Annotated in this window: 59 protein-coding genes, 1 riboswitch and 3 other annotated features (1 of these 63 running past the window's edge); of the genes, 56 read left to right on the top strand and 3 right to left on the bottom strand. The window is 34.0% G+C overall.

Annotated elements, in window-relative coordinates; all coding sequences use genetic code 11:
* The 6 genes from BHU61_RS06350 to pyk all read left to right on the top strand — a co-directional run.
* Positions 1–1,349, top strand: the 3' portion of a protein-coding gene (locus BHU61_RS06350; RefSeq protein WP_111715443.1) for a DNA polymerase III subunit alpha. The gene continues 1,801 nt to the left of window position 1, outside the view; the window shows 1,349 of its 3,150 coding nt (coding positions 1,802–3,150); its start codon lies beyond the left edge, outside the window; it ends in the stop codon at positions 1,347–1,349.
* An 87-nt stretch (positions 1,350–1,436) separates the two neighbouring features.
* Positions 1,437–1,880 carry a FadR/GntR family transcriptional regulator gene (locus BHU61_RS06345; protein WP_239242527.1) on the top strand — a complete coding sequence of 148 codons (444 nt, stop codon included), beginning with the start codon at positions 1,437–1,439 and terminating at the stop codon, positions 1,878–1,880.
* Between the two features lie 5 nt (positions 1,881–1,885).
* Positions 1,886–2,740: an acetyl-CoA carboxylase, carboxyltransferase subunit beta gene (gene accD, locus BHU61_RS06340; protein WP_111715442.1), complete on the top strand. Its 855-nt coding sequence runs from the start codon at positions 1,886–1,888 to the stop codon at positions 2,738–2,740.
* A 2-nt stretch (positions 2,741–2,742) separates the two neighbouring features.
* Positions 2,743–3,687 (top strand): acetyl-CoA carboxylase carboxyl transferase subunit alpha, encoded by a 945-nt coding sequence (gene accA, locus BHU61_RS06335; protein WP_111715440.1) that lies wholly within the window; start codon positions 2,743–2,745, stop codon positions 3,685–3,687.
* A 208-nt stretch (positions 3,688–3,895) separates the two neighbouring features.
* Positions 3,896–4,855, top strand: coding sequence for a 6-phosphofructokinase (gene pfkA / locus BHU61_RS06330; RefSeq protein WP_111715439.1), 960 nt, complete (start codon positions 3,896–3,898; stop codon positions 4,853–4,855).
* 107 nt (positions 4,856–4,962) lie between these two features.
* Positions 4,963–6,723: a pyruvate kinase gene (pyk, locus tag BHU61_RS06325; protein WP_111715437.1), complete on the top strand. Its 1,761-nt coding sequence runs from the start codon at positions 4,963–4,965 to the stop codon at positions 6,721–6,723.
* Positions 6,724–6,796: 73 nt separating this feature from the next.
* On the opposite strand, the gene BHU61_RS06320 is transcribed toward pyk, so the two are convergent.
* Positions 6,797–8,215 (bottom strand): amino acid permease, encoded by a 1,419-nt coding sequence (locus BHU61_RS06320; protein WP_111715436.1) that lies wholly within the window; start codon positions 8,213–8,215, stop codon positions 6,797–6,799.
* A 263-nt stretch (positions 8,216–8,478) separates the two neighbouring features.
* Between BHU61_RS06320 and BHU61_RS06315 the strand changes: the two genes are divergently transcribed.
* From BHU61_RS06315 to BHU61_RS06235, 17 genes are all read left to right on the top strand, one after another.
* Positions 8,479–9,597: a citrate synthase gene (locus BHU61_RS06315; protein WP_111715434.1), complete on the top strand. Its 1,119-nt coding sequence runs from the start codon at positions 8,479–8,481 to the stop codon at positions 9,595–9,597.
* 61 nt (positions 9,598–9,658) lie between these two features.
* Entirely contained in the window at positions 9,659–10,927 is a 1,269-nt protein-coding gene (icd, locus tag BHU61_RS06310) for an NADP-dependent isocitrate dehydrogenase (RefSeq protein ID WP_111715432.1), read from the top strand.
* Positions 10,928–11,016: 89 nt separating this feature from the next.
* A complete protein-coding gene (gene mdh, locus BHU61_RS06305) occupies positions 11,017–11,958 on the top strand; it encodes a malate dehydrogenase (RefSeq protein WP_111715430.1) in 942 nt (313 codons plus the stop codon).
* A gap of 150 nt (positions 11,959–12,108) precedes the next feature.
* On the top strand, positions 12,109–12,819 hold the full coding sequence (locus BHU61_RS06300; protein WP_099579930.1) for a response regulator transcription factor: 711 nt from the start codon (positions 12,109–12,111) through the stop codon (positions 12,817–12,819).
* Entirely contained in the window at positions 12,816–14,531 is a 1,716-nt protein-coding gene (gene pnpS, locus BHU61_RS06295; protein ID WP_111715429.1) for a two-component system histidine kinase PnpS, read from the top strand. Before BHU61_RS06300 ends, pnpS begins: the two co-directional genes overlap by 4 nt.
* 251 nt (positions 14,532–14,782) lie before the next feature.
* Entirely contained in the window at positions 14,783–17,404 is a 2,622-nt protein-coding gene (gene polA / locus BHU61_RS06290) for a DNA polymerase I (RefSeq protein ID WP_111715427.1), read from the top strand.
* Between the two features lie 8 nt (positions 17,405–17,412).
* Positions 17,413–18,330: a DNA-formamidopyrimidine glycosylase gene (gene mutM, locus BHU61_RS06285; protein WP_111715425.1), complete on the top strand. Its 918-nt coding sequence runs from the start codon at positions 17,413–17,415 to the stop codon at positions 18,328–18,330.
* Complete coding sequence (gene coaE, locus BHU61_RS06280) at positions 18,318–18,926, top strand: dephospho-CoA kinase (RefSeq protein ID WP_111715424.1); 609 nt, start codon at positions 18,318–18,320, stop codon at positions 18,924–18,926. The genes mutM and coaE overlap by 13 nt, the downstream gene beginning before the upstream one ends.
* Positions 18,927–19,044: 118 nt before the next feature.
* Positions 19,045–20,055, top strand: coding sequence for a glyceraldehyde-3-phosphate dehydrogenase (locus BHU61_RS06275; protein ID WP_111715422.1), 1,011 nt, complete (start codon positions 19,045–19,047; stop codon positions 20,053–20,055).
* A 94-nt stretch (positions 20,056–20,149) separates the two neighbouring features.
* The gene (locus BHU61_RS06270; RefSeq protein ID WP_111715421.1) at positions 20,150–21,040 is read left to right on the top strand and encodes a hypothetical protein; all 891 of its coding nucleotides are present in this window, start codon (positions 20,150–20,152) and stop codon (positions 21,038–21,040) included.
* Positions 21,041–21,075: 35 nt separating this feature from the next.
* Positions 21,076–21,465, top strand: coding sequence for a hypothetical protein (locus BHU61_RS06265; RefSeq protein WP_111715419.1), 390 nt, complete (start codon positions 21,076–21,078; stop codon positions 21,463–21,465).
* Between the two features lie 186 nt (positions 21,466–21,651).
* Complete coding sequence (locus tag BHU61_RS06260; protein WP_111715418.1) at positions 21,652–22,428, top strand: class I SAM-dependent methyltransferase; 777 nt, start codon at positions 21,652–21,654, stop codon at positions 22,426–22,428.
* A gap of 156 nt (positions 22,429–22,584) precedes the next feature.
* Positions 22,585–22,803: a hypothetical protein gene (locus tag BHU61_RS06255; RefSeq protein ID WP_111715416.1), complete on the top strand. Its 219-nt coding sequence runs from the start codon at positions 22,585–22,587 to the stop codon at positions 22,801–22,803.
* Between the two features lie 16 nt (positions 22,804–22,819).
* A complete protein-coding gene (locus BHU61_RS06250; protein ID WP_111715415.1) occupies positions 22,820–23,488 on the top strand; it encodes a response regulator transcription factor in 669 nt (222 codons plus the stop codon).
* Positions 23,478–24,482: a sensor histidine kinase gene (locus BHU61_RS06245; protein WP_111715413.1), complete on the top strand. Its 1,005-nt coding sequence runs from the start codon at positions 23,478–23,480 to the stop codon at positions 24,480–24,482. Before BHU61_RS06250 ends, BHU61_RS06245 begins: the two co-directional genes overlap by 11 nt.
* 138 nt (positions 24,483–24,620) lie before the next feature.
* Entirely contained in the window at positions 24,621–24,941 is a 321-nt protein-coding gene (locus tag BHU61_RS06240) for a DMT family transporter (protein ID WP_111715412.1), read from the top strand.
* Positions 24,941–25,255 carry a DMT family transporter gene (locus BHU61_RS06235; protein WP_111715410.1) on the top strand — a complete coding sequence of 105 codons (315 nt, stop codon included), beginning with the start codon at positions 24,941–24,943 and terminating at the stop codon, positions 25,253–25,255. Before BHU61_RS06240 ends, BHU61_RS06235 begins: the two co-directional genes overlap by 1 nt.
* Positions 25,256–25,297: 42 nt before the next feature.
* On the opposite strand, the gene BHU61_RS06230 is transcribed toward BHU61_RS06235, so the two are convergent.
* A complete protein-coding gene (locus BHU61_RS06230) occupies positions 25,298–26,008 on the bottom strand; it encodes an SGNH/GDSL hydrolase family protein (protein ID WP_111715408.1) in 711 nt (236 codons plus the stop codon).
* Positions 26,009–26,157: 149 nt separating this feature from the next.
* Here BHU61_RS06230 and nrdR point away from each other — a divergent pair, with 149 nt between their 5' ends.
* From nrdR to BHU61_RS06110, 24 genes are all read left to right on the top strand, one after another.
* Positions 26,158–26,622, top strand: a complete 465-nt coding sequence (gene nrdR, locus BHU61_RS06225) for a transcriptional regulator NrdR (protein ID WP_099579958.1) — start codon at positions 26,158–26,160, stop codon at positions 26,620–26,622.
* Positions 26,623–26,630: 8 nt separating this feature from the next.
* Positions 26,631–27,986, top strand: coding sequence for a replication initiation and membrane attachment family protein (locus BHU61_RS06220; protein ID WP_111715407.1), 1,356 nt, complete (start codon positions 26,631–26,633; stop codon positions 27,984–27,986).
* Entirely contained in the window at positions 27,986–28,906 is a 921-nt protein-coding gene (gene dnaI, locus BHU61_RS06215; RefSeq protein ID WP_170122482.1) for a primosomal protein DnaI, read from the top strand. Before BHU61_RS06220 ends, dnaI begins: the two co-directional genes overlap by 1 nt.
* Positions 28,907–28,974: 68 nt before the next feature.
* Positions 28,975–29,169 (top strand) — a binding site (T-box leader).
* Positions 29,170–29,224: 55 nt separating this feature from the next.
* The gene (thrS, locus tag BHU61_RS06210) at positions 29,225–31,153 is read left to right on the top strand and encodes a threonine--tRNA ligase (protein WP_111715404.1); all 1,929 of its coding nucleotides are present in this window, start codon (positions 29,225–29,227) and stop codon (positions 31,151–31,153) included.
* Positions 31,154–31,277: 124 nt separating this feature from the next.
* Positions 31,278–31,448: riboswitch (Lysine riboswitch) on the top strand.
* A 74-nt stretch (positions 31,449–31,522) separates the two neighbouring features.
* On the top strand, positions 31,523–33,013 hold the full coding sequence (locus BHU61_RS06205; protein WP_111715402.1) for an amino acid permease: 1,491 nt from the start codon (positions 31,523–31,525) through the stop codon (positions 33,011–33,013).
* 37 nt (positions 33,014–33,050) lie between these two features.
* Positions 33,051–33,176: a sequence feature (ribosomal protein L20 leader region), on the top strand.
* 18 nt (positions 33,177–33,194) lie between these two features.
* Positions 33,195–33,731, top strand: coding sequence for a translation initiation factor IF-3 (infC, locus tag BHU61_RS06200; RefSeq protein ID WP_099579968.1), 537 nt, complete (start codon positions 33,195–33,197; stop codon positions 33,729–33,731).
* A gap of 12 nt (positions 33,732–33,743) precedes the next feature.
* Positions 33,744–33,944 (top strand): 50S ribosomal protein L35, encoded by a 201-nt coding sequence (rpmI, locus tag BHU61_RS06195; RefSeq protein WP_012657249.1) that lies wholly within the window; start codon positions 33,744–33,746, stop codon positions 33,942–33,944.
* Between the two features lie 30 nt (positions 33,945–33,974).
* Positions 33,975–34,334: a 50S ribosomal protein L20 gene (rplT, locus tag BHU61_RS06190; RefSeq protein ID WP_111715401.1), complete on the top strand. Its 360-nt coding sequence runs from the start codon at positions 33,975–33,977 to the stop codon at positions 34,332–34,334.
* Positions 34,335–34,605: 271 nt separating this feature from the next.
* Positions 34,606–35,337: a sirohydrochlorin chelatase gene (locus BHU61_RS06185; RefSeq protein WP_170122469.1), complete on the top strand. Its 732-nt coding sequence runs from the start codon at positions 34,606–34,608 to the stop codon at positions 35,335–35,337.
* Positions 35,318–35,743: a precorrin-2 dehydrogenase/sirohydrochlorin ferrochelatase family protein gene (locus BHU61_RS06180; RefSeq protein WP_170122468.1), complete on the top strand. Its 426-nt coding sequence runs from the start codon at positions 35,318–35,320 to the stop codon at positions 35,741–35,743. The genes BHU61_RS06185 and BHU61_RS06180 overlap by 20 nt, the downstream gene beginning before the upstream one ends.
* Before the next feature lie 28 nt (positions 35,744–35,771).
* A complete protein-coding gene (nirB, locus tag BHU61_RS06175; RefSeq protein ID WP_111715396.1) occupies positions 35,772–38,174 on the top strand; it encodes a nitrite reductase large subunit NirB in 2,403 nt (800 codons plus the stop codon).
* Positions 38,175–38,176: 2 nt separating this feature from the next.
* Complete coding sequence (locus BHU61_RS06170) at positions 38,177–38,491, top strand: nitrite reductase (NAD(P)H) small subunit (protein WP_111715394.1); 315 nt, start codon at positions 38,177–38,179, stop codon at positions 38,489–38,491.
* Positions 38,479–39,501, top strand: a complete 1,023-nt coding sequence (cobA, locus tag BHU61_RS06165; RefSeq protein ID WP_111715393.1) for a uroporphyrinogen-III C-methyltransferase — start codon at positions 38,479–38,481, stop codon at positions 39,499–39,501. The genes BHU61_RS06170 and cobA overlap by 13 nt, the downstream gene beginning before the upstream one ends.
* Positions 39,502–39,532: 31 nt before the next feature.
* The gene (locus BHU61_RS06160; protein ID WP_111715391.1) at positions 39,533–40,897 is read left to right on the top strand and encodes a hypothetical protein; all 1,365 of its coding nucleotides are present in this window, start codon (positions 39,533–39,535) and stop codon (positions 40,895–40,897) included.
* A gap of 103 nt (positions 40,898–41,000) precedes the next feature.
* Entirely contained in the window at positions 41,001–41,633 is a 633-nt protein-coding gene (locus BHU61_RS06155; protein ID WP_111715389.1) for an MOSC domain-containing protein, read from the top strand.
* A gap of 72 nt (positions 41,634–41,705) precedes the next feature.
* A complete protein-coding gene (locus tag BHU61_RS06150) occupies positions 41,706–42,911 on the top strand; it encodes a DUF819 family protein (protein ID WP_111715387.1) in 1,206 nt (401 codons plus the stop codon).
* Positions 42,912–42,966: 55 nt separating this feature from the next.
* A complete protein-coding gene (locus tag BHU61_RS06145; RefSeq protein ID WP_111715386.1) occupies positions 42,967–44,034 on the top strand; it encodes a M42 family metallopeptidase in 1,068 nt (355 codons plus the stop codon).
* Positions 44,035–44,092: 58 nt separating this feature from the next.
* On the top strand, positions 44,093–44,296 hold the full coding sequence (locus BHU61_RS06140) for a hypothetical protein (protein WP_111715384.1): 204 nt from the start codon (positions 44,093–44,095) through the stop codon (positions 44,294–44,296).
* Positions 44,297–44,332: 36 nt separating this feature from the next.
* Positions 44,333–44,740 (top strand): hypothetical protein, encoded by a 408-nt coding sequence (locus tag BHU61_RS06135; RefSeq protein WP_111715383.1) that lies wholly within the window; start codon positions 44,333–44,335, stop codon positions 44,738–44,740.
* Positions 44,741–44,754: 14 nt separating this feature from the next.
* Positions 44,755–45,330: a nucleotidyltransferase domain-containing protein gene (locus BHU61_RS06130; protein ID WP_111715381.1), complete on the top strand. Its 576-nt coding sequence runs from the start codon at positions 44,755–44,757 to the stop codon at positions 45,328–45,330.
* Between the two features lie 75 nt (positions 45,331–45,405).
* Positions 45,406–45,744, top strand: coding sequence for a PadR family transcriptional regulator (locus BHU61_RS06125; RefSeq protein WP_111715380.1), 339 nt, complete (start codon positions 45,406–45,408; stop codon positions 45,742–45,744).
* Positions 45,734–46,510 (top strand): hypothetical protein, encoded by a 777-nt coding sequence (locus tag BHU61_RS06120; RefSeq protein ID WP_111715378.1) that lies wholly within the window; start codon positions 45,734–45,736, stop codon positions 46,508–46,510. The genes BHU61_RS06125 and BHU61_RS06120 overlap by 11 nt, the downstream gene beginning before the upstream one ends.
* Positions 46,511–46,629: 119 nt before the next feature.
* Positions 46,630–47,091 carry a hypothetical protein gene (locus BHU61_RS06115; protein WP_111715376.1) on the top strand — a complete coding sequence of 154 codons (462 nt, stop codon included), beginning with the start codon at positions 46,630–46,632 and terminating at the stop codon, positions 47,089–47,091.
* 30 nt (positions 47,092–47,121) lie between these two features.
* On the top strand, positions 47,122–47,661 hold the full coding sequence (locus tag BHU61_RS06110) for a histidine phosphatase family protein (protein WP_111715375.1): 540 nt from the start codon (positions 47,122–47,124) through the stop codon (positions 47,659–47,661).
* A 281-nt stretch (positions 47,662–47,942) separates the two neighbouring features.
* Here BHU61_RS06110 and BHU61_RS06105 read toward each other — a convergent pair whose 3' ends face one another.
* Positions 47,943–49,589 (bottom strand): alpha-keto acid decarboxylase family protein, encoded by a 1,647-nt coding sequence (locus BHU61_RS06105; RefSeq protein WP_111715373.1) that lies wholly within the window; start codon positions 49,587–49,589, stop codon positions 47,943–47,945.
* Between the two features lie 137 nt (positions 49,590–49,726).
* On the opposite strand from BHU61_RS06105, the gene BHU61_RS06100 reads away from it, so the two are divergent.
* From BHU61_RS06100 to BHU61_RS06060, 9 genes are all read left to right on the top strand, one after another.
* A complete protein-coding gene (locus tag BHU61_RS06100) occupies positions 49,727–50,170 on the top strand; it encodes a MarR family winged helix-turn-helix transcriptional regulator (RefSeq protein ID WP_111715372.1) in 444 nt (147 codons plus the stop codon).
* Between the two features lie 29 nt (positions 50,171–50,199).
* A complete protein-coding gene (locus BHU61_RS06095; RefSeq protein WP_111715370.1) occupies positions 50,200–50,937 on the top strand; it encodes a TrmH family RNA methyltransferase in 738 nt (245 codons plus the stop codon).
* Positions 50,938–50,964: 27 nt separating this feature from the next.
* Positions 50,965–51,330, top strand: coding sequence for a hypothetical protein (locus tag BHU61_RS06090; protein ID WP_111715369.1), 366 nt, complete (start codon positions 50,965–50,967; stop codon positions 51,328–51,330).
* 108 nt (positions 51,331–51,438) lie between these two features.
* The gene (locus tag BHU61_RS06085) at positions 51,439–51,927 is read left to right on the top strand and encodes a hypothetical protein (RefSeq protein ID WP_111715367.1); all 489 of its coding nucleotides are present in this window, start codon (positions 51,439–51,441) and stop codon (positions 51,925–51,927) included.
* On the top strand, positions 51,927–52,460 hold the full coding sequence (locus tag BHU61_RS06080) for a hypothetical protein (protein ID WP_111715366.1): 534 nt from the start codon (positions 51,927–51,929) through the stop codon (positions 52,458–52,460). Before BHU61_RS06085 ends, BHU61_RS06080 begins: the two co-directional genes overlap by 1 nt.
* Positions 52,444–52,650, top strand: coding sequence for a hypothetical protein (locus BHU61_RS06075; protein ID WP_111715364.1), 207 nt, complete (start codon positions 52,444–52,446; stop codon positions 52,648–52,650). Before BHU61_RS06080 ends, BHU61_RS06075 begins: the two co-directional genes overlap by 17 nt.
* Before the next feature lie 45 nt (positions 52,651–52,695).
* Positions 52,696–52,891: a binding site (T-box leader), on the top strand.
* A gap of 51 nt (positions 52,892–52,942) precedes the next feature.
* Positions 52,943–54,013, top strand: coding sequence for a phenylalanine--tRNA ligase subunit alpha (gene pheS / locus BHU61_RS06070; RefSeq protein WP_111715362.1), 1,071 nt, complete (start codon positions 52,943–52,945; stop codon positions 54,011–54,013).
* On the top strand, positions 54,000–56,402 hold the full coding sequence (gene pheT, locus BHU61_RS06065; RefSeq protein WP_111715361.1) for a phenylalanine--tRNA ligase subunit beta: 2,403 nt from the start codon (positions 54,000–54,002) through the stop codon (positions 56,400–56,402). Before pheS ends, pheT begins: the two co-directional genes overlap by 14 nt.
* Before the next feature lie 114 nt (positions 56,403–56,516).
* Positions 56,517–57,482, top strand: coding sequence for a nuclease-related domain-containing protein (locus BHU61_RS06060; RefSeq protein WP_170122467.1), 966 nt, complete (start codon positions 56,517–56,519; stop codon positions 57,480–57,482).
* Positions 57,483–57,671: the final 189 nt, after the last annotated feature.

The following is a 57,671-nucleotide window of genomic DNA, read 5'->3' as shown; positions in this document are numbered from 1 at the left end:
AGGATATACTATCACCTACTTATGGTGTAATTATCTATCAGGAGCAGATTATGCAGATTGCAAATCGATTTGCTGGATTTAGTTTTGGTGAGGCGGATATTTTAAGACGTGCTATGAGTAAGAAGAACCATCAGACATTACTGGCTGAACAGGAGCATTTTGTATCGGGTAGCATGAAGAATGGTTATTCAAAACAAGATGCGACGGCGATTTATGAATTAATCTTAAAGTTTGCTAATTATGGATTCAATAAAGCACATGCTGTTGCGTATGCAAAAATATCATATATTATGATGTACTTTAAAGTGCATTTCCCAAATATATTTTATGCCGCGACACTCAGTAATCAAATTGGTGTTGAGCATAAAACAAAAGAAATTATCGCTGAAGTTAAATCAAGAATGATCAATATATATCCCGCTGATATTAATCAGGCTGGCTGGTATTACAAGGCGCAAAAGACAGGTATCATGATGTCACTCGGTATGATTAAGGGTGTAGGGTATAGAAGTGTGGTTGAAATTGTTGAAGAAAGAAAAAAAGGACCATTTAAAGATATCTATGACTTTTGCGCCAGAATTCCGAAACGCGTTAAATCTAAAGCATTGCTGGAAGCATTGATACATGTTGGTGCTTTTGATCAATTTGAGCAAAATCGTGCAACTTTGCTTGCTTCACTTGATGCGATTCTTGATGTTGAGAAAGAAGCTTTTGGTGAAATGAACTTTCTCGAGTCTTTAGGACTCAATAAGAAGAAAATCTATCATTATCATGAAGAGATGTCGGATGATCAAAAGGCTAGTTATGAGCTGGAGTATCTTGGTTTCTTTATTTCAAGACATCCAATCGAATCAATGTTTAATGAACTACAGTATTTACCCCTATATCGTATGAGTCAGAAGGTAAATGACCAATATATTTTACTCTGGATTGAAGGATTAAGAAGAGTTAGAACAAAAAAAGGTCAACCAATGGCATTTGTACAAGCGATGGATGGTATACAGCAGATGGATCTTGTAGTTTTTCCAACAGTATTCGACCGATACGAGCCATTGATTCAAACCAATAAGCCCCTTATTGTAAAAGGAAAATTTGATGATAAGAAAGATAATCAAATCATTGTAAACGAAGTCATTAAAGTTGATGAATTTATTAAAAATATTCATTTGAATGCGAAGCAGTTATTTGTCAGAGTGCCACTTCAAAACGCAGAACAAATTAATAAACAAGGTGATATTGAAGTGATTCAGTTTGAGCAGAATGAAATGAAATCGTTAGGATTTATTCAAAGAGACAAGCTAGATGACTTTATGTCTCGATACGATAAAGCAGATATTCGTCTAATTTAACATTTCAAATCATTTTAATATATGGTATAGTATTCCTTAGTGGTCTGACCACTAAGGTTTTTTTATTGATGCGAAGGGGGAAAAACCTTGAATCCAATACCAAACAAAGGATTTAATGCAGTAATAACTGCGATTAATGAAATTATAAAAACTAAAAATTTAACTGCTGGCGATAAGCTACCTTCTGAACGTTATTTGAGTGAAAATCTTAATATTAGCAGGTCAAGTGTTCGTGAAGCACTTAGAGCTTTAGAAATGCTTGGTGTGATTGAAACACGACGTGGTGAAGGTACTTATTTAACAGAAATGGATAATAATCAATTTATAGAAATGATAGCAGGCTATGTTGTGACAACAGAAACACAGCAAGCTGAAATTACTGATTTTATACATATGATAGAATCAATCGCAACTGTTGAGGGTACGAAAGTACAACATTTAAGTGATGCGATTGAATCACGTAATACCATCATGTTTCGTGTATGGAAATTATTGAAACAGTTTGAAAAGACATATGATGTAGAGGAGTAATGGATATGTTCAAAGATATATTTAAGCGTAATAAGAAGAAAAAATATGTAGCTGTACAAAACATGAAAGATACAGAAGTTCCTGAAGGTATCATGGTCAAGTGTCCTAAATGTAAGAAGATTATGTATACGAAAGAATTAAGTACGAACTTAAATGTTTGTTTTCATTGTGATCATCATATGGCATTAAGTGCATATGAACGAATAGAAGCCATTACTGATAAAGATAGTTTTGAAGAATTTGATGCAGTGATTGCTTCTCAAAATCCACTTTCATTTCCAAACTATGCAGAAAAGTTAGAAAGCGATAAAGAAAAGACTGGATTAAATGAAGCGGTTGTAACTGGTGTTGGTAAAATAGATAGAAATCGATTCGGTATCTGCGTGATGGATTCTAGATTTAGAATGGGGTCTATGGGGACAGTAGTCGGTGAAAAAATAAGCAGAGTGATCGATTACTGTACGGATCATGAACTTCCATTTGTCATCTTTACTGCCAGTGGTGGTGCACGTATGCAGGAAGGTATTCTGTCTCTGATGCAGATGGCTAAAACAAGTGTAGCGATAGAAAGACATAGCGAAAAAGGACTCTTATTTATTTCATATATGACACATCCGACAACTGGCGGAGTTTCTGCGAGCTTTGCTTCTGTAGGTGATATCAATTTAGCTGAACCAGAAGCGTTAATTGGTTTTGCGGGTCGACGTATTATTGAACAGACAATCAATGAGAAACTACCTGATGACTTTCAAACAGCTGAGTTTCTGCTTGAACATGGACAACTGGATAAAGTAGTACACCGTAAAGCAATGAAAGAAACGTTAAGTAAACTCATCGCGATACATACGAAAGGAGTATAAATATGGGGCTTGAATTTGAAAAACCGTTAATCGAACTTGATAGGAAAATTGAAGAATTAAAGAAATATATGGCTACTGAAGGCGTAGACTTAAGTGATGAAGTAAAGACATTACAGATTACGAGAGAAGAAAAATTTAATGAAATCTATGATAACCTTACACCTTGGCAGCGTGTTCAAATTGCACGACTTACAGAACGTCCAACAACACTAGACTACATTCATTATTTATTCGAAGATTTTATTGAACTGCATGGAGACCGCAATTTTAGAGATGATCCAGCAATTATTGGCGGAGTAGCACGATATAAAGGACAACCTGTTACAGTGATAGGACATCAACGCGGAAAAGATACTAAAGATAATATATATAGAAATTTCGGAATGGCACATCCGGAAGGATATCGTAAAGCATTGAGATTAATGAAGCAGGCAGATAAATTTAATCGTCCTATTATACTATTTATTGATACAAAAGGTGCATACCCTGGTAAAGCAGCAGAAGAACGTGGACAAAGCGAATCGATAGCCAGAAACTTGGTTGAAATGGCGGGTCTTTCTGTACCGGTTATTTCGATTGTTATTGGAGAAGGCGGAAGTGGTGGTGCTTTAGGTTTGGGTATATGTAATCGATTATTAATGCTTGAAAACTCAACGTATTCTGTTATCTCACCAGAAGGTGCCGCAGCATTGTTATGGAAGGATAGTAGTTTAGCACAGCTCGCTGCAGAAAGTATGAGAATTACGGGACCAGACTTACTGGAACTAAATATTGTAGATGAACTGATTACCGAAGTTAAAGGTGGCGCACATTTGAATATCGCTGCTCAAAGTGAACATATTGATATTTCTATTGAAAAACATTTAAATGAATTATTGCAATTAGATAAACAGGCATTAAAAAATCAACGCTATAATAAATTCAGAAAAATTGGAAGTTCAATGTAAATTTACATGTCGGTGAATGATGTAATGTAAATTATTGAAAAACAATGAAAACGCTTAAAATAAAACCCGTAGATGCTTATTCTAACGGGTTTTTAATTTGTTCAAAGATAAAACGTTTACATCTGTTATAATACATGATTTTAATGGATATAAATATTGGATTGTGTTAATTTAAAAGTATCAATAGACAAAAGGTGAGGAAAATACTATGAAAAAGATAGCAGTATTAACAAGTGGTGGGGATGCGCCGGGCATGAACGCTGCAGTGCGTGCAGTCGTGCGTAAAGCAATGTACCATGATATTGAAGTTTATGGTGTTTATCAAGGATATCAAGGCTTAGTGACTAATAATATTCATAAGATGGCACGTGGTACCGTCGGAGATAAAATTCAACGCGGTGGTACTTTCTTGCAATCTGCACGTTGTCCTGAATTTAAAGATCCGGAAGTGCGCCAAAAAGGTATTGATAATTTAAAACAACTCGGCATTGAAGGATTAGTTGTAGTTGGTGGAGACGGTAGTTACCGTGGTGCACAACGTCTAAATGAAGAAGGTATTAAGACAATCGGTATTCCGGGTACTATTGATAATGATATTAACGGAACTGATTTTACAATCGGTTTCGATACAGCGTTAAATACAATTATAGAAGCGATTGATAAAATTCGTGACACTGCGTCAAGTCATGAACGTACGTTTATTGTTGAAGTAATGGGACGAGATGCAGGTGATCTTGCTTTATGGTCAGGACTTGCAGGTGGAGCTGAGACAGTATTAGTTCCTGAACATAAGAAAGAAATTAAAGAGATAGCAGATAAAATACAACAAGGTATTGAACGTGGTAAGAAACACTCAATCATTGTTGTTGCTGAAGGTGTTATGAGTGGTCACGAATGTGGTGAACAGCTTAAAAAATATATCAACGTTGATACGCGTATTTCTGTGTTAGGGCACATGCAAAGAGGTGGATCTCCATCAGGATTAGATAGAGTATTAGCAAGTAGACTGGGTGGCTATGCTGTAGAATTATTAATGAATGATGAAACAGGGTTAGCCGTTGGTATTCAGAATAACAAATTATCTAAAACATCATTTGATGATATCTTCTCTGCAACGCATACTTTAGATGAACAAATGTATGCTTTATCAAATGAGTTATCAATTTAAAATAACTGTTTAATATAATTGTTTATTATCACTGTTGAATGAATACTGAATTAGAATTAACTTTCTTAATTGAATAGAATAAAAAAAGTTACCGGAGGCTCATAGACATGAGAAAAACTAAAATTGTATGTACGATAGGACCAGCATCAGAATCGCCAGAAATGTTAGAGAAATTAATGAATGCTGGAATGAACGTAGCACGTTTAAACTTCTCACATGGTAGTCATGAAGAGCATAAAGCACGCATCGACACGATTCGTGAAGTGGCTAAAAAATTAGATAAAACAGTAGCGATTCTTTTAGATACTAAAGGACCTGAAATTCGTACCCATAACATGGAAAATGACAAGATCGAATTAGTTAAAGGTTCTACAGTTGCAATTAATATGAAAGAAGTATTAGGAACGCCAGCAGAATTTTCTGTAACTTATGAAGATTTAATCAATGATATACATGTTGGTTCAACGATTTTGTTAGACGATGGGTTAATCGAATTAATAGTAAAAGATATCAAACATGAAGAAGGAAGAATTATCTGTGATGTGATTAATGCAGGTGAATTAAAAAATAAAAAAGGTGTTAATTTACCAGGTGTTAAAGTGAATTTACCAGGTATTACGGATAAAGATGCGCAGGATATAATATTCGGTATTGAACAACGCGTTGACTTTATTGCGGCATCTTTCGTTCGTCGTGCAAGTGATGTTTTAGAAATTCGTAAAATTTTAGAAGATAGAAATTGTGACTTCATCAACATCATACCTAAGATTGAAAATGAAGAAGGTATTGAAAATATTGATCAGATATTAGAAGTTTCTGATGGATTAATGGTTGCTCGTGGAGACATGGGTGTTGAAATCCCGGCAGAAGAAGTACCATTAGTACAAAAAGATTTAATCCAGAAATGTAATGTTGTGGGTAAACCAGTTATAACTGCGACACAAATGCTGGATTCGATGCAACGTAACCCACGTTGTACACGTGCAGAAGCAAGTGACGTTGCAAATGCGATTTACGACGGAACAGATGCTGTGATGTTATCTGGAGAAACTGCAGCAGGTTTATACCCTGAAGAGTCAGTTAAAACGATGCATAACATTGCTTTTGCAGCAGAAGAAGCTCAGGATTATAAGCGTTTATTATCTGACAGAACGAAATTAAATCAGCCTTCAATGGTCAATGCAATTGGTGTATCTGTAGCACATACTGCATTAAATTTAGATGTTCAAACGATAGTTGCTGCAACTGAAAGTGGAACAACTGCACAAACAATTTCAAAATATCGCCCACATGCTCATATCATTGCAGTAACACCTTATGAAGAAACTGCTCGTCATATGGCACTTGTCTGGGGTGTTATCCCAGTAATTAAGACAGGGAAATCAACGACAGACGAATTATTAGATAAAGCAGTTCAGGCAGCAATAGAAGTAGGAACAGTTGAAAATGGTGATTTAATTATTATCACTGCAGGTATTCCTACAGGTGAAGCTGGTACAACAAACTTAATGAAAATCCATTTAATTGGAGATGTGATTGCAGCTGGACAAGGTATTGGACGTAATGCAACAGTTGGTAAAGTTTTAGCTGTTAGATCTGCAGAAGAATTAGCTGATAAAGACTTATCTGATAAAGTCATTGTAGCTCCATCTACGGATGCTGACATGGTTCCATACATTGAAAAAGCTTTAGCCATTGTAACTGAAGAAGGTGGCTTAACATCTCATGCAGCAGTTGTAGGTTTAACGTTAGGTAAGCCAACGATTGTAGGCGTTGTAGATGTTATGGAAAAACTTGAAACTGGTACTTTAGTAACAGTGGATGCAGAACACAATAAAGTTTATGTTGGACATGCAAAAGTAAATTAATTGTTATATAACTAAGTGAATTTGAATATAAAATAAGAAGCACAGGACATTATCCTGTGCTTCTTATTTTATATTATTTATTATCATAGTTATGTGGATCAAAACTTCCTTTTTTAAATCCACCTTGTGCTGCGTACATAATTGCTAATAATACAAACCACAATGGCGATACGAATAATCCCATTCTTGTATCTTCAGCCATAAACAATAGACCGAACATAAATACAAAGAATAAAAGAATAGCGATAGCAGAAATTTTGCCTCCAGGTAATTTGTATAGACTTGATTGATGTAACTGTGGTCTACGTTTTAAGTAAACAAGATATGCTGCAAGAATGATAGACCATACAACGATAAAGAATACTGTCGCAACGGTTGTTACTAATGTAAATACTGCGTTTGCATTTGGCATAAAGTAATTCAGTAATACAGATAATAACAACAACACGCTAGAGAATACTACTGCGTTGGCAGGTACACCTGCTTTATTCGTACGTTGGAAGAAACTATCGTTTCCTTTTGAATAGTTCTTACTTAAACCAAATAACATACGGCTGTTAGAGAATATACCACTGTTACAAGACGATGCCGCAGAAGTAATTACAACAAAGTTGATTAAGCTTGCTGCAAATCCAATTCCGATTAATCCGAAGAATTTAACGAATGGACTTTCGTTTGGATCGATTTTATCCCAAGGTGTGACACTCATAATGATGATCAATGAACCGATATAGAACAATACGATACGCATCGGTACACTGTTAATTGCTCTTGGCAAAGTTTTTTCAGGGTCTTGTGCTTCACCAGCTGTTACACCGATTAACTCAATCCCTACAAAACTAAATATTGCCATCTGGAAGCTTAATAAGAATCCGTTCGTCCCATTTGGGAAGAATCCACCATGTGACCAAAGGTTTGTAATCGTTGCTACGCCAAAGTTTGTTTTAAAACCGATGACAATAAGTACGATCCCTGTAATGATTAATGCAATAATTGTAATAACTTTAATCAATGCAAACCAGAATTCTAATTCACCAAATAATTTAGCAGTTAATAAGTTTAAGAACATTAACACAAGAATACATAAAAGTGATGATAACCATGTCGGAAAGTCGGGCCACCAGAACTGTACATACTTAGCAATCGCTGTAACTTCCGCCATTCCAGTTACGACCCAACAGAACCAGTAAGTCCAGCCGGTAATATATCCTGCGAAGTCTCCTAAGTAGTCTCGGGCTATATCTGTGAAAGAATGATAGTTGGTATTAGATAATAATAATTCTCCTAATGCTCTCATAAATAAAAATAAAAAGAGTCCGATAATTATATAAGTAAATAAGATGGATGGACCCGCCAGGTTGATTGATTTTCCTGCGCCTAAGAATAGTCCGGTACCAATTGCGCCCCCAATCGCAATCAGTTGAATATGTCGATTTGACAATGAACGTTGTAAATCATTTCGTTCTTCGATACTACGATTATGATTTGCCATACTAAACCCCTTTTCCTTTTTAGTATCTATATTATCTTACTAAAATCTGAAAATTACAAACATTTTTTAAAATATTCTTAATATTTTTAAGAATTAATTAAATGATAAAATAAAAATTTAAATATAAGTAAAAGTTATCACGTAAGATAAAAATTTTCTAAGTTCCTAATTCATTCACAAAAGTGAGGACATTAGATATAATTGAGTTGTGAAAGCCATTACATTTGGCATAACAAAAACTATGGTGCAAAGGGGAGTCAAAAATGGCAGAATTAGTGAAAGGCCTTGAAGGTATTGTTGCTTCAAACACTAAAGTAAGTTCAATTATTGGTGATCAACTTACTTATGCAGGATATGAAATAGATGATTTAACAGAAAACGCACAATTTGAAGAAGTTGTCTTCTTATTATGGAACTTCCGTTTACCAAATGCGGAAGAATTAGCTGATTTTAGAAAACAGTTATTTGAAAATATGACTTTGCATCCAAGAATGTACAGTCACTTTGAAGATTATGCAGCAGATCATGTACATCCTATGACAGGGTTGCGTACATCTTTATCTTATTTAGCACATTTTGATCCACGTGCTGATGAATTTAATGAAGATGCGCATATGAACAAAGCGATTCGTATTCAGGCTAAAGTAGCGTCACTTGTAGCAGCATTCGCTCGTGTTCGTCAAGGTAAAGAAGTCGTGAAACCGAAAGAAGACTTAAGTTATGCAGCTAACTTCTTATATATGTTGTTTGGTGAAGAACCAACAGCTGTACAAGAAGAAGGTTTCAATAAAGCGTTAATTCTTCATGCGGATCATGAATTAAACGCATCTACATTTACTGCACGTGTTGCTGTTTCTACATTATCTGATATGTATTCTGGTGTAGTCGCTGCAGCTGGCGCATTAAAAGGACCATTACACGGTGGTGCTAATGAACAGGTTATGAAGATGTTGAATGAAATTGGTTCATTAGATAATGTGGATAGCTATGTAGCAGATAAGATTGCTAAAAAAGAGAAAATTATGGGCTTTGGTCACCGTGTCTACAAAAATGGAGATCCACGTGCTAAATACTTAAAAGAAATGTCTAGAAGAATTACTGATGAGACTGGTCAAAAAGAATTATTTGATATGTCTGTACGTATTGCTGATATTCTAAAAGAAGAAAAAGGTTTATTACCGAATGTAGATTTCTATTCAGCAACAGTTTATCACTCAATGGGTATTGAACATGATTTATTTACACCAATCTTTGCAGTATCTCGTACTTCTGGCTGGATTGCGCATATTTTAGAGCAATATAGTGATAACAGAATTATTCGTCCACGTGCAACTTACGTGGGTGAAGTTGGTCGTAAATATGTTCCGATTGAAGAAAGATAAAATGATTAAAAATGCATTTATAAGGTAAATTAAAGTAAGAAATATTAATAATGGAGGCAAAATAAAAATGGCTGAAAAAATTACGAATAATAATGGTGTTTTAAACGTACCTAATCATCCAATCGTACCTTTTATTATCGGTGACGGAACAGGTCCGGATATTTGGAATGCTGCTGTTCGCGTATTAGATGCTGCAGTAGAAAAAGCATATAATGGTGAGAAAAAGATTGAATGGAAAGAAGTTTTAGCAGGTCAAAAAGCATTCGATAACACAGGTGACTGGTTACCACAAGAAACTTTAGATACTATTGAAGAATACTTAATTGCGATTAAAGGTCCATTAACTACACCGATCGGAGGAGGTATCCGTTCTTTAAACGTAGCATTACGTCAGGAATTAGATTTATTCGTATGTCTTCGTCCAGTGCGTTACTTTGAAGGTGTTCCTTCACCTGTTAAACGTCCTGAAGATACTGATATGGTTATTTTCCGTGAAAATACTGAAGATATTTATGCAGGTATTGAGTATAAAGAAGGATCTGACGAAGTTAAGAAAGTGATTGAATTTCTACAAAATGAAATGGGTGCTAAAAATATTCGTTTCCCTGAAACTTCAGGTATCGGTATTAAACCAGTTTCTAAAGAGGGAACTGAACGTTTAGTTCGAGCAGCATTAAACTATGCGCTTGAGCAAGGCCGTAAATCATTAACATTAGTACACAAAGGGAATATCATGAAATTTACTGAAGGTGCCTTCAAACAATGGGGATATGATTTAGCTGAACGTGAATTTGGTGATAAAGTATTTACATGGAATCAATACGATAAAATTAAAGCTGAACAAGGTGCAGAAGCGGCAGATAAAGCGCAAAATGAAGCGATTGCTGCTGGCAAATTATTAGTAAAAGATTCTATCGCTGATATTTTCTTGCAACAAATTTTAACGCGTCCTGCTGAGTTTGATGTTGTTGCAACGATGAACTTAAATGGTGACTATATTAGTGATGCATTAGCAGCACAAGTAGGTGGTATCGGTATTGCACCAGGAGCAAACATCAACTACGAAACTGGACACGCTATCTTTGAAGCGACACATGGTACTGCACCAAAATATGCTGGCTTAGATAAAGTAAATCCATCTTCTGTTATTTTAAGTGGTGTGTTAATGTTAGATCATTTAGGATGGAAAGAAGCTGGAGAATTAATCACAAAAGCGATGGAAAAATCAATCGCTTCAAAAGTCGTAACATATGACTTTGCACGTTTAATGGATGGTGCAACTGAAGTGAAATGTTCTGAGTTCGCTGACGAATTAATTAAAAATATGTAATTAGAAAAGTAGTCTAACTTTTAAGGATAGTATTATGAATGAAATTCATAGTTACTATCCTTTTTTTAAAAGATTAAGGGGGAGTTATCATGACAAAGAAAAAGATTTCAATCGTAGGAAGTGGATTCACAGGTTCAACAGCTGCATTTATTGCAGCGAGTAAAGGAATAGCTGATATTGTCCTTGTTGATACTTATGGTAGTCTAGATCCCACAACAGGCAAGGCATTAGATATTATGCAGGCAATGCCGATATTACATCAAAATGTCGACATTAAAGCAAGTAATGATTATGCCGATACGAAAGATTCTGATGTTGTATTGATTACATCAGGTATCGCCCGTAAACCAGGTATGACGCGTGATGATTTAGTGCAAACCAATCAAGGTATTGTAGAAGCTGCGACGAAAGAAATTGTAAAATATTCACCGGACTGTATTATTATCGTGCTTACGAATCCGGTAGATGCAATGACTTATGCTGTGTATAAAGCATCTGGATTTGAACCGAATCGTGTTATCGGTCAATCAGGTGTGCTGGATACAGCTCGCTTTAGAACATTTGTAGCACAAGCATTAGATGTGGCAGTGACTGATGTTACTGGATTTGTGTTAGGAGGACACGGTGATACGATGGTGCCATTAATCCGTTATTCATCGGTGAGTGGCGTACCGATTGGAGACTTAATGGATGAAGCAACAATTGATGGCATCATTGAAAGAACACGTAATGGTGGTGCTGAAATTGTAAACTTATTAGGCACGGGATCTGCTTATTATGCGCCAGCTGCTGCGATGGTTGAGATGGCTGAAGCAATTATCAATGATAGTAACCGTGTATTGCCAGCTATTGCATATTTAAATGGCGAATATAAACAGGAAGATATTTATATCGGTGTACCAGTTAAGTTAAATAAAAATGGAGTTGAGCACGTCGTTGAATTGCAACTTACAGATGATGAACAAGAAGCATTTAATAAGTCTGCTGCTGCAGTGAAAGATACAACCCAATCATTAAAGTCTTCAAATTAATAAGAATATTTTAAACGATAGATTGATAATCCTTCTAATTGTAAAGAGAATGTAAATTATTCTGTTATAGCTTGAAGAATGTTGATTTGTTGTAGCATTTCAATATTCTTTTAATATATAATGAATATGATAATTGTTTGGAGGGATTGGATGAGTCAGAAGGTTCTGGTAGTAGACGATGAACAATCTATCGTAACTTTACTACAATATAATTTGCAACAATCAGGATTCGAAGTTGTAACAGCTTATGATGGTGAAGAAGGTCTAGAAAAGATTTTCAGTGAAAAGCCAGATATCGTAGTATTAGATTTAATGTTACCTAAAATGGACGGCGTAGAAGTATGTAAATCTGTTAGAAATGAAAAAAATCAAGTGCCGATTTTAATGTTAACTGCAAAAGATGATGAATTTGATAAAGTACTTGGGTTAGAATTAGGTGCAGATGATTATATGACGAAACCGTTTTCTCCAAGAGAAGTTATTGCGCGAATAAAAGCGATTCTTCGTCGCTCAAACACGATCAAGACAGTCGAAGATGAAAAGGATAATAAAGAAATTATTATCGGTAAGATAAAAGTATTACCGGAACATTTTGAAGCATACCGTAATGATGTATTGCTTGATTTAACACCTAAAGAATTTGAATTATTAATATATTTGATAGAACGTCAAGGAAGAGTAATTACACGTGAACATATGCTTAATTCTGTATGGAATTATGAGTTTGCTGGTGACTCTCGCATTGTTGATGTACATATAAGTCACTTAAGAGAAAAGATAGAAGATAATCCAAAACAGCCACAATACATTAAGACTGTTCGAGGTCTTGGATATAAATTAGAAAGTCCAAAACGCGAATGATCAGTTTTAAAAGTAAATTGTTATTAATACTTACAACAGTTATTGTTGTAAGTTTTCTTTTACTGGGAACACTATTGTATCTTACGCTTGCGAAGCAATTTATTGACAGAGATAAAGCAGGATTAACTAAAGATGCAAAAATCTTTGAAGCGTATGTAAGTGGCGACAAACGTGTGGAAGATTTAATACATGAATATGAAAAATCATACAATTCATCAATTCTTATTCTCGATAAAGATCAGCATGTTATTTATAAAACAATCGGTACATCAAAAAATGAATTTGATCGTTTTATTACAAAATACACATTAGAAAATAAAGATATGGTTAATTACCGTTATGATGGTTCAAACGAGAAAAGTTTACTACGTTATAAAAATAAACAAACTGTTTATATTTTAAGCGAAATAAAAACAATCAATGACATTGAAGAGATCATCATAAAATATTTTGGTATCGGATTATTATGTATGCTTCCGATAATATTTATCATTGTACGTTATATCAATAAAAGCTATATCCAGCCGATTAAAGAAGTAACATATGCTTCAAAGTTATTATCTGACGGTAATTATAAAGTACGCGTACCTGAAAGTAGCGTTACTGAGACAAAAGATTTATTTAGATCAACAAATATTCTTGCCAGAACACTCCAGGATCTAAATAATGAGCAGAAATTACAACGTAATCGATTAGAAACAACATTACAGAATATACCGAGTGCAACAATGCTCGTAAACAATCACGGAGAAGTGGCAATTGCTAACGAAACGTATATTAATCTTTTTAATAAACGCCAACCGATAGCGCATGGGCATTATGAAACAGTAATTAAAAATCAATCGATCAAACAAATGATTAAAGAAGCAATAGCGATAGAAAAACCAGTCAACGATACATTGAATATTACAGTCAACGTTCACAAGAAATATTTTGATGTTGCAGTAGTACCAGTGCTATCAAAGAAACGAAAGAAAATAGAAGGTATCGTTATCGTATTACACGACATTACTCAACTTAAGTCTTTAGAACAGATGCGTAAAGACTTCGTGGCAAATGTATCTCATGAATTAAAGACACCGATCACAAGTATTAAGGGCTTTACTGAAACATTAATCGATGGAGCTAAAAATGAGCCTGAAACACTTGATATGTTTTTAGAGATTATTTTGAAAGAGTCTAATCGTATCCAGGTGCTTGTAAGTGAATTACTCGAATTATCTAAAATTGAACAGGCGAATCATTTTGAAATGACGAAAGTCAATTTACCTCAAAAAGTATTTAACAGTGTTGAAGTTGTGCATCCACTTGCAGAAAAGAAAAATATTAAATTTAATCTGGATTTCGAAAAAGATTTATTTGTATTAGCTGAACCAAGTAAATTAAAACAAGTTGTAATAAATCTCTTATCGAATGCGATCAATTATTCATACGAAGACGCAACGATTACGGTAAAAGTATATCAGAAAGATCGTAACTGTATATTAGAGATAACGGATGAAGGCATCGGTATTGCGCCAGAAGAACAACTACGTATCTTTGAAAGATTCTATCGCGTAGATAAAGCTCGTAGTCGTGATTCAGGTGGTACAGGATTAGGACTCGCGATCGTAAAGCATATTGTAGAAGTCTTTAAAGGCGAAATTGAAGTGGAAAGTGAAGTAGGTGTAGGAACTACTTTTAGAGTGATATTAAAACAACATTTATATTAATATTTTATTATTTATACTAATATTTTATTTTACAACTTGAAACTTTACTTCATATTTACTTCGTCTTTACATTAAATTAACAATGTTCAACTATAATTGCACATAGACCCCTTCATTTTAGAAGAAGATAAACACAAGTGATCCTGAAGCAATCACTTGTGTTTTTTTTATTTTCAAAATGATGTTCCTATAAATATGTCCTGAATTCAAGATGTGATAGACTATAAGAGACATACGATGGAGGTAGAAGAATGAAAGAAAAACTAATATTAATTGATGGAAATAGTATCGCGTTTCGTGCCTTTTATGCATTACCTTTACTAAAGAATTCATCAGAGTTACATACGAATGCAATTTATGGTTTTACGTTAATTTTAGAAAAGTTAATTAAAGAAGAAAAACCAACGCATTTCTTAATCGCATTTGATGCAGGGAAGACAACATTTAGACATGCAACGTTTGGAGAATATAAAGGAGGACGTCAGAAGACACCTCAGGAATTAAGTGAACAATTCCCGCACATTAGACGACTTGCAGAAGCTTACCAAATAAAGCATTACGAATTAGATAATTACGAAGCAGACGATATTATCGGGACACTTTCAAAAGAAGCAGCCGAACAAAAGGTGGAAACAATTATCGTAACCGGTGATCGAGATTTAACCCAGCTCGTCAATGATTATGTAACCGTTTATTACACTAAAAAAGGTGTTACAGACATTGATAAATATACACCTCAATTCATTCACGAAAAATATGGATTTGGTGCAGAGAAAATTATCGATCTTAAAGGCTTAATGGGTGATAAGTCGGATAATATCCCTGGCGTACCTGGTGTCGGAGAAAAGACAGCGATTAAATTATTATTAGAATATGATACTGTTGAAGGTGTAATCGCGAATTTAGATAAGATTACTGCGAAGAAACTCAATGAAAATCTTACAAATCATCAAGACGATGCCATCATGAGTAAGCAGCTTGCAACAATTGAGACGAATGCACCGATAGAAGTAACATTAGCTGATACTGTAATTCCGGATAAAGATGAAACGAAAAAAATTGAACTGTTCAGAGAATTAGAATTTAAGCAAATGCTGGAAAATCTTGATACAACAAGTCAAATTGAGAGCAGTAAAGAAATCACAATTAATAACGATTATCAGTCATTTGAATTCAAAGCGATCGATGCAATTGCCTTACACTTGAAATGCTATCAGGACAATTATTTGAAGAATGAAATATTAGGATTAGGTATTATATACAATGACGAAACATTTGTTGTACAACCTGAAGATATTATGAAGAATAAGTCATTTATCACATTGCTGGAAGATGAAAATGTAAAAAAACATGTGTATGATGCAAAAGCAGTTAAAGTAATGTTCGAACGCTTATCCATAAATATTGAAGGTATCGCCTTTGATACGATGCTGGCCAATTATTTATTGAATCCATCATCTACAGTGGTTGATGTAGCGCAACTCGGACATGATTTTGGATTAAACTATGTGGAATCTGATGATCATATTTTCGGTAAAGGTGCGAAAGCGCATGTACCTGACAGAGAAATTTTGTATCAGCACATTGCAAATGAAGTGCATCTTATAAATGACGTAACACCTATGATTAAAGAAAAGCTAATTGCCCATGAACAACTCGCGCTACATGACGAACTTGAATTACCACTTGCCCTAGTACTTGCAAAGATGGAACTTCAAGGCATTAAAGTGAATAAAGAGACATTAATTGAAATGCAGGGTGAAATACAGGAAAGATTAGATGCTTTAACAGAAAGTATCTATAATCATGCCGGCAAATCATTTAATGTTAACTCACCGAAACAACTAGGTGTGATTCTATTTGAAGAGTTAAAGTTACCGATCATTAAAAAGACGAAGACAGGTTACTCAACCGCTGTGGATGTGTTAGAAAAGTTACAAGGCAGTCATGCGATTATCGATGATATTCTAGTCTATCGAACATTATCGAAACTTCAGTCAACGTACGTTGAAGGGTTACAACGATTAATAGGTGATGATGAGAAGATTCATACACGCTTTAATCAGGTTATCGCACAAACGGGTCGTCTATCTTCAATAGATCCGAACCTGCAGAATATACCGGTTAGATTAGACGAAGGTAGAAAGATTAGAAAAGCTTTCGTTCCGAGTGGAGATGACATGGTAATCTTTGCTGCCGATTATTCTCAAATTGAATTGCGTGTCCTTGCTCACATTACAGAAGATGCGAGTATGATGGAAGCATTTACACATGGTATTGATATTCATACGAAGACAGCGATGGAAGTTTTTGATGTTGAAAAGGACGCGGTTGATAGCAATATGCGTCGTCAGGCAAAAGCTGTTAATTTCGGTATTGTTTACGGAATTAGTGATTATGGCCTAAGTCAAAGTTTAGGTATCACACGAAAAGCTGCACAACAATTTATCGATGATTATCTGGATAGCTTCCCAAAAGTGAAACAATACATGGATGATATTATTCAGAAAGCCAAACAGGATGGTTACGTTACAACAATTATGCAGCGTAGAAGATATATTCCTGATATTACGAGTAAGAACTTTAATTTAAGAGGATTTGCTGAAAGAACTGCGATGAACACGCCAATCCAGGGAAGTGCAGCAGATATTATTAAACTTGCGATGGTACAGTTTGATAAAGCGCTAAAAGAGACAAACTTTAAAGCGAAGATGTTATTACAAGTACACGATGAATTGATCTTTGAAGTTCCAAAAGATGAAATAGATGCGTTTAGTCTATTTGTAAAAGATATTATGGAGCATGCAATTGAACTTAATGTACCACTTGAAGTAGAATATGATTCTGGTGAAAGTTGGTATGAAGCAAAGTAGGTGGAAAGATGCCGGAACTACCGGAAGTCGAACATGTGGTAAGAGGTTTAAGACCGCATGTGTTAAATAAAGCAATAATAAACGTAGCATTCTCAGAAGCGGTTAAACGTGGTAAAGCACAAGGTAAAGAAACGATTATTAAACAAATTGAGCTGGATGACTTTAATACCATAGTGCGTAATACTGTAATTAAAAGTATAGACCGCAGAAGTAAATACATTATTTTTGAATTAATGAAACAAAGAAGCTGTTCCATAGAGCAAGAACAAGTATTAGAGCAGGAACAAACATCTAAAATATATTTAGTCGGCCATTTAGGGATGGCCGGCGCTTTCTTTGTGAAAAGTAGTATTGAGGAAATTCCCATCCCAAATTATAAGAAACATTGGCATGTCCAGTTTGAATTGTCAGATGGACAAAAGATGATCTATTCAGATATAAGGCGTTTTGGTGAATTTAAAATATTAGATGAAGCAGCTTTTGCAAACTTTAATCAAACTATTGCGCCAGAACCTTTTGAAAATAACGCAATGGCACATTTCATACAGCAATCGAAACTAAAGAAATATATGAATAAACCGATTAAACAGGTCATTATGGATCATAGTGTAATAAGTGGATGTGGGAATATATATGCATGTGAAGCATTACATTTAGCAGGTATTTTACCGACGCATATTACACATACATTATCCACTCAGAAAAAGAAGAAACTCTTTTCAGCTATAGTAGAAGTGCTAAATAAAGGTATTGAATTTGGCGGGTCAAGCATTTCTGATTACCGTAACGTCGAAGGTGAAAGTGGCAATATGCAAAGTAAATTTAATGTCTATGGTTTAAAACAATGTAATGTATGTCAAAATGATATTACGACACAAGTGATAGCAACAAGAAACACGCATTACTGCGAAAAATGTCAAAAGTAGGTGTAAGTGTGACAGTAATAGGTTTAACAGGTGGTATCGCAAGTGGAAAGTCAACAGTTGCAAATTTCTTGTCGGAAAATGGATTTGTCATTGTTGATGCAGATATTGCAAGTCGCAAAGCAGTCGAAGCAGGATCATCTGGATTAGAGGAAATTAGAACAGTATTTGGAGATGGAGTAATACAGGAAGACGGAACGTTAAATAGAAAAGCACTCGGTGAGATAATCTTTAAAGATAAAAATCAACGAGAAAAGTTAAATGCGATCGTTCATCCCCGTGTAAGAGATATTATGGAAGCGGAAAAAGAAGCGGGACTAGCACTTGATAAACCCGTAGTAATGGACATACCATTACTTTTTGAAAATAAATTAGAGCATACAGTTGATGAAGTATGGGTGGTTTATGTTCCAAAAGAAGTTCAGATTGAACGATTAATGGCACGTAATCAGTTATCACTGGAAGAAGCTGAGTCAAGAGTATCATCACAACTATCAATTGAAGAAAAGAAACAAAAAGCTGATAAAGTCATTGATAATAGCGGTAGCTTACAATCACTTTATCAGCAACTTGAATTGCTTATTCAAAGCTATATATAAAATTAATTTTAAGAAAATTATGAAAATAATTTTCTTAAAGAAAACGCTTCCTTAACGCAATCATTGTGCTATACTAATGAAAGAGATTAGTATAACACATTGCGAAGGAGAAGATATGATGAAAACAAGAGTAGCGATTAATGGGTTAGGAAGAATTGGAAGAATGGTGTTCCGTGCAGCACTATTAAATGATAATTTAGAAGTAGTTGCGATTAACGCGAGCTATCCTCCAGAAACACTAGCACATTTAACAAAGTACGACACTACTCATGGTAAGTTTGAATTAGATGTAGAACCTGGTGACAATGCTTTAATCGTTGATGGTAAAGAAATTAAGTTAGTTTCTGAGCGTAATCCAGAATTATTACCATGGAAAGAGTTAAATATTGATATTGTGATCGAAGCAACTGGTAAATTTAATGATGCTGAGAAAGCGTCAGCACATATTAAAGCAGGTGCGAAGAAAGTATTATTAACAGCGCCAGGTAAAGGAAATGTTCAAACGATCGTTCGCGGTGTGAACTGTGCACAATTAGATATAGATACATATGATGTTATTTCAAATGCTTCATGTACTACAAACTGCTTAGCGCCAGTAGCGAAAGTGTTAAATGATAAATTCGGAATTAAGAACGGATTAATGACGACAGTTCATGCGTATACAAATGACCAAAAGAACTTAGACAATCCACATAAAGATTTACGCCGTGCACGTGCATGTGCTCAAAGTATTATCCCAACTTCTACAGGTGCAGCGAAAGCTTTAGCTTTAGTATTACCTGAATTAAAAGGTAAATTACACGGAATGGCGTTACGTGTACCTACAACAAACGTATCATTAGTAGACTTAGTTGTAGATTTAGAGAAAGAAGTAACTGTTGAAGAAGTTAATGAAGCGCTTAAAGCATCTGCTGACAACGAACTTAAAGGTATTTTAGATGTAACATATGAGCCGTTAGTATCAGTAGACTTTAATACAAATCCACATAGCTCAATTGTAGATGGATTATCTACTATCGTTATGGAAGGATCTAAAGTGAAAGTATTATCTTGGTACGATAACGAGTGGGGTTACTCAACGCGTGTTGTAGAGTTAGCAGTATTAATGGGTGAAAAATTAGCGAAATAATATAGAAGACAAGACATCTCTCTTAATTGAGAGGTGTTTTTATTTGGGATAAAAAGTTAAAATGGAGTAAAGATGTGTAGAGAAAGGGAAAGAGATGAAAAGAGTAATAGGCAAAATTAAAGAAGAATTAGAAATTATTAAGGATTCAATTGCTGAACATAGAAAATATAAAAGTATAAATCCAAGCTCATTTGAATATTTAACTTTGGTAGATGGAGAAGTAAAATCAACAGAGCATGATTTGATTACGGTTCAACTGTCTCCTAAAAGAGTACAATATTATTTGAAATTAATATTACCGAATATGAAAGAAAAACATTATCAAACAAATTATATAAATTCTTTTTGGGAATTTTCAAAAGAAGAATTTGAACAAGATATCGAAGATTTTGATAATTATTATGATTTATTAATTTTATTAGATATTAATAAAAAACCTGTGATTATTTGGGATTACATCACAGGAAACTTCTCATATCATCCAAATTATTACACTGGATTTATAGAAGAAGAAAATGTTTCATTAAAAACGCCTTTTTTAATAAAAGAAGAATGGGAAGAAAATTATCAACCTTTTAATTATATTGATTTTAAAGGAAATAAATTATCAACTATTTATTATTTCAATGACGACCAACGTGCTAAACTGTTAATTGACAAAGTAAATATAACGCGTTCAATATTTGATTATGGTGAAGAAACAATTAAATTTGTTAAAGCTAAAGGATATAAATATAAATTAATTGAACAATTTATAGTGATAAATGAAAAGTTATCTACCGATGACATCTTTGAACTCATGGTTAGAGGTCTAAGTGATGGATGTGTAGGGTATAATGGAGTGTTTTATTGTGATTTTTATCAAGATTTAAATGAACGAGATCACTTTATTATCAAGAATAATGAATATTTGATAAATATTCGTGATGAAAAATTAATTGTTTTATATGAAGAATATGATATTTGTCATTGTTTAAATTTTTAACTTTTTAAACAATGATATTCAATTAGGGGAGAAATATGGAAAATATTATTGAGTTGAAAGATAAAGATTATGAAAATAATCACCTTAGCCTTACAGCAAAACCATCCGTTGAGGATGAACTAGTAGAAGTAGAATTTACTTTAAAAAGTTCAGCAATTTCTATTCCTGTTACAACATATTTTATGGATATAGATTTACCGGTATTTAATGATTTACTAGAAATAGGTGACCATTATTTTACTGAACCAAATATCTGGATTACTTCAATTGATGTTTCTGAAGAAGATGTCACTTTTTATATAAATATAGACTATGGTGAGTTGACGTCGTACGTGGCAACTGAATCTGGATTTTCATTAAGAATGAATGTGAGTAGAAATGAATTTGTGATGTTCTTTAGCAATATAAGTCGTTTGATAACATAAGATAAAGAATAAGACATCTCTCTTTAAGAGGTGTTTTTATTTGGGATAAAAAGTTAAAATGAATTAAAGATGTGCGAAGAAAGGCTGAGGATGATGAGTACAGTTTGGTCTAGCAAAATTCAAAGAATCGATACGTTATATTTAAGCCGCAAATAAAGAGTTGATGATTGTTTTAAATATGATTATATGAAACACTTTGATTTACCACAATCCGATATAAAAGTTCTTGAAATTGGTTGTGGACCTGGCGCACTTAGTGAATCGTTAAAACGTTGGTATCCGAGCGCTGAAATAACAGGTGTGGACAGAGATGAATTATTTATACAGTTTTCCAAAGATAATATAAATAATGTTAATTTTATTATTGGCGATATAAGAAGTCTGCCGTTTGATGATGAAAGCTTTGATGTTGTTATTTCAAACATATTATGTGAACATGTTGAAACTTCTGTATTCTTCAATGAACAAAGACGTATCTTAAAGCCTGAAGGTATTTGTATCTGTTTATCGAATGTAACTAATATTAGAAGATTAGCGAAGTGTATTGATTATAATGTATTTGAGAATAATTTCTGGGTAAAGCTTGAGACAGATAGAAATGAATTAGCATCTAATAATTTAGCAAAATATAAATTGAATGAAGCGGAACTGTCAAAGAAGATGGAAGAATATAAATTTCATAATGTAAGTTCTGATTATGTAACGCAACAGTTTACACCGGACCATCTTGCAAGTGATCGAACGTGGGCGATGACGATAATTGAATCTGAACTTAAAACAAAGATAGAAATATTGAATCGTGTCAGAAATGAGAATAAAGACAATCTATTTTTTGAACAAGTAGATAAAATGATACACCGTGTAAATCAGAAGTATGTTGAGCGTAAGCGTTTATATGACTTTGGTGAAAAACAATGGGATACAAATATTATTACGACGCATATATTAAGAGGGATGAAGTAATGTCTGCTAATAGAATTTAATATTCTATAAAATATTTTTAAAATTTTATAGAATTGACTATTTATTCATAAGTTTTTCAGAATTGATGCTTATATTTTTATTAAGCCAGTTTAGTAATCTTAATCTGCTTAATTAAATATGAGAGAAGGTAATAATATGATTGGAAATTTTGGTTCATTATTAATGGTTTTTGCAATGTGTTTATTAGGATTAGCATTTATACTTGCGATAAGTTTCATTTTTATGCATTTCATTGATCATGATTCATATATTAATAACAAAAAAATATTTACTAAAAAACGTAATATCATACTTGTATATCTAATGTTAGGTTATATTATTTTATACGTATTGGGCTTATATTTAGTTAATTAAGATGTGAGGGATTTTTATGGAAGGGTATAATATTCTCATTGTTGAAGACGATAGTATTATTGCTTCAAGTATAAAACGATTAATAGAATCAAAGGGAGCAAAAGTATATGTTAATGCGACAGGTGAAAATGTAAATGAACAGTTAGAAGATATCCATCTTATTTTGATGGATATTATGTTACCTTTTGACAATGGAATTGAACTAACAAAGTTAATTAGAAAAAGTGATAATAATATACCTATTATTTTTTTATCTGCAAGGAATGATATTGAAAGTAAATTAGATGGGTTAAGAAATGGCGAGGATTATTTAACAAAACCATTTCATCCGTTAGAACTAATTGCAAGAATTGAAAATATATTAAATGCTTCATATTCTAAAACGATGGATTACTTCTATGATTTTCAAATTGATATAATAAGTAAGATGGTATTTGATGACCAAGATAATGAAGTAGAATTGTCAAAAACAGAAAGAAATTTATTTTTTTATTTATATCAGAATAAAAATATCATTCTAGAAAAAGAAAAAATAATTGATTATGTATGGCCAGAAGGCGATACATATGAAAACAGTTTAAATGTTTATATAAAAAAGTTAAGAGATAAGTTAAATGATCATGATGGTAAAATCATTCATACAATTTATGGTATAGGTTATAGGTTGAATGGAAATGAAAAATAAAAAGCTATTGAAAAAGTATTTTTATATTATGGCATTTGGTGTATTTTTGATTCCAGTTACTTTTATATTATTAAATTATTTATTCTTATTAACTTATACTGGTATTACTTATATATTTAACTTTGATTGGAAATTTCAAAGTTCATTCTTTTACGTTAATTTTTATATTATTTATTTTATTTTTTTGTTATTTCTAGTCTGGATTGGTTCTAAATATTTTGAAAAGGTAATATCTAGAATTAATAATATCCACTCTACTGTTGAACGTATTACATATGATGAAAGTTTTCCTGATAAGTTAATATATCATTTAGATAGTGAAGATGAAATTAATGCCTTATCAGGTGCAATTAATAAATTGATTGATAGATTGAGATTTAAGGAGGCATTATTAGAACAGCAAAATAAAACGAAACAGGAACATATAAAACAATTGTCTCATGATATCAACACTCCCCTTACTGCGATAATGTTAGAGCTTTATGAACTCGCTATTGAATATGAAATTCCTGAAGAAAAAATTAATCAAATATATTCTAAAATAATGTACACTAATCAATTAGTTAAGAAAGTTTCTGAAACAGAAGAAATTGATTACGAAGATCAGTATATTTTTATGGTTGATTGTAGTATAGATTCTTCCGTTACAAATTCATTAATGAAGTGGAATTATTTATTAGAGAAGAATAAAATAAGTATTAAAACGAATTTGGATGAAAATGTAATTTGGAAATCTGAAGCTTTGTTCTTTGAAAGATTATTAGATAATATTTTTTCAAATATTATTAGACATTCACATACTGAAAAATTAATTATAAATCTTAACCAAAATAAATTGGAGATTATTGATTTTGGTATAGGGTATGACGTGAATCAAGTTTCTAATGATACTAAAGGAAATAAAATAATAAGAAATATATGTGAGAAGTTAAATATAGAATTGAACATAATATCCTCAAATAAGGGCACGAGATACTTATTAGTATATAAATAAACTTATATTCAATATTTCAGCTAAATTTATTGGATTTAGATGTTTTTATCATTGAATTAAGTTTGGAAAACTCATTTCTTAAAATGAAATTTTGTATATGTTATACTATTCACTATTATGTTGATAGTGAGGTATGTTATGAACTGGATTAAAATTATCGTTGCGGCGATTTTTGAGATGTGCTGGGTAATTGGTCTAGCCCATGCTGATACTTGGTATGAGTGGATACTTACTGTTATCAGTGTTTCAATCAGTTTCTATTTGTTGCTGAATGCATCAAAATATTTACCGGTTGGAACAAGCTACGCTGTATTTGTTGGTCTAGGTGCAACGTTAGTAACGATTGCAGATGTAGTATTTTTCAATGAACCAATAAGCGTTGAGAAAGTTATATTAATAAGTGTATTAATTATCGGTGTCATCGGTCTTAAGATGGCAACACCAGAGGAGGCAAAGTAATGTATTGGTTGATTTTAGTACTTGCCGGTATCTTTGAAATGCTAGGTGTTGTCGTGATTAATATGTATTCAAACACACATCAAAAGCGTTATGTTTTATTGCTGATATTTACATTTGCATGTAGTCTTTATTTTCTTTCCGTTGCGTTAATTGCAATTCCGATGAGTACTGCATATGCTATATGGACCGGTATTGGTGCAGTAGGTGGAGCAATTGTGGGGATTTTGTTTTACGGAGAATCGAAGAATGTATTACGTTTATTTTTTATGGGCTTAATTTTAGCAAGTACCATTGGATTGAAGTTGTTGCCTTAAAAGTAAAGTGTCACATACCGTATTTGGTGTGTGACACTTTTTTCATCTTTGCTTTAATTGTATCGGATAAATATCGGTAAACGTTGCTTCAATGACTTTTGCCATAATGTCGTAGCCGAATACATGCGGATGTAGTCCGTCATCTGTAAGTTCATTTCGTAAATAGTCGATGCCATCTTTCGTTTCAGTCATCTGTGTATAGTAATCGATAAATAATGCATCATGTTCTGTACATAGTTGTTTAATTTCGTGATTAATTATCTGAACAAGTTTTGAGCGCGTTATAAATCCTTCTAACTTAGGTCGGTTCGTTGATGTGAGTGTAGTAACTGCAATATTTATGTTATTTTCATTTGCCATCATAATCATTGCTTCAATATCTTCAAGGATTCGTGACTTAATTTGTTGCTGGTTGTTATCGCTTTGATCAACGTCGAGTGCTTTCGTATTATTAATGCCAATCGATAAGACAATCCAATCGGGTTTCAACTGGATACTATCTGCTGTAAATCGGTCGCGTACCCATTGCGTACGATCGTTTCCAATGCCACGGTTAATCATTCGCTTGCCATTGTTTAATTGCAGGTAACTTTCTATATCCCAGTAATCAGTAATTGAATCACCGATAAAGACGATTCCTACAGGGTCGTTATGATAAAGTATCACTTCATTTCTATGATTAAAGCTTTCTCTTAGTTTGTTTACAGGGTGTCCTTCTTCTAACTTTGGTAAATGGATATAATTCGGTCTCATCAGTTTTCTCCTTCTGGAAAGTTATTAATTTATTAATTTTAACTTATTCATATAGTTTATTATATACCCAGAACAGTGTAATCTTATGGATTTTTAATTGTTTCGTATTCATGTATAATTAAATAATAATAAAAAAAGGGGTGATTGTCTTGAAATGTCCAAAATGTGGTTTTAATCAATCGAAGGTGATTGATTCACGACATGCAGACGATTTGACTGCAATCAGAAGACGTAGAGAATGTGAAGAATGCGGTACACGTTTTACTACTTTCGAAAGAATTGAATTACAGCCATTAATCGTCGTAAAAAAAGACGGCACAAGACAAGCATTCAACCGTGATAAAGTGTTACATGGTTTAGTCCGTGCATGTGAGAAGCGACCTGTTGCTTTTGAATCACTTGAAAAAATTACGACAGATGTTGAGACTGCTTTACGTGAAAAAGGTAAGACGGAAGTGTCTTCGGTTGATATCGGTGAATTGGTGATGGAGCATCTAATGACTTTAGATCAGGTTTCCTATGTAAGGTTTGCGTCTGTCTATAAAGAATTTAAAGATGTCGATCAGTTATTACGTACAATGAGCGGTCTATTGAACGATAAAGATAAGAAGTAGGTGTCAGCATGCAACATTATTTTACGGAATTAAATGGTACGGATCAGTTTGCCGTCACGACAAACTATATAAGTACGCATCTGACTGAAGATGTTCTTAAGACACTTTATACGCCTTTAATTGGTATTGAATGTGTCGGTGTCTATCAGTTCTTAAGTCAGTTTTTAAATGACTATAACCAGGTTAGTAACGATTACACTCATTATATTTTCTTAAGTGAACTGAAGATGAATTTGAGTCATTTCGAAGTGATTCGTAAACGGCTTGAAGCAATTGGTTTACTTAAGACGTATATGAGAATAGATGATAGCAATCAGAAGTTTATCTATAAATTAATCAGTCCTGTAATGCCTGCACAATTTTTTAATGATCCTATGCTTTCTGTGTTCTTATATCAGCAGGTGGGTAAGCATCGATATCAAGTGTTAAAGAGTAGATATTTTACAAATAATATAGATTATGATGGTTATCGTGATATTTCAAGTAAATATATGGACGTATTTGGTACGCCGAAATCTCCTGAACCCGTTGTATTCGAATATAATAGTGAGATTATTAAACAAAGTGACCCGTATGGTATTCCTATTCATCATCAGACATTTGATTTTGATATGCTTGAAACATTGCTGGCACAGAATCTGATCACAAGTGAACAATTACCTAAGAAGACGCGTGATTTAATTTCTCAGCTTGCTGCATTATATGATATTGCACCTACAGAAATGCGTCAGATTATCTTGAAGTCACTTACAAGCAATCAAACGATTTCTCATGAAGCGTTACGCAAAAATGCACGTGATTTCTATAAGATAGAACACGACGGTGCACTACCAACTTTGCAGTTTCAGGAACAGTCAGATAATATAAAGCCTGAAGATAAGGAAGCGAGTACTCTACTGAACTGGTTTGAAATGCTGGATACAACGAGTCCAATCGATATGCTTACTTCATTCAGTAAATCAGAACCGACCTTAAAGCAGAAACGCATGATTGAATCTATTTTAGAACGTGAACAACTGCCATATGGCGTGTTTAATATTCTTATTCAATATGTATTGTTTACAAAGGATATGAAACTCCCGCAGGCGTATATTGAAGAGATAGCCTCAAACTGGAAGAAACAAAATTTAAAAACAAGTCAGGAAGCTTATCATTTTGTAAAATCGATGGATAAGAAACGTACTGAACGGAAAGATAAATCAAGTAGACCGAAACAATATTTACCGCCTTCTAAAGAGATGACACCTAAATGGTTAACAGAAGAACCGATAGCAAGCAATAAAGTTGATGAAAATGTCGATCTGGAAGCGGAACGTCGTAAGTTACAGCAAGAACTCAATCAATTATGGGAGGAGGATAAATGATGAAACCGATGGGCTCAATATTAAACGCTAACAGTGAAATTTTTAAGCGTATTGAAAAGATAAAAAAAGAAACGATAAAACATCCTGAAATAAGTGCGTTTATTGCTGCTAACCATGTTACCGAGCAGATGATAGATAATGATTTATCTGTCCTCCAGGAATATAAAGATTCTTCAATTATGTGCCAGGATTGTGCATCTTATGGCCAGTGTAAGAACTTTGTCCCTGGTCACACGCCTGAACTATATATTGAAAATAATCACATTAAGATCAGACATTTACCATGCCCTTCTAAGCTTGCTTATGATGAAGAACAAAAGATGAAGCAGTTTATAACGGCAATTCATATGCCAAAAGATGTCCTGAATGCAAAGCTTGCAGATATTTACCTCGATGATAAAACGAGAATAGATATTGTGAGACGTGCAGGGATGGTATGCAGAGATATCGCAAAGGGTGTCGATACGAAAGGTATTTATATTCATGGACCATTCGGTACCGGAAAATCATTTATTTTAGGTGCAATCGCAAATGAATTGAAAGAGCGACATATTTATACGACGTTAATGTACTTTCCGGAATTTATCCGGGAATTAAAATCAGGGTTTAATGATGGTACATATACAGAGCGATTAAATCGAGTAAAGAATACGCCTGTTCTAATGCTCGATGATATCGGTGCAGAAGACTTAACACCATGGGTACGTGATGAAGTGTTAGGGCCGATATTAAATTATCGTATGATGAATAATATGCCGACATTTTTTAGCTCAAACTTTGATTTTAAAGAACTAAGTCATCATTTATCAATAACGAAACAAGGTGCAGAACAGACGAAGGCGCGACGTATTATGGAGCGTATCGAAACATTAAGTGATGAATATATGTTATCAGGGAAAAATTATCGCCGTGAAAAATAAGTTTGAAAATTACGATAATAAGTGTATAATATGTATTAACAAACAACAAAACTAAATTCGTATATATATAAATTGTAAGGATAAGATAGTCTATCATTAATTTTTAGAGAGCTGATGGTGCTGAGAATCAGTAATTAAGTTAGATTGTTACTCCCTTATTGGTATGACAACTAATCATTGTCCGGCTCAAGACCGTTATCTTATGCAGAGTTGCTGAGTGATCAGTAATTAGGGTGGTACCGCGAATTGACTTCGTCCCTTTTTGGGATGGGGTCTTTTTTGTTGTTTAAAATAAAATAAAAAAGTGAGGCGTTATGAATGAGTGAAATTAATGTTAAGTTTCCAGATGGTAATGTAAAAAGTTTTGAGGCTGGCGTTACAACTGAGGAAATTGCAGGTTCAATCAGTCCTGGTTTAAAGAAGAAAGCTTTAGCAGGAAAATTTAATGGACAGATGGTAGATTTATCAACGGCACTTGAAACAGATGGAGACATCGAAATCATTACGCCTGAGTCTCCTGAAGGTATAGAAGTACTACGTCATTCAACTGCACATTTAATGGCACAAGCGTTAAAGCGTATGTATGGTAATGTGCATTTCGGTGTAGGTCCTGTTATTGAAGAAGGATTCTATTATGATGTAGATACTGAACATAAAATTTCAAGCGAAGATTTACCTGAAATTGAAAAGACAATGCGTCAAATTGTCGGTGAAAATATAAAGATTGAACGTCGTGTTGTAAGTCGTGATGAAGCTAAACAAATTTTTGCCGATGATCCATACAAACAGGAGTTAATCGATGCGATTCCAGCTGATGAGCATGTAACAATCTATTCTCAAGGTGAATTCACTGACCTTTGCCGTGGTGTACATGTGCCATCAACTGCTAAAATTAAAGAATTTAAATTATTATCTACAGCTGGTGCATACTGGAGAGGTGATGCGAATAATAAGATGTTACAACGTATCTACGGTACAGCCTTCTTCGATAAAAAAGCATTAAAAGAACATCTTCAGGTTTTAGAAGAGCGTAAAGAACGTGACCACAGAAAGATTGGTAAAGAATTAGAGTTATTTACTACAAATCAACTTGTCGGCCCTGGTTTACCGTTATGGTTACCAAATGGCGCTACAATTCGTCGTGAATTAGAACGCTATATTGTTGATAAAGAAGTTGCATTAGGTTATGACCACGTGTATACACCAGTTATGGGTTCAGTTGATCTTTATAAAACTTCTGGACACTGGGATCATTATCAGGAAGACATGTTCCCGGTTATGGAGATGGACAATGAGCAAATGGTATTACGTCCGATGAACTGTCCACACCATATGATGGTCTATAAAAATAAACCACATTCATACCGTGAATTACCAATCCGTATCGCTGAACTTGGTACAATGCACAGATATGAAGCAAGTGGTGCTGTAAGCGGATTACAACGTGTTCGTGGTATGACTTTAAATGATGCACATATCTTCGTTCGTCCGGATCAGATTAAAGATGAATTTATCCGTGTCGTGCAACTTGTAATAGATGTATATAAAGACTTCAAATTTAAAGATTATAAATTCCGTCTAAGTTATAGAGATCCAGAAGATACTGAAAAATATTTCCAGGATGATGAAATGTGGGAGAAAGCACAATCAATGCTTAAAGAAGCAGTTGATGAAATGGGCTTAGATTACGAAGAAGCACCAGGAGAAGCTGCATTCTACGGTCCAAAACTCGATGTACAGGTTAAAACTGCGTTAGGTAAAGAAGAAACTTTATCTACAGTTCAATTAGACTTCTTATTACCGGAACGTTTCGATTTAGAATACATTGGTAATGACGGCGAGAAACACCGTCCGGTAGTTATTCACCGTGGTGTTATTTCAACAATGGAACGATTTGTTGCTTTCTTAACAGAAGAATATAAAGGTGCATATCCTACTTGGCTTGCTCCAAATCAATTAGAAATTATTCCGGTTTCTAATGAAGTGCATTATGACTATGCGCGTAAATTATATGATGAGTTAAAATCTCAAGGTGTTCGTTGTCATATTGATGACCGAAATGAAAAGATGGGCTACAAAATTCGTGAAGCACAAATGCATAAAGTCCCTTACCAGGTTGTAGTAGGAGATAAAGAAGTTGAGAATAATGAAGTAAACCTGCGTCAATATGGTTCTAAAGATTCTAAAACTTTAGATCGCGACGAGTTTATCTGGAATTTAGTTGATGAGATTCGTCTAAAAAAATAATGATTTGATTTTTTATGAGTCTATGTTTTAAAGGAAAATCATCATTTAATGTATTAACGTATTAAAAAAAGAGGTTGAAATAATAAGTGATGTCATGTATATTAGTAACTAACTTAATATTCCTCGTTGAGGTAGAGGTTGCACTGCTTATGAGTAGATGATGGATATGTCATACACATAAACGAAGTTTATCGAAAGGAAACAGTGCCGAAGGAATAATGTGTATGAACATTATATCCTGGGCTAACATTGAACAAGTGTTAGACTGTCACATTTGTGATGCGCTACTTAATTTTGATGATTATACTTTCAAATGAGTACGCGTATCATACGTGTGCTCATTTTTAATTTTTGAAAGGAAGTCAATATATGCAAAGTACGAATGGAGTACAAAGAAAATTGAAGCAGCGCCATATTTCGATGATCGCTATTGGTGGCTGTATCGGCACAGGTTTATTTATGACCTCTGGAGGAGCGATTCGTGATGCTGGCCCAGGTGGTGCGTTACTTGCGTTTACGATTATTGGTATTATGGTATTTTTCTTAATGACAAGTCTTGGTGAAATGGCAACATATTTACCGATTTCAGGTTCATTTTCTACCTATGCAACACGCTTCGTCGATCCATCTCTTGGATTTGCGCTTGGCTGGAATTATTGGTTTAACTGGGTGATTACAGTTGCAGCAGATGTGAGTATCGCTGCGAGCGTCATAAAGTACTGGGCACCGATGGATTTCTTGCCGGGTTGGGCATGGAGCATAGTGTTTTTAGCAATTATTTTATTTTTAAATACATTGTCAGTTCGAGTTTATGGTGAAAGTGAATATTGGTTTGCGATTATAAAAGTTGCTACTGTTATATTATTTTTAATCATCGGATTACTAACAATCGTTGGAATATTAGGTGGCAAGTTTATCGGTTTTGATAACTTCACGACAGGTGATGCTCCATTTGTCGGTCATGGTTTAACGGGGTCTTTCTTAACGATTCTTGGCGTATTCTTAGTAGCCGGATTTAGTTTCCAGGGTACAGAACTTGTTGGTATTACAGCAGGTGAATCAGAAGAGCCGGAAAAAACGATACCGAAAGCGATTAAACAAGTTTTCTGGAGAATTTTAATTTTTTACATTCTCTCTATTTTCGTCATCGGATTAATCATTCCTTACACGAATCCTAACTTAATGGGGGGAGATAGTGTTGCGAAGTCACCATTTACGTTAGTATTTGAAAATGCTGGCCTTGCATTTGCAGCATCCTTTATGAATGCTGTTATCTTAACATCTATTCTATCAGCGGGTAATAGTGGTATGTATGCTTCAACGCGTATGTTATATGCGATGGGTAAAGATGGATTAGCATCACGTAAATTCTCAGAAACAAATCGCAAAGGCGTTCCTATTCCGAGTTTACTTGCAACGTTTGTTGTGGTGGTAATCATCTTCTTAGTAGAGCGTGTTGCTAGTGGTGCTTACGAATATATCGTGGCAGCAAGTGGTTTAACAGGATTTATCGCCTGGCTTGGTATTGCAATTAGTCATTATCGATTCAGAAGAGCGTTTTATGCTCAGAACAAAGATATGTCAGTATTAAAATATAAAGCGATGTGGTTCCCATTCGGTCCGATATTTGCATTTGTTCTCTGTTTATTTGTAATTATCGGTCAGGATACTGATTTAATATTAGGTGGTAAGTTCGATCTTAATGGTTTCTTGATCACTTATATGGGGATTCCAATATTCTTAGCGTTCTATTTCTACCACAAACTAAAATATAAAACGCGTAAGATTCCTTTAACAGAAGTTGATTTATCTCATGATACAGATATGAGTGAATATGAAAAAATAGATGTTGACTTATAAATATTAGCCTGTTATACTTAAGTCTGTTGAATACGAAACGGACAAGTAGAAGCATCCCGCTTCTCGCCCTGAAGACGCAAAGAGCAGTTACAGGGTTAAATAACATGGTTAGACATGTCTATTTTTTAGCGGGTGCATTATGCATTCGCTTTTTTGTTTGTCTTCGTAAATCAAATAGGAGGTGTCAACCATAGCTAAAGATCAAACTCAAATCAATGACAAAATTCGTGCGAGAGAACTTCGTTTAATCGGTCATGATGGTGAACAACTTGGCGTTAAAACTAAGTTCGAAGCAATTGAAATTGCAGAACGTGTTAACCTTGATGTCGTGTTAGTTGCTCCAAATGCGAAACCCCCAGTAGCCAAAATTATGGATTACGGTAAATTCAAATTTGAACAACAAAAGAAAGAAAAAGAAGCACGTAAAAATCAAAAAGTTGTTGTCGTTAAAGAAATTAGATTAAGTCCAACGATTGAAGATCATGATTTTAATACGAAACTTAAAAATGCTCGTAAATTCTTAGAAAAGCAGGACAAAGTTAAAGTATCAATCAGATTCCGAGGTCGTGCAATCACGCATAAAGAATTTGGTCAACGTGTGTTAGAGAAATTTGCAGAAGAATGTAAAGATCTTGCGACAGTTGAACAAAAGCCAAAGATGGATGGTCGCTCAATGTTCTTAATGTTAGCGCCAATCGTCGACAAAAAACAAAACTAGGAGGAACAAAACATGCCTAAAATGAAAACTCACCGTGGTGGAGCTAAACGTGTTAAAAGAACTGGTTCAGGAAAATTAAAACGTTCAAGAGCTTACACTTCACACTTATTCGCAAACAAATCAACGAAACAAAAACGTGGACTTCGTAAAGCGTCATTAGTATCTAAAGGCGATCAAAAACGAGTAGCACAAATGTTAACTTACGTAAAATAATAAAATTAGAAACACTGAGGAGGAATTATAATGCCACGAGTTAAAGGTGGAACAGTTACACGCGCGCGTCGTAAACGTACAATCAAATTAGCTAAAGGTTACTTTGGTTCAAAACATACATTATATAAAGTAGCAAAACAACAAGTAATGAAATCAGGTCAATATGCATACCGTGACCGTCGTCAAAAGAAACGTGACTTCCGTAAATTATGGATCGCACGTATCAATGCGGCAGCGCGTATGAACGACATCAGCTATAGCCGTTTAATGAACGGATTAAAAGTTGCTGGTATCGATATCAACCGTAAAATGTTATCAGAAATCGCTATCACTGACGAAAAAGCATTTGCTGAAATCGTAGCACAAGCGAAAGCGGCTTTAAACAAATAATAAGATATTAATCTTAAAAATCTCTAAGTTATGATGACTTAGAGATTTTTTTTATGGCCATTTTTAATATAAAAAAGGAGGATAAATCGATGGAGATATATAAACAAAAAAAATAATAAATCCGAAAGTAATAAAAAGTAAAGACATATTTCTTATTAAATTACTTGCAAAAAAATTTATATAGGGAAATCCCTATTCATATATACATGTGAACATATTCACAACTAAATAAGCTATAATATAAATGTATCTTTTATTGAGGGGGAGGCACATGAAAGGAATCATATATATCGCACATGGATCAAAGATGCCTGATAAAAATCAACTTTTCAGAGAATTTGTAGATAATATAATATCAAAGCGACCTGAAACAGTACAGCAGTTAGCTTTTCTCGAAAAAGATGACGAGAATGTACCAATTATTACACGCCGTATGGTAGATGCTGGTGTCACAGAATTTTTAGTCATGCCAATGCTCTTATTTCCAGCAATGCATGCAAGAGAAGATATTCCAGCACAGCTTAATGATGTATTGAAAGATTATCCACATATAACATACCACATTGCAGATTGTTTCGGAGATGAACCAAGTGTCTACAAGGTATGTGAGCGCATTATTTCTGGATTTAAAGATGCAACGATACTGATTACAGCACATGGTAATAAAAGATTTACTGAACCAGATGAACGTCTCACTAAAATGGTGGAAGTCATGCAGCAGACGTCAGGTCAGAACTTAGTACCAGCAATGTTATATGGTAATTTAAGTTTTGAAGAAAAACTGAAGACGATGGATAAGCAAGACAAAATTATCATAATGCCATATTTCTTATTCGATGGTCATCTTGTGCGTAAGATTAAAAGACTGAGTCAGCCTTTTATAGAAGCAGGATACGATATATCTTTTACTGAAACATTGGATTTAGATTTTGCAATGACACAAGGTGTATTAAATAAACTGGCACAACTTGAGGAGGATGCATATGTATCCAGTCATGCTTAATTTAGAAGGTAAAAAGATACTGATTGTAGGTGGTGGCAGAATTGCCAAACGCAAAGTAAACGGCTTACATGGTGAAGGTGCGTTTATTACTGTCATGGCACCAGAGATAGATGTTGAAATAGCGTCAATGGATGTTGAATGCATTCCATATCCATTTACAAAACAGGATATCAGTCACTATGATATCGTGTTTATTGCAACAAATGATGAAGGTGTTAATAAGCAGGTTATGGAATGTGTGAATGATAATCAACTTGTTAATGATTGTTCAAATAAGCGTAACTCAAATTTCTTTAATGTAGCATCTTTTAAACATGATGATATGCGTATTATGATTTCAAGCGATGGAGCAAGCCCGGAGAAAAGTAAAATACTCAAACAAAAAATTAAAGATTTATTAAAATAAATGAGCGAATGTGCAGAGGAGAAATAATATGAAACAACAATTAGTTATGATCGGTAATGGTATGGCAGGTATACGTACGATTGAAGAAATATTAGAGCGTAATCCAGATTTATTTGAAATCACAGTTATTGGTGAAGAACCTTATCCAAACTACAACCGTATTATGCTTTCAAATATTTTACAGAAGAAGATGGATATACAGGAAACGATTCTTAATGATTATGATTGGTATAAAGAACAAGGCATCACTTTAATCAATGATGATAAAGCTGAATCAATCGACAGAGCAAATAAAACAGTAACAACGAAAAAAGGGATCACAGTTTCATATGATAAATTAATCATTGCTACAGGTTCAACTGCTTTCATGTTACCGATAGATGGTGTGAAACTTGAAGGTGTTATCGGCTGGAGAACAATTAAAGATACAGAATACATCATTGAACAGGCACGTCATTACAAAAAAGCTGTTGTCATCGGTGGTGGATTACTCGGCTTAGAATGTGCGCGTGGATTATTAGACCAGGGCATGGATGTTACAGTTGTACATTTAGGCGAATGGTTAATGGAAATGCAGTTAGACCGTAAAGCTGGAGAAATGTTAAAAGCTGATTTAGAGAAACAAGGCATGAAGTTTAAATTACAAGGAAACACACAAGAAATTATCGGTAAAGATCGTGTTGAAGCAATCCGTTTAAGTGACGGTTCAGTAATTGAAACAGATTTAGTTGTAATGGCAGTAGGTATTCGTCCGGTAACGAAACAAGCACGTGCAGCTGAACTTGAAATCGGTCGTGGTATCGTTGTTAATGATTATATGCAGACGAGTGACCCGGATATTTATGCCGTTGGTGAATGTGCTGAACATAACTCAAAAGTATACGGCTTAGTAGCACCACTTTACGAACAAGGGAAAGTATTAGCAGATCATATCACAGGCAATCCAACAGATGGTTATCACGGATCAACTACATTTACATCACTTAAAGTATCTGGCTGTGACCTATTCTCTGCCGGTAAGATTTATGAAGGTGAAAAGACGCGCGGTATTGAAGTGTTTAACGGCTTAGATAATGTCTATAAAAAAGTATTCGTAGAAGAAGGTAAAGTTGTAGGTGCTGTACTTTACGGGGATACTGAAGAAGGTAACCGTTTCTACAATATGATGAAAAAAGAAGAAGCAATCGAGGAATTCACATTAGTATCTTTATTACACAAAGCTGGTGAAGTTGATGCAATCAGTGTTGAAACGATGGCAGATGATGAAACAATTTGTGGATGTAACGGTATTTCAAAAGGACAGATTGTTAAAGCAGTACACGAAAAAGGTTTAACAACTGTTGCAGAAGTTACAGCGCATACTAAAGCCGGTGGATCATGTGGTAAATGTAAAGGACAAATCGCTGATTTACTCGTTCATACTTTAGGTGATAAATTTGAAGCGGGTGGCCCAACTGGAATTTGTGGATGTACAGAACTTTCACGTGACCAGATTGTGACGCAAATTCGTGCAAAAGGTTTAAAAACGTCTAAAGAAGTACGTCACGTATTAGGATTTAAAAACTTAGGTGGATGTCCGAAATGTCGTCCGGCAGTCAACTACTACTTAAATATGTGCTGGCCACATGAGCATGAAGATGAAAAAGATTCACGTTATGCAAATGAACGTTTCCATGCAAACATTCAAAATGATGGTACTTTCTCTGTCATTCCACAGATGCAGGGTGGGGTTACAAATCCTGATCAGTTAATTAAGTTAGGTGAAGTTGCGAAGAAATATGATGTACCGTTAGTGAAGATCACTGGGGCACAGCGTATCGGTTTATATGGTATTAAAAAAGAAGAATTACCTCAAGTGTGGGAAGATTTAGGCATGCGTTCAGCATCTGCTTACGGAAAAAAACTACGTTCTGTTAAATCATGTGTCGGTAAAGAATTCTGTCGATTTGGTACGCAGTTAACGACACAACTTGCAATTCGACTTGAATCAACATTTGAATATATCGATACACCTCATAAATTTAAAATCGGGGTATCAGGTTGCCCACGTAGCTGTGTAGAATCTGGTGTGAAAGATTTCGGTGTTATCGGCGTTGAGAATGGCTTCCAGATCTTTGTTGGTGGTAACGGTGGTACGGAAGTTAAAGCTGCAACATTACTTACAACTGTAGCAACTGAAGACGATGTGATTCAATTATGTGGTGCGATGATGCAATACTACCGTGAAACAGGTATTTATGGTGAACGTACTGCACCATGGATGGAACGTCTAGGATTCGACCAGGTAAAAGATGTATTGCTTGATGAAGCGAAACAAAAAGAATTATTTGAACGTTTAATGGATGCCAATAAAGCACGTCAGGAAGAGCCGTGGAAGGCAATTGCATCAGACGAAGAGAAACGAAAAATGTATGAAGTGGAGCGCGTATAGTCATGGAAAAAATCAAATTATTCAATGTATCTGAACTAGAACCTCAAATCGGTAAGAAAGTATTTGTTAAAGATGAAGAAATCGGTATTTTCTTATTAGAATCTGGAGAAATTAAAGCAATCGGCAATCGTTGTCCTCATAAAAATGGTCCTTTAACAGAAGGTACAGTAAGTGAACATTACGTATTCTGTCCGCTGCATGACAGAAAAATTGATTTAAATGATGGACAGGTTCAGGCACCAGATGAAGCAGATGGATGTGTTTCAACATATAAAGTAGAAGTAGATAACGGTGAGTTATTCATATGGATAGACTAGGAAAAGTCATTTTTATTGGAGCTGGACCAGGTGATCCTGGTCTTGTTTCTTATAAAGCAATCAGAAGAATAAAGACTGCAGATGTCATCATATATGATCGACTAGTCAATCCGATATTATTACAATTATCAAAACAAGATTGCGAACTTATATATGTGGGTAAAAATCCAGATGTTAAATATAAAGCACAGGATGAAATCAATCGTATTATTAATGAGAAAGCAGCATTAGGATTAACAGTAGTACGTCTTAAAGGTGGAGATCCTGGTATATTTGGCCGACTCTCTGAAGAAGTAGATAGTTTAGAAAAGAAATATGAATATGAAGTTATTCCTGGTATAACAAGTGCTAGTGCGGCTGCACTCTATTCTGGATTTCCATTAACTGATCGCGCGCATGCGCCTCATGTTACTTTCTCAACAGGTCATCTGCAAAAAGATAGTATGCGCGAAATTGATTTTCAGGCGTTGGCTAAAGGTGGTACACTAGCGCTTTATATGGGGATGAAAGCATTACCTGAAATTGTCTCTGTCCTGTCTAAAGATATGGATGCACATTTAAAGGTAGCTGTCATTGGCAATGCAAGTTATGGTTATCAAAAAACGGTGATAGGAGATTTATCAACGATAAACGATCTTGTTATAGAACATAAAGTTACACACCCAGCAATGATTATTATCGGTGATGTAGTAAATGTGCGTGACGGTTTATCATGGTATGAACAACTACCGGAGTTCGGATTAAGAAAACTATACATTTCACAAAAATCCATCGACAAGCAAGAAATACTGGAGATGTATGATCAAGGTGGATTTTATTATGCAATTGATCAGTTAAACGATGACCTTGTACAAAGTAAGTATTTCAACATCCATTCTGAAATATTATCGATTCATGGTTTTGATGAAGTCATAACAGACTCACTCGAGTCAATAAGTTTACTAGAAAGTAGATTTAATATAAAAATCAATCCATCAAAGGTTAAAATGAATGAAAGCTTGAACGATTAGTTCAAGCTTTTTTAAATCAAGGAGTTATCAAATGACAATCAATGAAGAGAAATTTATAGCGGTATTACCAAAGTTAAACAACACAGAACATGTATATTTAAGTCTTTTAGCGGAGCGTGGCTTAAACATTAATCGAGATAGTATTCAAACAGAAGTCGTTTTACCAAACTTGGTCGAAGCAGGCATCATCTCTGCTACAAATGGTGCAATGTCCTTTATGCCGATTGAAATAATCAATATCTACAATCAACATGTCTTAAATAGTGAATTTGCTGAAATACAATCACCATCGGAAGAAGAAATCGAAAATGAAAGCGCAGCGTTTGAAACGAACATTGCGCAATATAATGAACAGATGAAGATGGAAGAACAAATCGATACAATGATTCAAATGCATGGGAACAAACCGTTAAGAGAACATTTAAATCATTTTACGTTAGAAGATTTAAAAGCAATCGCCCTGTTTTACCAATTGGACATTAAAGATGATAAGCAAACCCAAATTAATATCATTCATGAATCATTTTTCAAAGATTTCACGATGCTAGAAAAAATGCTGAAATATATGGATTACGAGTTGCTGTTAAATATCGAGAATGCACTACAATTCAACTATGATAACTTTACATATATGAAAGGTGCAACAAGAGAAATCTTCTTGTATGCACATACTTTTAATGAAATTCTTTTCTTACCAAATGACGTTGCAGCACATATTAAGAAATATCAAAAGCAACATGGGTATTTAAATGAGGATATTGAGAAGATTAAATTTTACCGTGGTATTTTCAATATATATGGATTTACACGCATCGATATCATGCAGCAAGTGTATGGTAAACTTTATCAAGAAACATTAACGCGTGAAATGATTTTGAAAGATATTCAAACGTTCTTCCCGAATTTAGTACCGAATATCAAAGGAAACTGGATAAAGCACGAATTATATTCACATCAGCAATTAAATTTAGATGAGATGTTCAGTAATATGGAATATTATATACCGCAGTCAAAAGAAGCGGTATATAAATATATATTAAACGCATATGTTGAACCAAGTAATAATACACGTGAACTGAAAGTTGAATTAAAACGCAATATGAAAGGTGAAGTAATTTACAATCAACAAGTTGAAGCACTTTATTCAGAGATTATTGAGACGTTCCGTGTGACAGATAGTTTTGAAACTGCATTTGAATTTATAGCAGATTTAGGGGCGAAGAACATGATTAGTGTCGTACCAACTGAACGATTAACGCGACTTTTGAAAGACGTTTATACGGAAGTGCGTTTATGGCGTTTGGGTGGTAAGAAAGTAAGTGAAATGCCTGAATATAAACGAAGTAAAATACAGGTAGTTCAGAAGAAAAGTAAGAAGAAAAAGAAGAGAAAATAGGGATTTTATGAAATAACAGCTGCTCACTTGAGTGGCTGTTTATTATTTACTTATGTAATTGATAATAATAAACTTGAAGTAATACAAAATTAGAGGTGAGCGTATGCATTATGAATTAAAAAGAATTTGTATCGGTGGTATAGAAAAGATTGATGTAAACGGTAAAGAGAAGAGAACTGCTTATTATAAATATCCTATTGAGAATGCAGTACAACTCACTGTTACAGGGTTTGTCGGAGATCAGCATGTTTATAAAGGTCATGGTGGTGTCAATAAAGCGGTCTGTTTATATGATTATAAGGATTATGATTTATGGTCAGATTACATGGATATAGATACAGAATTTAGTTTGTTCGGTGAGAATATTACGACTGTTGGACTAGATAAAGATACGATTTGTATTGGCGATACGTTTAAACTTGGAGAGGCACTTATTCAAGTGACTGAAGGACGTGGACCATGTAATACGATTGCACAGGTTCACAATGTACCGAATATTGTAAAGATGATGGCTGTAAGTCGAGCAACAGGTTGTTACTTTAGAGTGCTTATTGAAGGTGTAGTTGCACCAAATAGCAAGTTAGAACTTATGAAGAAAGATGAAACTGGATTGACGTTACATGAGTTTAATGAATTAGTTTACGGTGATAAGCGTAATAAAACGCTAATTGAAAAAGCATTAAAAGTTGATGCTTTACCTGAAGAACACAAAGAAAAGTTTGCGAAACATTTATAATAAATAATTACCTCTTCAATAATATAGAATATTCTGATAAATTAGAAGTATAATGCTTTGAGGAGGTAAACGATGAAGACGCTTTTTGCAGCAGACGATGTCATGACGTTATGGGCGATCATTGTAATATTCAGCAGTCTAAGTATTTATCTTGAATTAAAATATAAATGGGCAGCCAAAGTTTCAGGGGCTATTATTGCCTTAATCTTTGCACTGTTACTTTCAAACTTTAAAGTGATTCCTACAGAGTCCGTTGTCTATGATCAAGTATGGGGTTTTATTATTCCGCTAGCTTTACCGTTATTATTATTTCAAATTGATATTAAAGCAATATGGAAAGAAAGCGGTCGCTTACTCGGTATATTTTTATTAAGTTCGGTGGGGACAGTAGCCGGGACTTTAGTAGCATTCTTTTTACTAAAAGAATATATCCCTTATCTCGATAAATTAAGTGCGATGATGAGTGCAAGCTATATTGGGGGTGGTGTGAATTTTGCAGCCATGACTTTAAAGTTTGATCCACCTAAAGATGTAATATCAGCTGCAGTAGTTGCAGATAACTTAATGACAGCGATATTTATTTTAACTTTAATGGCGATACCTACAATGCAATTCTTTAGAAAGAAATTTAATACACCGCACATTGATGAAGTAGAAGGAACACATATTGCAGGGCAGGATGATTATTTCAGTCGTAAAGAAATCTCTCTGCTCGATATTGCGTTAAATTTCGGTGCAGCATTTTTTATTGTAGCTGTATCATTTAAACTGTCAGCATTTATGACTGATATTTTGCCGAAAGCGGATGGCAATATTTTATATGAAATGTTTACAGGTCTTGTAACAGATAAATATTTAATCTTAACGACGTTTACATTTGTATTGCTATTACTATTCCCTAAATTCTTTAAACAGTTAAATGGTAGTAGTGAATTTGGAACATTTCTTATATATCTTTTCTTCTTCGTATTAGGAATTCCAGCTTCAATACCTTTAATAATGCAGACAGCACCATTGCTATTATTGTTTGTGTTTATTATTGCAATGTTAAATCTTGTCATAAGTTTAGTTGCCGGTAAATTAATTGGCGCAGACTTAGAGGAAATATTACTTGCTAGTAATGCCAATATAGGTGGGCCGACAACTGCAGCAGCATTAGCTATTGCTAAAGGGTGGCATAAATTGATCGGACCGATTCTTGTTGTAGGTACACTCGGATATATTATCGGAAACTATGTCGGCACAGCGATTGGTGTATTTTTAGGACAGTATATGTAATAATATCCTATAATGACATAAAATATAAGTTTACGGTGGAATAGGAGATGTATTGATGGATCAGCAACTAGAACTACTTAAACAAATGACAGAATGTAATGCACCGGCGGGATTTGAATTGCCGATGACACAATTAATGCAGCAATTATTTGAAACGATTAACGTTGAAACGGTACGTGATAACACTGGCAGTATATTTGGTGTCCGTAAAGCGAATAGTGAACACGCTATCATGTTATTAGGCCATCTTGATGAGATTGGCTTTATGGTTACTGACATCACTGAACGAGGCTTTATAAAGTTTACAAGTCTCGGATACTGGTCACCGATAGTGATGACAAGTCAGAAAGTAACGATACATACGAAAGATAGGGATATAAGAGGGGTAATCGGAGGGAAGCCGCCACACGTGTTAAGTGTTGAAGAGAGAAATAAAGTAAATCTAGAAAATATGTTTATAGATATCGGGACGGCATCACTTGATGAAACAATAGCAGCAGGGATTAAAGTTGGAGATTGTATAACACCATATACTGAGTTTGAAGTGATGGAAAATCCAAATTATCTGTTAGCAAAAGCATTTGATAATCGCTTTGGATGTGCACTTGCATATGAAGTTTTTAAAAATGTTACTTCACCAAAGATTAATCTATATTCCGGAGCCGTAACACAGGAAGAAACATTGTCTCGAGGTGCAAAGACAGCTGCTAACTTAGTAAAGCCAAGTCTCGCGATTGCAATGGATGTATGTTTCTGTTCATTAACGCCTGGTATGGAGGATGCAGGTAATGCGAAGTTGGGTGACGGACCAGTTATTATATTAGCCGATGCATGGAATATCGCGCATGTTGCATTGAAACAATATATTATTGATGTCGCAAAAGCACACCATATTGCAATACAGTTCGATCACTTAACAGGTGGCTACACAGATGCAGGACACGTCGCACAAAGTAACACAGGTGTGCCAGCAGTAACAATCGCTGTACCAACACGTTATATTCATAGTAATGTATCTATGATGAACCGAGAAGATTATACCAGTGCAGTGAAATTGATGACAGCTGTTGTTGAAGGACTGGATGATGCATTAGTGGATAAGATTATAGGGCAAACATACTAATACTGTATAAATTTGGTTGTTTATGATAAGATGATAAAAAACAACTAAGGTGGTAATTATGAAAGCATTTACTAAAGGTCTAATAGTAATTATCATGCTGTCATTAATAATGATAGTGTCTTTAGTAGCAACTGAAAGATATTTTAATCAGCAGGAAATTGATATATTGGTTGAAGGTGCAGAATCACGCAACCTTGATTATGAGTTAATCATTACAAACGAGCTCACAAAAGCTTATAAATTTGAAGCGAAATCATCATAATACCCACTGAGAAGTGGGTATTTTTTGGAGGAGAGAATGAGATTAAAGAAGTTAAGAGGAAAGAAAAGGTTATTTAACAGGATATCGCAAAGTACTATCGATGATGAGCAAATGAAGATATTAAACTATATTAATATTTATATACCTCAGTTTGTATATGTATTTGATATGTATCATAATGATAAAGTACTTTATTCTTTTTATAAGACAATGATAATTAAAGCACAGAAAGATTTCTCGGAATATAAGAACGTATTATATATTAATGAGACGTATCCAATGAATTCACAATTAATAATACAGGTTGAGGATTATTATAAGGTTGATGGAAAAGAAGAAGCTGTAGATAAAAAAAGATACATCCTCGTCTTGGAAAAAAACTTTAATATAAAATTTATTGGTTACAAAATAGAAGATGAAATCATTTTATTAGCCAGAATATAAGAGAGGCGTTGAGAATGAGGACGGACTTTAATAATTGGCAGCTACTTAGTATAGAATCTTTAAAGCAAATAATGCATGATGCAGACTTTGATTGGTATTTGGCTGGAGGGATTGCACTGGATGAGTTTCTAGGAAGAAAAACGAGAAATCATGAAGATATTGATATATTGGTGAACTTTAAATATTTAGAACGGATTTTAGATTTTTTTAATAATTATAAAGTTTATACAGCGAGAAATGGATCTTTAAGTTTATATGCACTAAATAATATTAAATCGACTGACAGTCTGTGGATTGCAAATGATGATAAAGAATCATTTATTATTGAAATTTTATTATTTGAAGAAGAAGCGGGACATTGGATCTATAAAAGAAACGCTGCTGTTAGGAAAAAAATTGAAGATATATATTTTGTTAAGTATGATATGAAAATAATACAACCTGAAATTCAATTGTTGTATAAAATGAATAGCAGTAATATTAGAGAAAAAGATTTAGATGATTATCATAATATATATCCAGTGCTTGAGGAAAAACAGAGAGCGTGGCTGGATCAATATGTAAAATTAAAAAGTGACTATCTTTTATAATAAGATAGTTGACTTTTTTTATTTTCTGTACTATCTTATATTATAAGATAGCTATCTGAAGCAAGGAGGTTTCAAATGTCTGTACATAATCAAATGATGAAAGGATTATTAGATGGAGCAATTCTTGGTTTGATTTCTCAAGGTGAAACATATGGATATGAGATATTAGAAAAATTAAAAGAAAAAGAATTTCCTGAAATTAGTGATGGTAGTATTTATCCGGTATTACTTAGATTAGATAAAAAAGGGTATGTCAGTACGCGAATGATTAAATCTGATACCGGTGGTCCAAAGAGAAAATATTATTCAATTACAAAAGAGGGTTTGGATGAATTAAAAGTGTTTAAGGAAAAGTGGGATTTATTGAATACAGGCATAAATAATTTGATGAGGAGTGTTGATGATGTTAAGTAATGAAGCAGAACATTTTTTATTACAATTAAGATTAGAGTTGGCATCGAAAGGTAAGAAAGACGAAGATATTGATGCGATTGAAGAAGAATTACGTGATCATTTGTACGAAGCAGAATCACGTGGTGAAAGTGTAGAAAGCGTAACAGGAGGATCAGTAAAGGAATATATTAAATCTATTTCGAATGAATTACCATTTGACAAAGGGATATTTAGTTTTATATTTTTGATGCTAATCTCTATATTAGCTTTATTAGCGATACCTCGATTAATATCCGGAGATTTAGATTTAAGTCTGAATAGATTGATATTTTATGCAATTATTATATTTATATTAGCACCATTAGAATTATGGATTTTAAAATCAATTTTAGTGAGACATGGTGACTCTAAAACTACTTATATTTATGGTTTTATATTGTTTATTTTAATAATTGCTGTTATGACAATAGGTGAGCTATTATTGTCAAAGTTTCCAAGTAAGTCTTTGGCAAGTATTGATGAAAAATATAGTTTGATAATTGGACTGATTCTTTCTTTGATCTTTATTGTCGTTTGTATAGTATTAAAAAGTTGGTTTTTTATTGCAGTATTAGTTTATATCATTATGCCAGAATTAATTCCTAAATTTTTCACAAGTGGAAATCCGAAGAATGAAGATTATATTAATGCTTCACTCATAACATATACTGTTATGAATATACTATTTGGAACAATAGCATTTATTTATTTTAAAAGAGATATGAAAAAAGATAAGGTGAAACGATGATTTCTATAATAACTGATTTAATAGATTTTATTGGTAATTTGTGCGCAGCGCTTGTGTCGAATGATGATAAAAGAAAAAAATAATCAAGAATAATTTATTAATGATAAGGGAGTGATTTCATGAAGGGATTTCTCCTGAATGAAGGTGGATTTGTTACATATCCTTTTGAAGTATTTAAACACATTGAAGAATATGTGAAGTCTCTCAAATGGAAGATATATCCCCATGAGCATAATGGGGATTTTAACTATAATACTGTACCGTTTGATGATCCAGATAATCAATTTATAGATGGAGAAACGTTATATTTAATGTTGGAACAATATTCAGATGTGCAGTGGATATGGGGTGTATTATCAGGATTTCCTAATGAAGTTTCCTGGGAAGAAATTATTGAGGATTCAAAGGATTATGATATCACTGATGAACAACCTTATTATAATAGCGGATTTAAGCATATAGAGAATAAATCAGTATTTGAATTAATAGCGATGGATAGTTCAAGAACGATAATATTAATAGATGATGAGAAAGTTCAAGATGAATTGCTAGAACATTTTCCGAATTCTGAAGAATTATAAAAATGATGTTTCAGATGAAAGGGTAGTTAAATGGGCAAAGTATATTTTATTAGACACTCCATTCGAGATATTTCGTATAAACATGATGAAAGTGCACCATTGACTGAAGATGGTGTAAGGCTTGCTCAAAGTTTAATTGAGATTTTTAAAGATAAAGAAATTTCAGGGATTTTTTCTAGCCCTTATAAACGTGCATTGGATACAGTTACGGCGATTGCTGAAAATAAAGGTTTGAAGATAGAGATTTTAGATAATTTTTATGAGCGTACGGTTGGTGATTGGATCGATAATTTCTCGGAATTTGCAGAACGTCAGTGGAAGGATTTTGATTATAAACTTGAGAATGGTGAATCATTGAATGATGTTAAGCAAAGAATTGTGCCGGCGTTTGAAGATCTGATTATAGGGAGCGAGGGTGACTTAATTATTTGTGGTCATGGTACTTCTTTTTCAGTATTGTTTAATCATCTGACTGATGGGGCGTTTGGTTATAATGATTTCTGTGAAATGAACATGCCAGATGTATTTGAATATGAAATTGGCGGAAATGTAGTGGCTAAATATATATGATTTGTTGTAATAAATTTGAAAATGTTGCGCATACTGTATGAGTTGAGTGCAATATTTGTAAGTAGTTTACAATTTCTGCACACTCTGAATGTGAAATGTGCAGTAGTTGTAATTTATTTCAAATTCTTGCGCACTCTTGTTGGACTCTGCGCAATATTTGTAAATAAAAGTAATCAGATGCACACTATTTATACAAAGTGGGCACATGCAGCCATATTATGGTATCCATAATCAAAGAAACCCCCGTCTCCTCATATTTATGAGTAAACGGGGGTTAAATATTATGCTTTTTTATTTGCTTCTGCAAATGCTTTAGAGATGTCGATTAATTTTTTCGGTGCATCTTGAACTGCCATATGGATTTCAACGAAATGTAAGTGATCTTTATCCGCTTTAATTTTATCCATTACAGCTTTCAATTCGTTCGAAGTTTTCGCGTCGTGTACAACAACTTCATCTTTTGCACCAAATGTTTCTGGTAACTGTTTATAGTTCCACATTTTAATATCATTATATGGTTCTTCCATACCGTGAATGAGTCTTTCTACAGTATAACCATCGTTATTGATAACGAAGATGATCGGTTTAATGCCTGTGCGAATCATTGTTGATAATGCTTGAACTGTTAATTGTAAAGACCCATCTCCAATCAGTAATAGGTTACGACGGTTTACATCGGCATGTTGGCTTCCTAGTAATGCCGGGAATGTATAACCGATTGATCCCCATAATGGTTGTCCGATATATTGATTGCCTTTATAAAGTGATAAATCATATGCGCCAAAGAATGATGTCCCTTGTTCGGCAAGTAAGATATCATCTTTTTCTAAGAAGGCATTAACTAATTTAAAATAGTTTTCCTGAACTAACGGTTCATCATTTAATACATAATTCATCTCAGAGCGTTTAAATTTAGGATAGTCGGCACTATTCTTATAGTCTAATGTCAATAATCCATCTACTAAATCGATGATTGAAACGTCATCACTTACAACACTGCCAGCTTTAAAGTCATTTTGATTCATGAAGATAACGTCGTTAACGTCAAATTCATAGCTGAATCCAGCAGTCGCTGAGTCAGTTAATTTTGCTCCTAAATTAATAATACAATCTGAGTTATTTACATAGTTACGTACATTTTCCTCAGCAATTTTTCCGTCAAAGATACCTAAATATTTATTATTTTCTTCATTAAAGGCTGATTTACCGAGTGATAATTGAGCTACCGGAATATTTGTTAAGTCTGCAAGTTGTTCAAGTTTATCGTGTAGATCAAATGAATTAATTTCATGACCTACAATGAATACAGGTTGTTTTGCTTTTGATAATCTTTCTTTAACTGCTTCGATATACTGTGATACGTCTTTTGCTGCGTGCTGATACGCAACAGGAGCATCTGTTACTTCAATTTCTGTTAATGCAACATCTATCGGTAAATGAATATGAACAGGACGACGTTCACGAATAGCTGCATTGATTACGCGTGGTATTTCTGTTTGCGCATTTTCAACTGTCAAAATTGTTGTTGCACAAGTAATGTGTTCATACATTTTAGAATAAGCATCAAACACACCTTCACCTAATGAATGATGAACGTATCGTCCTTCTTGCTGAGCGATACTTGATGGTCCACCAGCAATCTTTATAACAGGTACGCGTTCGGCATAACTTCCGGCAATACCATTGACCGCACTTAATTCACCTACACCAAAAGTTGTACTCACTGCAGCTAATCCTTTAACACGTGCATAACCATCTGCTGCATACGCTGCGTTTAATTCATTCGTGTTACCAATCCATTCAATTTTGTCATGTCGTACAACATCATCTAAAAAGGCTAATGTAAAGTCACCGGGCACACCAAACATTTTATCTACGCCGTTTACTGCTAATGTATCTAATAATAGTTGACCGATTCTTTGTTTCATCAATATTCTCTCCTTATATTAATTATTCTTTCTTTAATATAATATGTGAAAAATAATAAGTCAACACTATTGACCTATTAATTGAAATAAGTGCAATAGTGGGTATAATAAAGATAAGTATATTAAAGGAGAATACAATGACGCCGGATCGTGACAATGAACATTTACTATTTTATTTTGCCTATAAGACGTATATCACCACAGCTGACGAGATTATAGAACAATATGGCATGCAGCGACAACATCACCGTTTTCTATTTTTCATTTGTATGAAACCGGGGATTACACAAAAAGAATTACTTCAAGTGCTTGAAATTTCTAAGCAAGGTTCACACAATACATTAAAAGTATTAAAAGAAAAAGCGCTCATTAAAGAAAAAACAGCAACCAATGATAAGCGACTGAAGGAATTACATCCCACGCCGTCAGGCTATGCTTTAATTGAGAAGTTAAATCAAGCACAAAGAGATTTGATGGATGAAATGTTTTCTGAACATGGTTATGACTGGTATAAAGTCATGGAAGGTTTATCACAAAAAAGAGAAGGATTTAGTATCATTATGCATGAAAAAGAGTCATAATAAGATAAGAATAATAAGCGAGGTAACGTATGGAACTTATAGAATCAGTAAACAATCTTAAAATTAAACAGATTGCAAAACTACATGCAAGAAAAGAGCGTAAGAAAACAGGTCAATTTTTACTTGAAGGATTTCATTTAGTAGAAGAAGCAGCAAAAAGTAATATTGATATTGAAATGATCTTGACTGTAAATCCTGATAAGTTGACTGAAGTAATGGTTGAGAACAGTAAACAGCAATACGAAATAACATTTAAGATTGCAGAGAAATTATCTCAAACTGAAGCACCTCAAGGTATTTATGCAGTTTGTAATATGCCATCAATCGACGACGTTACATTGAACCGCGCAGTTTATCTGGATCGCATACAGGATCCCGGCAATGTCGGCACAATTATTCGTACCGCAGATGCTGCAGGTATAGATGCTGTAATTATAGCGAAAGGCACAGTCGATATTTATAACGATAAAGTGTTACGTGCCTCACAAGGCAGTGTCTTTCATATTCCGGTCATAGAGATGGATTTTGAAGAGGCAAGACAAAAAGTGGATGGTAAAGTTATGGGAACAAGTCTTGAAAATTCAGTAGACTATCATCAAGTTGAAAAAACGGATTCATTTTTATTAGTCCTTGGTAATGAAGGACAAGGTGTAGATCAGGCGATACTTGATCAAACGGACATAAATCTTTATGTACCGATACACGGTAAAGCTGAAAGTTTAAATGTGGCAGTATGTGCAGGTATATTAATGTATCACTTGATTTAACAACATAAAATAGAGAGAAGTGTGGGCATGGCGTATTTTCATTTTTTAGCTGCATGGAGTAATCAGGATATAGTGCAAATTAAAAAAATTATTTCGCATGATATTAAAGCAACTTTTATCAATAATGAATGTGAAGAAATTGTAATGGATTATGATGGATTAATTGATTTATTACAGCAACGGTTTGAATCCGATCAAGAGTGGGATTTTGAAGTCATCTATAATGCGCAGAAAAGTGAAAGTAGTATTGTAGTGGTTGAGATTACACGCGAAAATAATCGTCATGAATTGATTGAAGACAAAGCATTATGCACTTTATTCTTTAGAAAAGGTGCTCAATTTAATAATTTAGTAAGACTCGATATGGTGATGGGGATTAAGCATACGATATAACTCTTCTGTTTGAAGGGTTATTTTTTTGTATATTTTTTTGGAACTGTAACAAAATGGATGAAATAAATTGTAATAAAATGTTATTATTGGTATAAGGAGTTGGTGTGAATGAAGGAAGAGATACAATTTTACTTTAAACATTTTTTTGATTTCGATACTAGTGTAAATAAAGCGAGATATAAGAAACAAAATACGATTAGTTTTATTATTATTCTAATACTCGCAATTCCGACATTCTTTTTATTTATTAAATTTTATGATGAACTTGCTTTCAATGAATTGATAAAAATGGAAGACAAGGCATATGAGCAGTATCATATGAATCAAAGCATATTTTATGTTGTCTTTGCAGGTATATTTTTTCTATTGATTCATATCATTCAGGTATCAAATGAAATACATCGTTATAATGCACGAGGAAAAAATTGGAGAAAGCCAATTTTGTATTTACTAATGCTATATCTAATCTATATTGTAATAAACCTCATATTATTTCTGAACAGACAACCTGAATTAATGAGAACAACATTTGGTGTTTTAATATTGTCTCAGTTTATATGGATTGGAAATGATGAACTTCTGGAAGGAGAAACATAATGATCACACAATTAAAAAGAGAACTAGCATTTTACTTCGCCACTCTCTTCGATACAAAATACAAGATGGGTGTTAAGCAATATCGTAACCAAAGACTTTATATTTCTGTACTAACATTTATTCCGCTTGCAATTTTTTTAATCTATGTCTTCTTTTTAAATGATACTTTTATACAGTCAGATGCATATTACGATTTGCCGATTAAAGAACAAGATCGATTGAGTTCGTTAGATGATTTCAAGTTTTCTCTGTTATTTACACTGGCTGTAATAATGATGAAAGTCATTCAATTACCCTTTGAAATTAAACGAGCTAATTTCAAAAATATCAATTGGGTAATTAGAATCCTCATTCTGGTTATTGGATTTAGTTTTATCATTTTCTGGAGCTTTTATCGATACCATCAAGGTAAAGTAACTTTTACACATGAAATTATCTTCTTTGTCGTGATATTAAATCTTGTGTTTGGTAATAATTCTTATGAAACTGAAGAAGAGAAGGAGCTGTATAAAATACATGGAGAACATATTTAACTTCCAGCTGCTGTTAAACGCGTCTTCAAGTGTAGAATGGGGTACGTTACTATTCAGTATTTTTTCATTGTTAATGATTTTGTTAATCATTTCATTGTTTGTCTATTCTTTAAGACGTCTTAAAAACTTAAATAAACTTGAACGACGCATACGAGATTTAGAAAAGCGTGATAAACGCAATGATTTATAGGTTGAATATAATTTTTTTATTGATTATAATAAATGTTAATGAAATAAAGAACCGATAAAAAGACGTAATATGTGGACATGTTCAGAGAGCTATCGTTTGGTGAGAGATAGTCATCGATACATATTTTTTCATCTTTTTGGTTGCTTAATAAGAAGTTAAGCCGGTGGACACCGTTATCATCAACAAGTGTGCACATTTGTGCAAATTTGGGTGGTACCGCGGAATTCTTTTCGTCCCTTATTCAGGGATGGGGAGGATTTTTTTGTTTCTAAAAATTTAAGGAGGCATCACGATGGAGTTAAAAGATAAATTACAAGCATTGAAAGAAGAAGCTGTTCAAAAAGTACAATCGATTTCTGAGAAAAAAGAATTACAGGATATTAAAGTATCTTATTTAGGTAAAAAAGGTGTCATCACTGGTTTAATGAAAGAAATGAAGTCGTTACCGAATGAAGAGAAACCAAAGTTTGGTCAACTGGTAAACGATGCGCGTCAAACGGTTGAAAAAGCGATTGCTGAAGTTGAAGAAAAAATCCAACGTGAATTAATTAACCGTAAATTAGCAAGTGAAACAGTAGATATCACGTTACCAGGTAAAGAACTTACGAGTGGTGCGAGTCATCCATTAAATCGTATTGTCGAGGATATTGAAGATTTATTTGTCGGTTTAGGATATGAAGTTGTTGAAGGTTATGAAGTAGAAAGTGATTATTATAACTTTGAAGCTTTAAACTTACCGAAGTCTCATCCGGCGCGTGATATGCAGGATAGTTTCTATATTTCTGAAGAAGTATTAATGCGTACACACACGTCTCCTGTTCAAGCACGTACGTTAGAGTCACGTAAAGGCGAAGGTCCTGTAAAGATTATTTGTCCAGGTAAAGTATACCGTCGTGATTCAGATGATGCTACGCATTCACATCAATTTACACAAATCGAAGGTTTAGTTGTTGATGAGAATATTAAAATGAGTGATTTAAAAGGAACATTGGAATACTTTGCGAAAAAAATGTTCGGTGAAGATCGTGAAATTCGTCTGCGTCCAAGTTTCTTCCCATTTACAGAACCTTCTGTTGAAGTCGATATTTCTTGCTTCAAATGTAAAGGTAAAGGGTGTAACGTTTGTAAAGGTACCGGCTGGATTGAAATTTTAGGTGCAGGTATGGTGCATCCTAACGTTTTAGAGATGGCAGGATTTGATTCTAAGAAATACTCTGGTTTCGCATTTGGAATGGGTCCTGACCGTATCGCGATGTTGAAATATGGTATTGAAGATATTCGTCATTTCTATACAAATGATTTACGATTTGTAACACAGTTTTTACGTGCTGAAGATGGAGGTAATGTTGATGTTAGTAAGTAAAGAATGGTTAAGTGATTACGTTAAAGTTGATCTACCGGTAGAAGAGCTTGCTGAAAAGATCACGCGAAGCGGTATTGAGATAGAAGAAATTATTGACTATAAAAAAGATATAAAAAATTTAGTTGTCGGTTATGTCGAGTCAAAAGAAAAACATCCGGATGCTGACAAATTAAATGTTTGCCAGGTTAATGTTGGTGAGGAAACATTACAAATCGTATGTGGTGCACCTAACGTTGATGCAGGGCAGCATGTCATCGTTTGTTTACCGGGTGGACGTTTACCAGGTGGTATTAAAATTAAAAAAGCAAAATTACGTGGTGTTGAATCAAATGGTATGATTTGTTCACTAGGTGAATTAGGTATTGCTTCAAACCTTGTTCCAGAGAAATATTCTGAAGGTATCTATGTATTTACAGGCGATGTTAAGCCAGGTCAGGATGCCTTGGAAGCATTGGATTTAAATGACGAGGTGATGGAATTAGGTCTTACACCAAACCGTAGCGACTGTATGTCTATGATTGGTACAGCATTTGAAACAAGTGCATTATATGAAGAAGATTTATCATTCCCGATTTCTGAAATTAAAGAAATTGCAGCGGCAGCAAGTGATTACATTTCTATTCATATTGATGACGTGCAGGCAAGTCCATATTACGCAGCACGTATTGTCAAAAATGTAAAAATAGGACCATCTCCGGAATACATTCAAAGTCGTTTAATTAAAGCTGGCGTTCGTCCGATTAATAATGTCGTGGATGTATCAAACTATGTGATGCTTGAATTTGGTCAACCTTTACATATGTTTGATTACGACGAGATTGGCTCTAAAGAAATTTTAGTGCGTTATGCTAATGATGGAGAAGTGATGACGACATTAGATGATCAGGAACGTAAATTATTATCATCAGATATCGTAATTACGAACGGTGAAAAACCAGTAGCATTAGCAGGTGTTATGGGTGGAGATTTCTCAGAAGTTACTGATAATACAGTGAACGTGTTAATCGAATCAGCGATGTTTGCACCACTTAATATTCGTAAAACTGCTGGTCGCTTAAACTTACGTTCAGAATCTTCAAGCCGCTTTGAAAAAGGTGTAGCAGCTGAATTTGTAGAAGATGCGTTAAACCGTGCAGCTTATCTCTTACAGGAAAATGCGCAAGGTGAAGTTTTAAGCGGTATCGTATCAGCTGGCACATTACCTGCATTAACGACAAATGTTGAAATTACGACGGAAGATATTAATCGTTTAATCGGATTCGAAATATCAAACACTGAAATTAAGAATATTTTTGAGCGTCTCGGATTTGAATCTAAAGTGGATGGTGATGCATTTAGTGTCGTTGTACCAAGTCGTCGCGGTGATATCACAATTAAAGAAGATCTTGTTGAAGAAGTTGCTCGTATTTATGGATATGATGCGTTACCTGCAACGTTACCTGTTACGAAAACGAATAAACAGGTTGGACTTACAGATTATCAAGCGAAACGTCGTGCTGTAAAATCTTTATTACAAGGACTAGGCTTAAACCAGGCAATTACGTATGCATTAGTTTCAAAGGAAAAAGCACAACAGTTTGCATTGAAAAAAGCAGATACTGTTAAGTTACTTATGCCGATGAGTGCTGATCATGCTGAATTACGTCAGTCATTAATTCCACATTTAGTTGATGTTATCGTTTATAATAATGCCCGTCAAATGAAGAATGTGGCATTTTATGAAGTTGGAAACACGTTCTTTAAAGTTGAAGGTTCTGAATTACCTTCAGAAGAGGAACATGTTGCAGGTATTATCACTGGAGAGGTAACACCGAGTTATCATCAAGGTAAAAAAGAAACCGTTGATTTCTTCCATGTAAAAGGAATTGTTGAAGCAATCAGCGAACGTCTAGGTATTAAGTTTGAATATCGTCGTTCTGAAGAGGAATTATTACATCCAGGACGTAGTGCGGATATATTTGTCGGTGATAAAAAGGTCGGTATAATCGGACAGTTACATCCTTCATTTGAATCAGAAAACGACTTAAATGAAACGTATATTTTTGAACTTGACCTAAAAGCTTTATTAAATGATGCTCAAGGGCAGATTATCTATAACATGATTCCAAAGTTTCCGGGCACAAGTAGAGATATTGCATTAGAAGTTGAGCGCTCATTAGACACTGGGGAATTAATTAAAGTGATTGAAGCAACAGATAGTAAGTTATTACAATCAGCAAAAGTATTCGATGTTTATGAGGGAGAACATATTGCGTTAGATAAGAAATCTGTGGCAATACGTTTAGAATTCTTAAACCCAGAACAAACATTAACAGATGAAGATATTAAACCGATTTACGATAAAGTGTTAGAAAACTTAACTGCAACTGGTGCGAAGTTAAGAGGATAAGTTTAGTTAAGAGGTCATCATTTACGATGGCTTCTTTTTTGTTGTGTATTTTATGATGGATGTTGTATATTTATTTTGTGTTAACATATGTTAAATGAGGTGGAAGCTTTGTTTTTGAAGACACGGATATTAAATCAATATGAGCGGTATATTTTAGAAGTTGCAGAACGCTATGAAATGGATGATTTTGACAAAGAAAATTTGTTTACTACTGAGAAAGGATTACTAGGTGAAGAACAATTTTATGAGCGGATCAAAGATTGTAGTGGAGGAGCTAAGTTGTGGGATATGCGACTTAGATTAAACGGTCAATCACAGTATGATTTTATTGTTATATCAAATGGGAAGATTATGCATTTTGATACGAAATATTATGAAGGTCAATATAATTATGTTGATGGTAATTTTATAAGTGAAAATGGCTATGTCATTCATAATCCTATAGCATTGCAAACAAAACAACATATGAGATTAGTGCGATTTGTAGATAAAATGGGATTTGGTTATCAAGTATTGAGTTTTATAATTTTTGTTGGTGAACAATTTAATGTAAGTGGGTTTAATGGTGATAAAAGAATATTATTTGATAAAGACATTAATCGAATTGTAGAGAATTTAAATCAGCGTGAAGTAACATCAGAAGAATTGGAAATCGCTCGTATTTTTGCGGACCACTATGATCATAAAGGAAGAAGTCCACGCATACATTACTATCCATTTAGTGAAATGAAAAAGGGTGTAAAGTGTCCAAAATGTCGTGCATTTTTACCAAAAGTTCCAAAGACCGCGAAAAAAGTCAAGTGTACATGTGGTTGTGAAATGACAAAGAAAGAACTTGTTCGACTTGCATTTGACGCAATATATGTTTTGAAAAATAGTGGTGTTACCGTTAGAGATGTTGTTGAATTTACTGGGGTGGGTAAGACTTTAGTTAAAGAAGTGCTCGGGAAAGAACATCACAAATTGGGAACTTTTAAAGATAGTAAATATTTACCTCACAAAGTTGATGACTTTCTTATTAGAGAAAATGAAGTTGAATATACAAAAATGAAATATGATGAAGAATTTTATTTTTTGTAGTTTTTAACAAAAGAATAAATTACAATGCGGCTGTAAAAGAAAAATACAGCCGCGTACTCAAATCAAACCAGAAAAATCAAACCGCAAGCGGTAGTATTATCAAAATACAGCCGCTTCCTCTAATGATAATCTCATTTCCTGCGTCTATCGATTAGATTCACTTTGATATACCACAATAAATACACAAAT

Source organism: Macrococcus epidermidis (assembly GCF_003259695.1).
Lineage (GTDB): Bacteria > Bacillota > Bacilli > Staphylococcales > Staphylococcaceae > Macrococcoides > Macrococcoides epidermidis.
The sequence above is the reverse complement of the archived record's forward strand: the minus strand, read 5'-3'. Positions and strand labels throughout refer to the sequence as shown.

Bases quoted from the DNA above. Each gene is read 5' to 3' on its own strand.
- accD (WP_111715442.1), top strand. From the start codon at position 1,886: ATGTTCAAAGATATATTTAAGCGTAATAAGAAGAAAAAATATGTAGCT.
- accA (WP_111715440.1), top strand. From the start codon at position 2,743: ATGGGGCTTGAATTTGAAAAACCGTTAATCGAACTTGATAGGAAAATT.
- pfkA (WP_111715439.1), top strand. From the start codon at position 3,896: ATGAAAAAGATAGCAGTATTAACAAGTGGTGGGGATGCGCCGGGCATG.
- pyk (WP_111715437.1), top strand. From the start codon at position 4,963: ATGAGAAAAACTAAAATTGTATGTACGATAGGACCAGCATCAGAATCG.
- BHU61_RS06320 (WP_111715436.1), bottom strand. From the start codon at position 8,215: ATGGCAAATCATAATCGTAGTATCGAAGAACGAAATGATTTACAACGT.
- BHU61_RS06315 (WP_111715434.1), top strand. From the start codon at position 8,479: ATGGCAGAATTAGTGAAAGGCCTTGAAGGTATTGTTGCTTCAAACACT.
- mdh (WP_111715430.1), top strand. From the start codon at position 11,017: ATGACAAAGAAAAAGATTTCAATCGTAGGAAGTGGATTCACAGGTTCA.
- BHU61_RS06300 (WP_099579930.1), top strand. From the start codon at position 12,109: ATGAGTCAGAAGGTTCTGGTAGTAGACGATGAACAATCTATCGTAACT.
- pnpS (WP_111715429.1), top strand. From the start codon at position 12,816: ATGATCAGTTTTAAAAGTAAATTGTTATTAATACTTACAACAGTTATT.
- polA (WP_111715427.1), top strand. From the start codon at position 14,783: ATGAAAGAAAAACTAATATTAATTGATGGAAATAGTATCGCGTTTCGT.
- mutM (WP_111715425.1), top strand. From the start codon at position 17,413: ATGCCGGAACTACCGGAAGTCGAACATGTGGTAAGAGGTTTAAGACCG.
- coaE (WP_111715424.1), top strand. From the start codon at position 18,318: ATGTCAAAAGTAGGTGTAAGTGTGACAGTAATAGGTTTAACAGGTGGT.
- BHU61_RS06275 (WP_111715422.1), top strand. From the start codon at position 19,045: ATGAAAACAAGAGTAGCGATTAATGGGTTAGGAAGAATTGGAAGAATG.
- BHU61_RS06270 (WP_111715421.1), top strand. From the start codon at position 20,150: ATGAAAAGAGTAATAGGCAAAATTAAAGAAGAATTAGAAATTATTAAG.
- BHU61_RS06265 (WP_111715419.1), top strand. From the start codon at position 21,076: ATGGAAAATATTATTGAGTTGAAAGATAAAGATTATGAAAATAATCAC.
- BHU61_RS06260 (WP_111715418.1), top strand. From the start codon at position 21,652: ATGAAACACTTTGATTTACCACAATCCGATATAAAAGTTCTTGAAATT.
- BHU61_RS06255 (WP_111715416.1), top strand. From the start codon at position 22,585: ATGATTGGAAATTTTGGTTCATTATTAATGGTTTTTGCAATGTGTTTA.
- BHU61_RS06250 (WP_111715415.1), top strand. From the start codon at position 22,820: ATGGAAGGGTATAATATTCTCATTGTTGAAGACGATAGTATTATTGCT.
- BHU61_RS06245 (WP_111715413.1), top strand. From the start codon at position 23,478: ATGAAAAATAAAAAGCTATTGAAAAAGTATTTTTATATTATGGCATTT.
- BHU61_RS06240 (WP_111715412.1), top strand. From the start codon at position 24,621: ATGAACTGGATTAAAATTATCGTTGCGGCGATTTTTGAGATGTGCTGG.
- BHU61_RS06235 (WP_111715410.1), top strand. From the start codon at position 24,941: ATGTATTGGTTGATTTTAGTACTTGCCGGTATCTTTGAAATGCTAGGT.
- BHU61_RS06230 (WP_111715408.1), bottom strand. From the start codon at position 26,008: ATGAGACCGAATTATATCCATTTACCAAAGTTAGAAGAAGGACACCCT.
- BHU61_RS06220 (WP_111715407.1), top strand. From the start codon at position 26,631: ATGCAACATTATTTTACGGAATTAAATGGTACGGATCAGTTTGCCGTC.
- dnaI (WP_170122482.1), top strand. From the start codon at position 27,986: ATGAAACCGATGGGCTCAATATTAAACGCTAACAGTGAAATTTTTAAG.
- thrS (WP_111715404.1), top strand. From the start codon at position 29,225: ATGAGTGAAATTAATGTTAAGTTTCCAGATGGTAATGTAAAAAGTTTT.
- BHU61_RS06205 (WP_111715402.1), top strand. From the start codon at position 31,523: ATGCAAAGTACGAATGGAGTACAAAGAAAATTGAAGCAGCGCCATATT.
- rpmI (WP_012657249.1), top strand. From the start codon at position 33,744: ATGCCTAAAATGAAAACTCACCGTGGTGGAGCTAAACGTGTTAAAAGA.
- rplT (WP_111715401.1), top strand. From the start codon at position 33,975: ATGCCACGAGTTAAAGGTGGAACAGTTACACGCGCGCGTCGTAAACGT.
- BHU61_RS06185 (WP_170122469.1), top strand. From the start codon at position 34,606: ATGAAAGGAATCATATATATCGCACATGGATCAAAGATGCCTGATAAA.
- BHU61_RS06180 (WP_170122468.1), top strand. From the start codon at position 35,318: ATGTATCCAGTCATGCTTAATTTAGAAGGTAAAAAGATACTGATTGTA.
- nirB (WP_111715396.1), top strand. From the start codon at position 35,772: ATGAAACAACAATTAGTTATGATCGGTAATGGTATGGCAGGTATACGT.
- BHU61_RS06170 (WP_111715394.1), top strand. From the start codon at position 38,177: ATGGAAAAAATCAAATTATTCAATGTATCTGAACTAGAACCTCAAATC.
- cobA (WP_111715393.1), top strand. From the start codon at position 38,479: ATGGATAGACTAGGAAAAGTCATTTTTATTGGAGCTGGACCAGGTGAT.
- BHU61_RS06160 (WP_111715391.1), top strand. From the start codon at position 39,533: ATGACAATCAATGAAGAGAAATTTATAGCGGTATTACCAAAGTTAAAC.
- BHU61_RS06155 (WP_111715389.1), top strand. From the start codon at position 41,001: ATGCATTATGAATTAAAAAGAATTTGTATCGGTGGTATAGAAAAGATT.
- BHU61_RS06150 (WP_111715387.1), top strand. From the start codon at position 41,706: ATGAAGACGCTTTTTGCAGCAGACGATGTCATGACGTTATGGGCGATC.
- BHU61_RS06145 (WP_111715386.1), top strand. From the start codon at position 42,967: ATGGATCAGCAACTAGAACTACTTAAACAAATGACAGAATGTAATGCA.
- BHU61_RS06140 (WP_111715384.1), top strand. From the start codon at position 44,093: ATGAAAGCATTTACTAAAGGTCTAATAGTAATTATCATGCTGTCATTA.
- BHU61_RS06135 (WP_111715383.1), top strand. From the start codon at position 44,333: ATGAGATTAAAGAAGTTAAGAGGAAAGAAAAGGTTATTTAACAGGATA.
- BHU61_RS06130 (WP_111715381.1), top strand. From the start codon at position 44,755: ATGAGGACGGACTTTAATAATTGGCAGCTACTTAGTATAGAATCTTTA.
- BHU61_RS06125 (WP_111715380.1), top strand. From the start codon at position 45,406: ATGTCTGTACATAATCAAATGATGAAAGGATTATTAGATGGAGCAATT.
- BHU61_RS06120 (WP_111715378.1), top strand. From the start codon at position 45,734: ATGTTAAGTAATGAAGCAGAACATTTTTTATTACAATTAAGATTAGAG.
- BHU61_RS06115 (WP_111715376.1), top strand. From the start codon at position 46,630: ATGAAGGGATTTCTCCTGAATGAAGGTGGATTTGTTACATATCCTTTT.
- BHU61_RS06110 (WP_111715375.1), top strand. From the start codon at position 47,122: ATGGGCAAAGTATATTTTATTAGACACTCCATTCGAGATATTTCGTAT.
- BHU61_RS06105 (WP_111715373.1), bottom strand. From the start codon at position 49,589: ATGAAACAAAGAATCGGTCAACTATTATTAGATACATTAGCAGTAAAC.
- BHU61_RS06100 (WP_111715372.1), top strand. From the start codon at position 49,727: ATGACGCCGGATCGTGACAATGAACATTTACTATTTTATTTTGCCTAT.
- BHU61_RS06095 (WP_111715370.1), top strand. From the start codon at position 50,200: ATGGAACTTATAGAATCAGTAAACAATCTTAAAATTAAACAGATTGCA.
- BHU61_RS06090 (WP_111715369.1), top strand. From the start codon at position 50,965: ATGGCGTATTTTCATTTTTTAGCTGCATGGAGTAATCAGGATATAGTG.
- BHU61_RS06085 (WP_111715367.1), top strand. From the start codon at position 51,439: ATGAAGGAAGAGATACAATTTTACTTTAAACATTTTTTTGATTTCGAT.
- BHU61_RS06080 (WP_111715366.1), top strand. From the start codon at position 51,927: ATGATCACACAATTAAAAAGAGAACTAGCATTTTACTTCGCCACTCTC.
- BHU61_RS06075 (WP_111715364.1), top strand. From the start codon at position 52,444: ATGGAGAACATATTTAACTTCCAGCTGCTGTTAAACGCGTCTTCAAGT.
- pheS (WP_111715362.1), top strand. From the start codon at position 52,943: ATGGAGTTAAAAGATAAATTACAAGCATTGAAAGAAGAAGCTGTTCAA.
- pheT (WP_111715361.1), top strand. From the start codon at position 54,000: ATGTTAGTAAGTAAAGAATGGTTAAGTGATTACGTTAAAGTTGATCTA.